Origin of the sequence: Sphingomonas sp. JC676, from assembly GCF_014489075.1 — a bacterium.
Lineage (GTDB): Bacteria > Pseudomonadota > Alphaproteobacteria > Sphingomonadales > Sphingomonadaceae > Sphingomonas.
On record NZ_JACTGR010000007.1, the window covers coordinates 163583 to 217191 of the forward strand.

Annotated in this window: 59 protein-coding genes (1 of these 59 cut by a window edge); 35 read left to right on the forward strand and 24 right to left on the reverse strand. The window is 65.9% G+C overall.

Annotated features, from left to right (window positions below; all coding sequences use genetic code 11):
- The 7 genes from uvrC to leuB form a co-directional block, all read left to right on the forward strand.
- Positions 1–819: the 3' portion of an excinuclease ABC subunit UvrC gene (uvrC, locus tag IAG41_RS21235; protein WP_187730689.1), read on the forward strand. The gene continues 1104 nt to the left of window position 1, outside the view; only the last 819 of its 1923 coding nucleotides appear in the window; its start codon lies off the left edge, out of view; its stop codon occupies positions 817–819.
- A gap of 128 nt (positions 820–947) precedes the next feature.
- On the forward strand, positions 948–3728 hold the full coding sequence (locus IAG41_RS21240) for a DUF3857 domain-containing protein (protein ID WP_262408809.1): 2781 nt from the start codon (positions 948–950) through the stop codon (positions 3726–3728).
- 51 nt (positions 3729–3779) lie between these two features.
- A complete protein-coding gene (locus IAG41_RS21245; protein WP_187730691.1) occupies positions 3780–4736 on the forward strand; it encodes a polysaccharide deacetylase in 957 nt (318 codons plus the stop codon).
- Positions 4733–5653 (forward strand): GNAT family N-acetyltransferase, encoded by a 921-nt coding sequence (locus IAG41_RS21250; RefSeq protein WP_316251200.1) that lies wholly within the window; start codon positions 4733–4735, stop codon positions 5651–5653. Before IAG41_RS21245 ends, IAG41_RS21250 begins: the two co-directional genes overlap by 4 nt.
- A complete protein-coding gene (locus IAG41_RS21255) occupies positions 5650–5970 on the forward strand; it encodes a hypothetical protein (protein WP_187730692.1) in 321 nt (106 codons plus the stop codon). The genes IAG41_RS21250 and IAG41_RS21255 overlap by 4 nt, the downstream gene beginning before the upstream one ends.
- A gap of 59 nt (positions 5971–6029) precedes the next feature.
- Complete coding sequence (recO, locus tag IAG41_RS21260; protein ID WP_187730693.1) at positions 6030–6761, forward strand: DNA repair protein RecO; 732 nt, start codon at positions 6030–6032, stop codon at positions 6759–6761.
- 51 nt (positions 6762–6812) lie between these two features.
- Positions 6813–7862, forward strand: coding sequence for a 3-isopropylmalate dehydrogenase (leuB, locus tag IAG41_RS21265; RefSeq protein ID WP_187730694.1), 1050 nt, complete (start codon positions 6813–6815; stop codon positions 7860–7862).
- 106 nt (positions 7863–7968) lie between these two features.
- Here leuB and IAG41_RS21270 read toward each other — a convergent pair whose 3' ends face one another.
- Positions 7969–9291: a phospholipid carrier-dependent glycosyltransferase gene (locus IAG41_RS21270; RefSeq protein WP_262408810.1), complete on the reverse strand. Its 1323-nt coding sequence runs from the start codon at positions 9289–9291 to the stop codon at positions 7969–7971.
- 62 nt (positions 9292–9353) lie between these two features.
- Between IAG41_RS21270 and IAG41_RS21275 the strand changes: the two genes are divergently transcribed.
- The 3 genes from IAG41_RS21275 to IAG41_RS21285 are packed head-to-tail and all read left to right on the forward strand — an operon-like array spanning position 9354 to position 11745.
- Positions 9354–10562 (forward strand): trans-sulfuration enzyme family protein, encoded by a 1209-nt coding sequence (locus tag IAG41_RS21275; protein ID WP_187730695.1) that lies wholly within the window; start codon positions 9354–9356, stop codon positions 10560–10562.
- Positions 10559–10957 (forward strand): Co2+/Mg2+ efflux protein ApaG, encoded by a 399-nt coding sequence (apaG, locus tag IAG41_RS21280; protein ID WP_187730696.1) that lies wholly within the window; start codon positions 10559–10561, stop codon positions 10955–10957. Before IAG41_RS21275 ends, apaG begins: the two co-directional genes overlap by 4 nt.
- On the forward strand, positions 10954–11745 hold the full coding sequence (locus tag IAG41_RS21285) for a LysR family transcriptional regulator (protein WP_187730697.1): 792 nt from the start codon (positions 10954–10956) through the stop codon (positions 11743–11745). The genes apaG and IAG41_RS21285 overlap by 4 nt, the downstream gene beginning before the upstream one ends.
- A 9-nt stretch (positions 11746–11754) precedes the next feature.
- Here IAG41_RS21285 and IAG41_RS21290 read toward each other — a convergent pair whose 3' ends face one another.
- A complete protein-coding gene (locus IAG41_RS21290; RefSeq protein ID WP_187730698.1) occupies positions 11755–12810 on the reverse strand; it encodes a hypothetical protein in 1056 nt (351 codons plus the stop codon).
- A 199-nt stretch (positions 12811–13009) separates the two neighbouring features.
- Between IAG41_RS21290 and IAG41_RS21295 the strand changes: the two genes are divergently transcribed.
- The 3 genes from IAG41_RS21295 to IAG41_RS21305 are packed head-to-tail and all read left to right on the forward strand — an operon-like array spanning position 13010 to position 14638.
- Positions 13010–13846, forward strand: a complete 837-nt coding sequence (locus IAG41_RS21295; protein WP_187730699.1) for a TIGR00266 family protein — start codon at positions 13010–13012, stop codon at positions 13844–13846.
- Entirely contained in the window at positions 13833–14399 is a 567-nt protein-coding gene (locus IAG41_RS21300; protein WP_316251201.1) for a GNAT family protein, read from the forward strand. The genes IAG41_RS21295 and IAG41_RS21300 overlap by 14 nt, the downstream gene beginning before the upstream one ends.
- Complete coding sequence (locus IAG41_RS21305) at positions 14381–14638, forward strand: hypothetical protein (RefSeq protein ID WP_187730701.1); 258 nt, start codon at positions 14381–14383, stop codon at positions 14636–14638. The genes IAG41_RS21300 and IAG41_RS21305 overlap by 19 nt, the downstream gene beginning before the upstream one ends.
- Positions 14639–14783: 145 nt before the next feature.
- Here the strand turns inward: IAG41_RS21305 and IAG41_RS21310 are convergent, their stop codons facing one another.
- From IAG41_RS21310 to IAG41_RS21330, 5 genes are all read right to left on the reverse strand, one after another.
- Complete coding sequence (locus IAG41_RS21310) at positions 14784–16112, reverse strand: serine hydrolase (protein WP_187730702.1); 1329 nt, start codon at positions 16110–16112, stop codon at positions 14784–14786.
- Between the two features lie 96 nt (positions 16113–16208).
- The gene (gene parE, locus IAG41_RS21315) at positions 16209–18191 is read right to left on the reverse strand and encodes a DNA topoisomerase IV subunit B (RefSeq protein ID WP_187730703.1); all 1983 of its coding nucleotides are present in this window, start codon (positions 18189–18191) and stop codon (positions 16209–16211) included.
- Between the two features lie 57 nt (positions 18192–18248).
- Positions 18249–19775 (reverse strand): methyl-accepting chemotaxis protein, encoded by a 1527-nt coding sequence (locus IAG41_RS21320; protein ID WP_187730704.1) that lies wholly within the window; start codon positions 19773–19775, stop codon positions 18249–18251.
- A complete protein-coding gene (locus IAG41_RS21325; protein WP_187730705.1) occupies positions 19772–20095 on the reverse strand; it encodes a hypothetical protein in 324 nt (107 codons plus the stop codon). The genes IAG41_RS21320 and IAG41_RS21325 overlap by 4 nt, the downstream gene beginning before the upstream one ends.
- A 113-nt stretch (positions 20096–20208) precedes the next feature.
- On the reverse strand, positions 20209–20856 hold the full coding sequence (locus IAG41_RS21330; protein ID WP_187730706.1) for a GcrA family cell cycle regulator: 648 nt from the start codon (positions 20854–20856) through the stop codon (positions 20209–20211).
- A gap of 51 nt (positions 20857–20907) precedes the next feature.
- Between IAG41_RS21330 and IAG41_RS21335 the strand changes: the two genes are divergently transcribed.
- Positions 20908–21750, forward strand: coding sequence for an ABC transporter permease (locus IAG41_RS21335; RefSeq protein ID WP_187730707.1), 843 nt, complete (start codon positions 20908–20910; stop codon positions 21748–21750).
- 78 nt (positions 21751–21828) lie between these two features.
- Complete coding sequence (locus tag IAG41_RS21340; protein ID WP_262408811.1) at positions 21829–22599, forward strand: IclR family transcriptional regulator; 771 nt, start codon at positions 21829–21831, stop codon at positions 22597–22599.
- 7 nt (positions 22600–22606) lie between these two features.
- Here the strand turns inward: IAG41_RS21340 and IAG41_RS21345 are convergent, their stop codons facing one another.
- Entirely contained in the window at positions 22607–23329 is a 723-nt protein-coding gene (locus IAG41_RS21345; RefSeq protein WP_187730708.1) for a hypothetical protein, read from the reverse strand.
- Positions 23330–23475: 146 nt separating this feature from the next.
- Between IAG41_RS21345 and IAG41_RS21350 the strand changes: the two genes are divergently transcribed.
- From IAG41_RS21350 to queE, 7 genes are all read left to right on the forward strand, one after another.
- Positions 23476–24672, forward strand: a complete 1197-nt coding sequence (locus tag IAG41_RS21350; protein WP_187730709.1) for an aspartate aminotransferase family protein — start codon at positions 23476–23478, stop codon at positions 24670–24672.
- Positions 24665–25588 carry an ornithine carbamoyltransferase gene (argF, locus tag IAG41_RS21355; RefSeq protein ID WP_187730710.1) on the forward strand — a complete coding sequence of 308 codons (924 nt, stop codon included), beginning with the start codon at positions 24665–24667 and terminating at the stop codon, positions 25586–25588. Before IAG41_RS21350 ends, argF begins: the two co-directional genes overlap by 8 nt.
- Positions 25589–25598: 10 nt before the next feature.
- Positions 25599–26039 carry a hypothetical protein gene (locus IAG41_RS21360; protein WP_187730711.1) on the forward strand — a complete coding sequence of 147 codons (441 nt, stop codon included), beginning with the start codon at positions 25599–25601 and terminating at the stop codon, positions 26037–26039.
- A gap of 75 nt (positions 26040–26114) precedes the next feature.
- Entirely contained in the window at positions 26115–27038 is a 924-nt protein-coding gene (locus tag IAG41_RS21365; protein ID WP_187730712.1) for an Hsp33 family molecular chaperone HslO, read from the forward strand.
- Between the two features lie 86 nt (positions 27039–27124).
- Positions 27125–27526, forward strand: coding sequence for a DUF3617 domain-containing protein (locus IAG41_RS21370; protein ID WP_187730713.1), 402 nt, complete (start codon positions 27125–27127; stop codon positions 27524–27526).
- 166 nt (positions 27527–27692) lie between these two features.
- A complete protein-coding gene (gene queC / locus IAG41_RS21375) occupies positions 27693–28376 on the forward strand; it encodes a 7-cyano-7-deazaguanine synthase QueC (protein ID WP_187730714.1) in 684 nt (227 codons plus the stop codon).
- Between the two features lie 10 nt (positions 28377–28386).
- Positions 28387–29019 carry a 7-carboxy-7-deazaguanine synthase gene (gene queE, locus IAG41_RS21380; protein WP_187730715.1) on the forward strand — a complete coding sequence of 211 codons (633 nt, stop codon included), beginning with the start codon at positions 28387–28389 and terminating at the stop codon, positions 29017–29019.
- Positions 29020–29023: 4 nt separating this feature from the next.
- Here queE and IAG41_RS21385 read toward each other — a convergent pair whose 3' ends face one another.
- The 3 genes from IAG41_RS21385 to lipB all read right to left on the reverse strand — a co-directional run bounded on the left by IAG41_RS21385 (position 29024) and on the right by lipB (position 30871).
- Positions 29024–29710 (reverse strand): hypothetical protein, encoded by a 687-nt coding sequence (locus tag IAG41_RS21385; RefSeq protein ID WP_187730716.1) that lies wholly within the window; start codon positions 29708–29710, stop codon positions 29024–29026.
- A gap of 171 nt (positions 29711–29881) precedes the next feature.
- A complete protein-coding gene (locus tag IAG41_RS21390; RefSeq protein WP_187730717.1) occupies positions 29882–30124 on the reverse strand; it encodes a hypothetical protein in 243 nt (80 codons plus the stop codon).
- A 102-nt stretch (positions 30125–30226) separates the two neighbouring features.
- Complete coding sequence (gene lipB, locus IAG41_RS21395) at positions 30227–30871, reverse strand: lipoyl(octanoyl) transferase LipB (RefSeq protein WP_187730718.1); 645 nt, start codon at positions 30869–30871, stop codon at positions 30227–30229.
- 108 nt (positions 30872–30979) lie between these two features.
- Here lipB and IAG41_RS21400 point away from each other — a divergent pair, with 108 nt between their 5' ends.
- Positions 30980–31804: a glycerophosphoryl diester phosphodiesterase membrane domain-containing protein gene (locus IAG41_RS21400; RefSeq protein ID WP_262408822.1), complete on the forward strand. Its 825-nt coding sequence runs from the start codon at positions 30980–30982 to the stop codon at positions 31802–31804.
- On the forward strand, positions 31801–32529 hold the full coding sequence (locus tag IAG41_RS21405) for a hypothetical protein (RefSeq protein WP_187730720.1): 729 nt from the start codon (positions 31801–31803) through the stop codon (positions 32527–32529). The genes IAG41_RS21400 and IAG41_RS21405 overlap by 4 nt, the downstream gene beginning before the upstream one ends.
- Here the strand turns inward: IAG41_RS21405 and IAG41_RS21410 are convergent.
- Genes IAG41_RS21410 through IAG41_RS21420 form a run of 3 tightly spaced genes read right to left on the reverse strand, consistent with a single transcriptional unit; the run spans position 32505 to position 34380 of the window.
- Entirely contained in the window at positions 32505–33101 is a 597-nt protein-coding gene (locus IAG41_RS21410) for a GNAT family N-acetyltransferase (RefSeq protein ID WP_187730721.1), read from the reverse strand. The two genes, IAG41_RS21405 and IAG41_RS21410, sit on opposite strands and share 25 nt — an antisense overlap.
- The gene (gene hemF, locus IAG41_RS21415; RefSeq protein ID WP_187730722.1) at positions 33092–33934 is read right to left on the reverse strand and encodes an oxygen-dependent coproporphyrinogen oxidase; all 843 of its coding nucleotides are present in this window, start codon (positions 33932–33934) and stop codon (positions 33092–33094) included. The genes IAG41_RS21410 and hemF overlap by 10 nt, the downstream gene beginning before the upstream one ends.
- Positions 33931–34380, reverse strand: coding sequence for a tRNA (cytidine(34)-2'-O)-methyltransferase (locus tag IAG41_RS21420; RefSeq protein WP_187730723.1), 450 nt, complete (start codon positions 34378–34380; stop codon positions 33931–33933). The genes hemF and IAG41_RS21420 overlap by 4 nt, the downstream gene beginning before the upstream one ends.
- A gap of 218 nt (positions 34381–34598) precedes the next feature.
- On the opposite strand from IAG41_RS21420, the gene petA reads away from it, so the two are divergent.
- The 5 genes from petA to IAG41_RS21445 all read left to right on the forward strand — a co-directional run bounded on the left by petA (position 34599) and on the right by IAG41_RS21445 (position 38387).
- Positions 34599–35183 (forward strand): ubiquinol-cytochrome c reductase iron-sulfur subunit, encoded by a 585-nt coding sequence (petA, locus tag IAG41_RS21425; protein WP_187730724.1) that lies wholly within the window; start codon positions 34599–34601, stop codon positions 35181–35183.
- 12 nt (positions 35184–35195) lie between these two features.
- Positions 35196–36473: a cytochrome b gene (locus IAG41_RS21430; protein ID WP_187730725.1), complete on the forward strand. Its 1278-nt coding sequence runs from the start codon at positions 35196–35198 to the stop codon at positions 36471–36473.
- Between the two features lie 15 nt (positions 36474–36488).
- Complete coding sequence (locus IAG41_RS21435) at positions 36489–37337, forward strand: cytochrome c1 (protein ID WP_187730726.1); 849 nt, start codon at positions 36489–36491, stop codon at positions 37335–37337.
- A gap of 79 nt (positions 37338–37416) precedes the next feature.
- Positions 37417–37956: an adenine phosphoribosyltransferase gene (locus IAG41_RS21440; RefSeq protein WP_187730727.1), complete on the forward strand. Its 540-nt coding sequence runs from the start codon at positions 37417–37419 to the stop codon at positions 37954–37956.
- 104 nt (positions 37957–38060) lie between these two features.
- Positions 38061–38387: a hypothetical protein gene (locus tag IAG41_RS21445; RefSeq protein WP_187730728.1), complete on the forward strand. Its 327-nt coding sequence runs from the start codon at positions 38061–38063 to the stop codon at positions 38385–38387.
- Here the strand turns inward: IAG41_RS21445 and IAG41_RS21450 are convergent.
- Genes IAG41_RS21450 through IAG41_RS21460 form a run of 3 tightly spaced genes read right to left on the reverse strand, consistent with a single transcriptional unit; the run spans position 38384 to position 41484 of the window.
- A complete protein-coding gene (locus IAG41_RS21450; protein ID WP_187730729.1) occupies positions 38384–38830 on the reverse strand; it encodes a MaoC family dehydratase in 447 nt (148 codons plus the stop codon). The genes IAG41_RS21445 and IAG41_RS21450 overlap by 4 nt on opposite strands.
- Positions 38831–38868: 38 nt before the next feature.
- On the reverse strand, positions 38869–40131 hold the full coding sequence (locus IAG41_RS21455; RefSeq protein WP_187730730.1) for an ectonucleotide pyrophosphatase/phosphodiesterase: 1263 nt from the start codon (positions 40129–40131) through the stop codon (positions 38869–38871).
- 39 nt (positions 40132–40170) lie between these two features.
- Positions 40171–41484, reverse strand: a complete 1314-nt coding sequence (locus IAG41_RS21460) for a hypothetical protein (RefSeq protein ID WP_262408812.1) — start codon at positions 41482–41484, stop codon at positions 40171–40173.
- A 112-nt stretch (positions 41485–41596) separates the two neighbouring features.
- Between IAG41_RS21460 and IAG41_RS21465 the strand changes: the two genes are divergently transcribed.
- Positions 41597–41995 (forward strand): MerR family transcriptional regulator, encoded by a 399-nt coding sequence (locus IAG41_RS21465; RefSeq protein ID WP_187730731.1) that lies wholly within the window; start codon positions 41597–41599, stop codon positions 41993–41995.
- 29 nt (positions 41996–42024) lie between these two features.
- Here IAG41_RS21465 and IAG41_RS21470 read toward each other — a convergent pair whose 3' ends face one another.
- Both IAG41_RS21470 and ychF read right to left on the reverse strand, forming a co-directional pair.
- Positions 42025–43086 (reverse strand): class I SAM-dependent methyltransferase, encoded by a 1062-nt coding sequence (locus IAG41_RS21470; protein WP_187730732.1) that lies wholly within the window; start codon positions 43084–43086, stop codon positions 42025–42027.
- A 127-nt stretch (positions 43087–43213) separates the two neighbouring features.
- On the reverse strand, positions 43214–44311 hold the full coding sequence (gene ychF, locus IAG41_RS21475; protein WP_187730733.1) for a redox-regulated ATPase YchF: 1098 nt from the start codon (positions 44309–44311) through the stop codon (positions 43214–43216).
- Between the two features lie 207 nt (positions 44312–44518).
- Between ychF and IAG41_RS21480 the strand changes: the two genes are divergently transcribed.
- The 3 genes from IAG41_RS21480 to IAG41_RS21490 all read left to right on the forward strand — a co-directional run bounded on the left by IAG41_RS21480 (position 44519) and on the right by IAG41_RS21490 (position 46802).
- Complete coding sequence (locus tag IAG41_RS21480; protein ID WP_187730734.1) at positions 44519–45091, forward strand: hypothetical protein; 573 nt, start codon at positions 44519–44521, stop codon at positions 45089–45091.
- Positions 45092–45286: 195 nt separating this feature from the next.
- A complete protein-coding gene (locus IAG41_RS21485) occupies positions 45287–46294 on the forward strand; it encodes a transferrin-binding protein-like solute binding protein (RefSeq protein WP_187730735.1) in 1008 nt (335 codons plus the stop codon).
- A 100-nt stretch (positions 46295–46394) separates the two neighbouring features.
- A complete protein-coding gene (locus IAG41_RS21490; RefSeq protein WP_187730736.1) occupies positions 46395–46802 on the forward strand; it encodes a hypothetical protein in 408 nt (135 codons plus the stop codon).
- On the opposite strand, the gene pth is transcribed toward IAG41_RS21490, so the two are convergent.
- The 5 genes from pth to IAG41_RS21515 all read right to left on the reverse strand — a co-directional run bounded on the left by pth (position 46793) and on the right by IAG41_RS21515 (position 50110).
- Positions 46793–47362 (reverse strand): aminoacyl-tRNA hydrolase, encoded by a 570-nt coding sequence (pth, locus tag IAG41_RS21495; protein ID WP_187730737.1) that lies wholly within the window; start codon positions 47360–47362, stop codon positions 46793–46795. The two genes, IAG41_RS21490 and pth, sit on opposite strands and share 10 nt — an antisense overlap.
- 80 nt (positions 47363–47442) lie before the next feature.
- Positions 47443–48069, reverse strand: coding sequence for a 50S ribosomal protein L25/general stress protein Ctc (locus IAG41_RS21500; protein ID WP_187730738.1), 627 nt, complete (start codon positions 48067–48069; stop codon positions 47443–47445).
- A 262-nt stretch (positions 48070–48331) separates the two neighbouring features.
- Positions 48332–48817, reverse strand: a complete 486-nt coding sequence (locus tag IAG41_RS21505) for an SRPBCC domain-containing protein (RefSeq protein ID WP_187730739.1) — start codon at positions 48815–48817, stop codon at positions 48332–48334.
- The gene (locus IAG41_RS21510; protein ID WP_187730740.1) at positions 48814–49158 is read right to left on the reverse strand and encodes an ArsR/SmtB family transcription factor; all 345 of its coding nucleotides are present in this window, start codon (positions 49156–49158) and stop codon (positions 48814–48816) included. Before IAG41_RS21510 ends, IAG41_RS21505 begins: the two co-directional genes overlap by 4 nt.
- 64 nt (positions 49159–49222) lie before the next feature.
- A complete protein-coding gene (locus IAG41_RS21515) occupies positions 49223–50110 on the reverse strand; it encodes a TraB/GumN family protein (RefSeq protein ID WP_187730741.1) in 888 nt (295 codons plus the stop codon).
- 145 nt (positions 50111–50255) lie between these two features.
- Between IAG41_RS21515 and IAG41_RS21520 the strand changes: the two genes are divergently transcribed.
- Positions 50256–51122: a glycine--tRNA ligase subunit alpha gene (locus tag IAG41_RS21520; RefSeq protein WP_187730770.1), complete on the forward strand. Its 867-nt coding sequence runs from the start codon at positions 50256–50258 to the stop codon at positions 51120–51122.
- Positions 51119–53572, forward strand: a complete 2454-nt coding sequence (gene glyS, locus IAG41_RS21525; protein ID WP_187730742.1) for a glycine--tRNA ligase subunit beta — start codon at positions 51119–51121, stop codon at positions 53570–53572. Before IAG41_RS21520 ends, glyS begins: the two co-directional genes overlap by 4 nt.
- Positions 53573–53609: the final 37 nt, after the last annotated feature.

The following is a 53609-nucleotide window of genomic DNA, read 5'->3' on the forward strand; positions in this document are numbered from 1 at the left end:
GTGCCCCAGCGCGGCGCCCGCCGCCGGCTGATGGAACAGGCGCAGCGCAACGCCGTGGAGGCGCTCGACCGCCGCCTGGCGGAGAGTACCACCCAGGCCAGGCTGCTCGCCGAGATCGCCGACATCTTCGAGCTGCCCGAGCCGCCCGATCGCATCGAGATCTACGACAACAGCCATATCCAGGGCACCAATGCGCTGGGCGCGATGGTCGTCGCGGGGCCGGAGGGCTTCCGCAAGAACCAGTATCGCAAGTTCAACATCAAGCGTGCCGAGACGATCGCAGGCGACGATTACGGGATGATGCGCGAAGTGTTCGGCCGCCGCTTCGCCCGCGCGCAGGAGGAGGATCCCGATCGTCAGGGCGACACCTGGCCCGATCTGGTGCTGGTCGATGGCGGGCGCGGGCAGCTGAATGCGGTGAAAGGCGTGCTTGAGAATCTCGGCATCGAGGATGTCTGCCTGGTCGGTGTCGCCAAGGGGCCGGACCATGGCCGCGAGGGGCGGGAGGTGTTCCATTTGATGGACGGTCGCGAGCTGACCCTGCCGGTCAATTCGCCGGTACTCTTCTATCTCCAGCGCCTGCGCGACGAGGCGCACCGCTTCGCGATCGGCGCGCACCGGGCGAAGCGCGCCAAGGCGATCGGCGCGAGCCCGCTCGACGAGGTTCCCGGCATCGGCCCCGCGCGCAAGAAGGCGCTGCTCATGCATTTCGGCACGGCGCGTGCCGTGCGCGGCGCCAGCCTGGAGGATCTGCAAAAGGCGCCAGGCGTATCGGCGACGGTAGCGCAGCAGCTCTACGACTACTTCCATTCGCGCTGAAAGGCGCCCGCGCGACTGCATCTCACCTGCACCGGAAATGCTCCGAATCGGCTATTGAGTGGCTTCAGGAAAGCGTTAGATTCAGGGCGATTGCACGGGGGGTTTCAATGTTCGGGCGAGTGACTTTGATGACGGCGTTGCTGTGCGTCGGGGGTGTCGCGCATGCCGGCGACAAGCCGATCTATGCGGCGGCGCCCGATTGGGTCCAGCCCGCGCCGCCGATCGATGCGACGCACCTGACTGACGCGGATCCGGTGCTGCTGGTGATGGATCAGCAGCAAAGACTCCAGGACGGCCAGGTCTGGGCCTATTCGGACATGGCGATGCGGATCGCGTCGCCGGCGGTCCTCACACAGGCAGGAACGCTGCCGCTGCCCTGGGATCCGGCGAAGGGCGACATTATCATTCACCGCGTCGAGATCATCCGCGGCGCCGAACATATCGATGCGCTGGCGGCGGGCGCGCGCTTCAACGTGATCCAGCGCGAGCAGCAGCTCGAACGGGCTGCGTTCAACGGCACGCTAACGGCGACACTTGCGGTTGAGGGCCTCCGCGTCGGCGACGTATTGCGCGTGAGCTTTTCGATCACGCGCAAGGATCCCGCACTGCACGGGCATATGCAGACGGTCGCGGTGCTCCTTCCCGAGCCGTTGCGCCTGCAGTTCGGCCGGTCGCGGCTGCTGTGGCCCAAGTCTGTCGACTTGAAGATGCGGGCCTATGTGAAGGGTGTCGAACTCAAGCCCAGCGATCGCGCCGATGGCCTTCGCGAAATGTCGTTGACGCTGCCCATCGCCAAGCCGGCCGAGATGCCGACCGATGCGCCCGGACGCTTCAAGATGCTGCCGATCTTCGATGCGACCAATTATGCCGATTGGTCGGAAGTATCGAAGGATATGGCGCCCCTATACGCTACGGAGGGTGCGATCGCGCCGGGGAGCCCGCTAGCGGCCGAAGTGGCCAAGATCGCCGCGGCGAGCCAGGACCCGCGGACGCGCGCGGCCATGGCCTTGCAACTGGTGCAGGACAAGGTCCGCTATCTCTTCAGGGGCATGGACAATGGCGACTATGTTCCCCAGGCGCCCGCGCTGACCTGGTCGGTGCGCTACGGCGACTGCAAGGCGAAATCGCTGCTGCTGCTCTCAATCCTGCGCGCCCTCGGGATCGAAGCGGAGCCGGTGGTCGTCAACACGGAGCTCAGCGATCTCGTCTCCGTCCGGTTGCCGATGCCGGGCGCGTTCAACCATGTGATCGTGCACGCGACCGTGGGCGGCGAGAGCCTGTGGCTGGATGGCACCGGGCTGGGCGCGCGCCTCTCCGATATTGGCGATGTGCCGCCGTTTCGCCACGCGTTGCCGCTGCGCGTGGCAGGCGCGGGGCTGATCGACATGCCGATGCGTCCCAATGCGCGGTCGATGAACGATGCCGAGATCGATATCGACGCGACGGCGGGAGTCTCGTTGCCGATGCCGTACACCGCGCGCATCGTCGTGCGCGGCGCCACCGCCGAGACGCTGCGTGTCGTTGCGGTGCAAAGCGGCAAGGAAGAAGCCAACAAGACCGTCGATCGGCTCTTGTCCAGCCTGCTCGGTGCCAATGAGGCAGTCGATCGCGCGATCAAATATGACGATGCGACTGCGAGTGCCACCATCACCGCGCACGGGGTGACCTATCCCGACTGGAGCAAGGCAGACGGCCGTTTCGAGACGACGCTGGATTCGACGGTGAACGGTATCGAGTTTTCGCCGGACCGCGCGCGCTCCGCATGGCGCACTATTCCGGTCGCGAGCGGAGACTATGACGATACGCGCGTCCGCACCCGCATCCGTCTGCCCAATGGCGGCAAGGGATTCGGGTTGGAAGGTGCCACCACGCTACCCGCGAGCCTGGGCGGGAAGATGCTGACGCGCACCGCCGCGCTGGATCCCCACGGCGTCGTCACCGTCGACGACCGGATCGTCGATGGAATCGTCGAGATCGCCCCCGCCGACATTCCCGCGGCACGCGCAAAAGTGACCCAGGCCAAGGCACATTTGCTCAAGGCGATCGCTCCGGCGGACTATCCGACATTTCTTGCCCAGCTCGATGCGGCCAAGCGGACCAAGGCGCTGGCGCCGATCCTGGCCGTCTATGACAAGCAGATCGCCGAGGAGCCCGATGAAGTCGGCAGCTATACGGATCGGGCCTGGTTCTTCGAGCGGATCTATGATCGCGCCGGGGCAATCAAGGATCTGACCAAGGCGATCGAGCTGGAGCCCGACGTCGGCACCTATTTGCGCCGCGCCCGGCTCTATACCGCGATCAATGACGATGTACGGGCGCTCGCCGATGCGCAGGCAGCCGTGGCGCTCGATCCGAGCTCGAGCGCAGCGATCGGCATGGTCGCATCGCTGGAGGCGGATCATGGCAAGCGTGATGCGGCGATCGATGCCCTGGCCGAACATGCGGCGCAGGGCGGCGACGAGCGCAACACCTTCGTTTCCGGCCAGGCCGACCTGCTCGCGGACGGCGGCCGGACCGACGAGGCGCTGGCGTTGCTCGACGGACTCATCGCGAAATCGCCTGGCAATGCCGGTCTGATGAATTCGCGCTGCTGGATGAAGGGCACGCGCAACGTCGCGCTGGATACAGCGCTCAAGGATTGCTCCAAGGCGATCGAGCTGAGCGAGTCACCCGCCGCGGCGCTCGACAGCCGGGCGATGGTCTATTTCCGGATGAACCGGCTCGACGACGCGCTCGCCGATCTCGATGCGGCGTTGGATTATAGCCCTGAACAAGCGGCAAGCCTCTATATGCGCGGCGTGATCCGCAAGCGGACGAATGCGGTGGGAGCCGATGCGGACATAGCCGCCGCCAGGATGATCGCGCCGCGGATCGACGAAAGTTTCGGGCGCTACGGCATCAAGCCCTGAACCGCTGCAGGATTTGGAGTTTCTTCACGCGGGCGCGATACTCCCGGCGCCATGCCGACCCGCATATTCCTGACGATCGATACCGAGCTGATGTGGCGCCACCACGTCGCGGGTCTCGACATGGAAACGATCGTCCAGCGCTCGCTCGAGCCGGCGGGCGTGGGGATCGGCTGGCAGCTCGAGCAGCTCGGCAGGCACGGGCTGAAGGCGACCTTCTTCGTCGATCCGATGCCGGCTTTGGTCTACGGCCTCGATCCGATCAAGCGCGTCGTGGGAGCGATCCTCGAGGCGGGGCAGGAGGTGCAACTTCATCTCCACCCCAATTGGACGGGCGCGCATGCTGGCGACGGCGGCGCGACCTATGGCCCGTTCGAACTGATCGACTATAGCCTGGACGAGCAGATCAAGCTGCTCGCTGGCGCCACGGACATGCTCGTCGCGGCGGGCGCGCCCGATCCTGTCGCGTTCCGGTCGGGCAGTTATTCGGCGAGCGACGACACGCTGCTGGCGCTTGCCGAGCTCGGCTTTCGCTATGATTCGAGCCATAATGGCTCCGAACATCCCTGGCCCAGCGCGATCAACCTTGATGCGCGCCAGATCGCGCCGATCGAGCATCGCGGGATCGTGGAGGTGCCGGTCACGCTGATCGAGGACCAGAAGGGCCATCTCCGCCATTTCCAGATCTGCGCGCTGTCGGCTGCCGAAATGAAGGCCGCGCTCGATCACGCCGCCCGCGCGCGCCATGCCGCGGTGACGGTGGTGGGGCACAGCTTCGAGCTCGCCAATCGCGCGGGTACGCGGCCCAACGCCGTCCATGTCCGCCGCTTCGAGACTCTGTGCCGCCTGCTCGGCAAGCGCCGCGAGGCGCTGGTCACCACCCATTTCCGCGATCTGCCCGTGCTGCCGCTCGATCGGCCCGATGCGCCGCTCGGCCCCAGCGTGATCCGCACCCGGCTGCGCCAAGCCGAGCAGCTCTGGTCCAACCTGGTCGAGGAACGGGCGGCGTGACAGTGGTGCATCCCGCTCGCCCGGTGCCGCTCAAGTTCGAGATCGGCGCGCGCACCCTATTGGCGGTCCAGCGCTCGCTGGCGCGCGTGCCGCTGACGCTGGAGGAAGCGCGCGAGGGACGGCTGCCGATGCTTCCGCCGCTGGAGCACGAGGCGCATGGCTATTCGGTGACCTCGCTGCCTGAGGACCGGCAGGCGGCGATGATCTTCGCCTCAGGCGGGATGCTGCCCTTCGTGCGGCAGCGCTACACGCGCTATTTCCTCGATTTCGAGATCGGCTTCGATGCGTGGTTCGGGAGTCTTTCGTCGAACGCGCGCCAGGGCCTGAAGCGCAAGGCGAAGAAGATCGCGGCGGGGGGCGAACTCGATGTGCGCCGCTTCAGCGCCCCGGACGAGCTGGAGGCATTCCACCCCGTCGCGCGGCAGATATCGTCGCGCACCTATCAGGAGCGCCTGCTCGGCTCGGGCCTGCCGGAAAGCCAGGAATTCATCCAGGAGATGCTGGCGCTCGGCGCGGCCGATCGCGCGCGCGCGTGGTTGCTCTACATCGCCGGCGAGCCGGTGGCCTATCTCTATTGCCCGGTGGTCGGCGACACGGTGATCTATGCGCATGTCGGCCATGATCCGGCGTTCAACGATCTCTCGCCGGGCGCGGTGCTCCAGCTCGAAGCGATGCGCGACCTGTTCGCCGAAGCGCGTTTCGGACGGTTCGACTTCACCGAGGGCGAGGGGCAGCACAAGCGCCAGTTCGCCACCGGTGGCGTGTCGTGCGTCGACCTGCTGCTGCTGCGCCCGAGCCTGGTCAACCGGCTGACCACCACGGCGCTCGGCGCCTTCAACGCCAGCGTGGCGTTGGCCAAGCGAGTCGTGAATGCAGCGGGGCTGGAGAGGCTGGCAAAGAAGGTGCGGCGGGGGTGACCCCGGGGCCGCTCAGCCCGCTCACGGCGCAGCACGGCCCCCGCGATCTGTTGCTGCTCTCCGGGATCACCCTGATTTTGGGTATCCTGGCGCCCATATTCGCTGTGGAGGCAGAAAAGCTGCTGCTTCCGCCGGCCGGAAATCCGAGGATCTACAAATATTTCGGACTGCCCAATTTCGCCGTGCTTTCGGCCTTTGCGCTGATGTTGGGCGCCATCTTGAACTTCGTCGAGATAACGGGACGGATACGGGGAATCGCCGTTCTCGAATTTGTGGCGGTCTGGTGGGCCTATTCGAAGGTTCGCGGGACGCGGTAACCGTCCCCTCGCGATGAAATTCCGCCACAGAGCGGCCCGCATCCGCTAGATGCCCCTGAATGCATCTCCGCGCCGAAGCGATCATCCTCAGCGTCCGCGCGCATGGCGAGCATGGCGCGGTGGTGCGTGCGCTCACCGAAAGTGATGGCCTCCAGCCCGGCTATGTCCGCGGCGGACGCTCGCGCGCTCTCCGGCCAATCCTCCAGCCGGCGAACCAGGTGCTCGGCGAATGGCGCTCGCGCACTGACGAGCAGCTCGCGGGCCTCACGGTCGAGCTGATCCACAGCCGTGCGCCGATGTTCGGCGAGCCACTGCCCGCCGCGGCATTCGAATGGGCGACCGCGCTCACCGCCGCGACCCTGCCCGACGGCCAGCCCTATCCCCATCTCTATTCCGCACTCGACGGCGTGCTCGCCGCGATCGAGGCGGCGCCCGCGGCGCGCGGCTGGGCGGTCGCGCTGGTCCGCTACGAGTTGCTGCTGCTCGCCGAGCTCGGCTTCGGTCTTGATCTCGAACATTGCGCCGCCACGGGGCGCAACGACGATCTCGCCTTTGTCAGCCCCAAGAGCGGCGTCGCGGTCAGCCGACTGGGCGCCGAGGGCTATGAGAAACGGCTGCTCGCGCTGCCCCGTTTCCTGATCGAAGGCGGCGAGGCCGATTGGGACGACATCCTCGCAGGCCTGAAGCTCACCGGTCATTTCCTCGAACGCGATCTGCTGATCGGCAAGGGTGCCGATACGCTCGCCGCCCGGGCACGGCTGGTCGATCGATTGTTGCGGGCAGTTGCCTAAGGCGCGCGGTGGGGGCAAAGCGACAAGGTCTTCGAGCTATTGGGAGCGGAAATGCCGCTGATTGCTGTTCTGCCCGGCGACGGGATCGGTCCTGAAGTCACACACGAAGCGCGCCGTGTGCTCGAAGCGCTCGCGCTCGATCTCCAGTTCGAGGAGGCGCCGATCGGCGGCGCCGCCTATCTGATCTCGGGCCGGCCGCTGCCGCCCGATACGCTCGCGCTCGCCAAGCGCGCCAATGCCGTGCTGTTCGGCGCGATCGGCGATCCGCGCTTCGAGGCGCTGGAGCGCCGCCTGCGCCCCGAAGCGGCGCTGCTCGCGATCCGCCGCGAACTCGGCCTGTTCGCCAATATCCGCCCGGCTATCCTGTTCCCCGGCCTTGAGGACGCATCGCCGCTCAGGCCCGAGATCGTCGCGGGCCTCGACATCGTCATCGTCCGCGAGCTGACCGGCGACGTCTATTTCGGCGAGAAGGGCCGCCGCACAAATGTCGAGGGGCTGCGCCAGGGCTTCGACCTGATGAGCTATAACGAGAACGAGGTGGAGCGCATCGCCCGCGTCGGCTTCGAGATGGCCAAGCGCCGCAAGCGCAAGCTCTGCTCGGTCGACAAGTCGAACGTGCTGGAGACCTCGCAGCTCTGGCGCGACGTGGTCAATGAAGTCGCGATCGATTATCCCGAAGTCGACTTCACCTGCATGTATGTCGACAATGCCGCGATGCAGCTCGTGCGCGCCCCGACCGAGTTCGACGTGATCCTGACCGGCAATTTGTTCGGCGACATATTGTCGGACGAGGCGAGCATGTGCGCGGGATCGATCGGCATGCTGCCCTCCGCGTCGCTCCGCGCCTGGAGCGGCGACAACGGCATGTACGAGCCGATCCATGGCAGCGCGCCAGACATCGCAGGGCAGGGCAAGGCCAATCCGTGCGCGGCTATCCTCTCCGCGGCGTTGCTGCTCCGCCATTCGCTGGACAATGATGCGGCCGCGCGTCGGATCGAGGCGGCGGTCGCGGCGGCCCTTGCCAAGGGCGCGCGGACGGCGGATCTGGGCGGCAGCCTCTCGACCACCGCAATGGGCGACGCGGTGCTGGCGGAGCTTTGAGGAGAGATTGGCCGGCTCGTGCTCCTGCGAAAGCGGGAGCCCAGAGTCACAAGGGAATCGCGTGTTGCCCTGGGCTCCTGCCTTCGCAGGAGCACAAATGGGGCCTTCATCGCCAGCTGTTGAACCACATCCAATAGTTGAACGATTGCGGGTCGTGCAGCGGCGCCGCGGCGAGGATCGGATAGAAATAGCCGAAGGCGATCAGCGAGAGGGCGGTGAACCACTCCTCCCAGCCCTTGTTCCTGCCCCGGTCGAAATGGTCGAACGCTACCGCCAGCACCAGGCAGATGAAGATGCCCGAGAGGTGGTAATAGTAATAGAAGCCCAGCGACTTGGGGATCACGGCATAGATCGCGACCGATGCGATCCATAGCAAGGCCATCGCCAGCGGCCGGATCGCCTTCGACCGGAACCAGGCCGCGAGACAGGCGATCACCCCGATCAGCCCGCTCCACATGATCACCGGATTGCCGATCAGCAGCACGCCGCGCTGCGCGCCCATGTCCCATTCGTAGAAGAACCAGATCGGCCGGATCATCAGCGGCCAGCTCCACCAGTCGGACTGGTAGGTGTGGTGCTTCAGCACCTGGGTCTGCTGCTCGTACATGCCGCGCTGGAGCTCGAACAGGCCGGGCAGGGTGAGCGGGAGGTTGGCGTAGAAGAATGCCGGCGCGAAAGTGACAAAATAGGTCGCAATGCTAACCACGCCCAGAATGGCGAGCCCGGGGATCGTCGCCAGCCCCGGCCAATGCGGCTGGTCCTTGATCCAGAAGGCATGGTCGAGCGATTTCTTCGCCTTGCGGGCATCCCAAATCCGGATCGCGACAAACGCCAGCGCGGCGAGCGCGACATAGGGCACCGCCGCCCATTTGACCGCGGTCGCCATTCCAAGCAGCACGCTGGCGCCGATCCAACGCCAGCGCACCTGCTTCGGCGTGCCGTGCATCGCCCATAGCATCAGCACCATCGCCCAGACGATGAACGCGCCCAGGAACACGTCGAGCATCGCCGTCCGCGCCTGGACGTAGAGCGTCTGGTTGAGCGCCACCAGCGCCGTGCCCACCAGCGCCGGCCGCATCTTCCCGCCCAGCAGCAGCCACAGGAACGCGAACACGCCCACCACGGTGGCTGTTCCCGCCAGGGTCGGCATGATCCGCCAGCCGAACGGGTTGTCGCCGAACACCATTATGCCTGCCGCGATCAGCTCCTTGCCGAGCAGCGGATGCTCGGTGTTGCGCGGCGCCGACAGGTCCAGCAGCGCCTGGGCGGCGGGCACATAATGCACCTCGTCGAACATGATTCGGCTGGGCTGGTCGATATGGAGGGTGAACAGCAATTGCGCAGCCAAAGCGATAAGCAGCGCAACGACATAGGGGCGACTCTGCAGAGCCTTGATGCGATCGAGCATGACGGCTCGATAAACGATCATTTCGCGCGCGTCATGCCGGACTTGGTTGACGTAGGGGCGCCGCGCCCGGCAAAGCGAAAAACATGAAGCGTCATACCGGCCAGGACCCGAGCGTCACCCGCAACTGGAAGCCCGCCACCCAGGCGGTGCGCGGCGGCACGGCGAGGTCCGAATGGGGCGAGACGAGCGAGGCAATCTTCCTCACCTCGGGCTATGCGTATGACTGCGCCGCCGACGCCGCGGACCGCTTCGCCGGCGAGCAGGTCGGCATGACCTATTCGCGCCTCCAGAACCCGACGGTCGAGATGCTCGAGCATCGCATCGCCCTGCTCGAAGGCGCCGAAGCCTGTCGCACCATGGCGACGGGCATGGCGGCGATGACCGCCGCCTTGCTCTGCCAGCTCGAACAGGGCGACCATCTCGTCCAGGGCCGCGCCGCCTTCGGTTCGTGCCGCTGGCTCACCGATTCGCTGCTCCCCAAGTTCGGCATCACCACGACGATCGTCGATGCCCGCGATCCGCAGCAGTTCCAGGACGCGATCCGCCCGAACACCAAGCTGTTCTTCTTCGAGACCCCGGCCAATCCGACGATGGACGTCGTCGACCTGGAGGCCGTGTGCGGCATCGCCCGCAAGCACGGCATCAAGACCGTGGTCGACAATGCCTTCGCCACCCCTGCGCTCCAGCGCCCGCTGGAGTTCGGTGCGGACATCGTCGCCTATTCGGCTACCAAGATGATGGACGGCCAGGGCCGCGTCCTCGCCGGCGCGGTGACGGGCACCGAGGATTTCATCACCAACACGCTGCTGCCCTTCACCCGCAACACCGGCCCTACGCTGTCGGCGTTCAATGCCTGGGTGGTGCTGAAGGGGCTGGAGACGCTCGATCTCCGCATCCGCCGCCAGAGCGAGAATGCGCTGAAGGTCGGCGCCTTCCTCGAACGCCGCGTGCCCAAGGTGAACTTCCCCGCACTGCCCAGCCATCCGCAGCACAATCTCTTCATGCGCCAGATGGAGGCGGCGGGCCCGATCTTCTCGTTCGAGGTCGGTGGCGGCCGCAAACAGGCGCACGGCTTGCTCGACGGACTCGGCCTTATCGACATCTCGAACAATATCGGCGATTCCCGTTCGCTGATGACGCATCCTTCCTCGACCACGCATTCGGGCGTGGCGGAAGAGAAGCGGCTGGAGATGGGCGTGACCGAAGGCATGCTGCGCCTCAATGTCGGCCTCGAGGATCCGGACGACGTGATCGCCGATCTCGATCAGGCGCTGGCGGGCGTCGGGCTGTGAAAAGCCTGTTCACCGACGAGGCGGAGACGCGCGGCGTCATCGTCCGCGTGTCGGTGTCTTATCTGCCCGAACAGTCCGAACCCGCGCGCGGCCGCTGGTTCTGGGCCTATCATATCCGCATCGAGAATGAGGGGCCGTTCACCGTCCAGCTCCTTACCCGCCACTGGATCATCACCGACGGCCGCGGCGCGCGCCATTCGGTCGAGGGCGAGGGCGTAGTCGGCGAGCAGCCGATGATCGAGCCCGGCGCCAGCTTCGACTACGTCTCGGGCTGCCCGCTCTCGACACCGACCGGGCACATGCAGGGCACTTATCACATGATCGGCGAGGACGGTTCGGCGTTCGATGTCGCCATTCCCAAATTCTCGCTGATCGCGCCGGCGGTGACCGGGTGAAGCGCACCCATCTCCCCCTGAACGGCCTGCGCGTACTCGATGCGGCGGCGCGGCACTTGTCGTTCACCCGCGCCGCGGACGAGCTGGCGGTCACCCCCGCCGCGGTTGGGCAGCAGATTCGCGCGCTGGAGGATACGCTGGGCGTCGTCCTGTTTCGCCGCACCACCAAGGGCCTGGAGCTGACGCCGGAAGCCGAGGCCGGCCTTGTGGCGCTCCGCGCCGGCTTCCTCCAGTTCGAGGAATCGGTCCGCGCGATGCAGGCGGGCCAGACTTCCAAGTCGCTGACGATCGCCGCGCCGCGCGATCTCACCGCCAAGTGGCTGATGTCCAAGCTCGCCGAGATCGCCCGTGCCGATGGCGAGCTTCGCTTCATGCTGGTCCCCGCCGACGAGGCGATCGACTTCACCGAAGCCAATCTCGATCTCGCGATCCGCTGGGGCGAAGGCCCGGGCGAGCATGAGGGCGAGGCGCTGGAAAGCGACGGCATGGTCACCGTCGAGCGCCCCGGCGGCGGCATCGATACCAAGATCGCCTGGGAAGGCTGCCTCGCCGAGGACGCCGGCTCGTCGGTCCGCGTCGCCGATGCCGGCCTCGCGGTCGACGCCGCGGCCGAGGGGCTCGGCCAGGCCACCGTCCCCGAGCTGATCGCCCGCGCCGACATCGCCTCGGGCCGCGTCGTCATGGTGGGCGAGGCGCGCTCGTCCCGGCTCGGCTATTGGCTGGTCGCCCCGCTGCCGCAATGGCGGCAGAAGAAGGTCAAGGCGCTGGTCGAGGCGCTGGGGACCTGAAGCGCGTCGTCACGGCGTATTGATCGTGATGTTCGTGTCCTTGCCGTTGCGCGTCGTGGACGAGATCGGCCCCGTCTTGCTGATCATATCGAACACTTTGGCCGGTGCAGGCAGCTTGTCGAACGACGGGTAGACAAGCGACGTCGCGAGATCGTTGAGCGTTACCGAATAGCCGGCCCGCTTTCCGTCCAGCGGGATTTCGGGGCTGACATCGATCGTGCGGCCCGCGTCCGCGATTGCGATGACATAGGCGTCTCCCGAAAGCGGCAGCGCACGATAGGCGCCGAGCTGCCGTTCGCCGTTGCCTTCGCGGCAGAAGCTGACGGGTCCGCTCTTCGCGGCTTTCTCCTGGATCTCCGGGTCCTGGGCCATGTTCGCCATGATCGCGCCGAGCAGCGCCATCGACGTGTCGGGTTTCTTGGCCTTGGCCTTGTTCGCAAAGGCGAGCGGGCTGGCACAAGCTTCGATCGGCACCGAAGCCGGAGCCTCGACCGAACCCGCCCTGGGCGTCGGCCAGCCGAGCCCAGCGATCGCCTCGCTGAGCTTGGCGTCGAGCGCTGCCGGATCGAGCGTCGGAGAGCTCAGCCGAAGTACGACCAGCCATTCTCCGAGCGGCAGAATCGCGGCACCCGTCGCGCTGAAGGGCGGCTTGCTGGGCTTGTAGACTCGCCGGAGCGCGCCCGCAGTGCTGGAATGCGGTGGAGCGAAGGCCAGGGTTGCCGCGGTCGGCGTGGGATCGCCCATCGCGTCGCTGCCGAAAATCTGGGTTTCGACCCGATCGAACCAGACCGGGACGTTCATCAGCGCCGGGCGGAACAGGTATAGCGTGCCGCGCGTGTCGTCCTCGTCTCTGAACTGCACCACGACGTCCAGTTCCTGATTGCCGGTGTCGCCAATCCCGGTGCGCGCCATGCCTCCCAGCGCCTGCGGAACGATCAAGCCGGTAGCCGCATGCTGCCATTTCTTGCTCGCCGGCACTTCGATCGTGCGCATCTGCTGCGCCGCCGAGATGCCGGGCGTCATCAGCATAGCCGCAGCCACCGCAAGAATTGCGCTTCTCAACATGGAATTCCCCCTTGTTATGATGTGACAATATCTCATTGATCCGGCTTGGCAAGCGAGGAGGAGCGAAAAGCGTTGTCCGGCGTGCGGTCGGGGTCGCGGAGATCGTCGATATGATCTGTGCTCGTCCTGGCGCCTTTCCGCCTTCCAACGCCCCGGCACGCTCGGCTATCAGGCGGCTGCAACTTCGGGAGTGATGCCAATGCCGCCGTCCAGTCCCTGGTCCCATCACCGCCAGTCGGGCGTTGCCGACGACATCGATTTCGAGATCAAGGGGCAGGAGCTCCAGTTCGTCGAGATCGAGCTTGATCCCGGCGAGAGCGCCGTCGCGGAAGCGGGCGCTTTGGTCTGGAAGGACGCCAGCATCGGCATGACCACCGTGTTCGGCGACGGCAGCGGCGGCCAGGGTGACGGCTTCATGGGCAAGCTGCTCGGCGCCGGCAAAAGGCTGGTGACCGGCGAGAGCCTGTTCACCACCGTCTTCACCCATAATGGCTCGGGCAAGGCGCGCGTCGCCTTCGCCTCGCCTACGCCCGGATCGATCCTGCCGCTGCGCCTCGCCGATTATGGCGGCACTTTGATCTGCCAGAAGGATTCGTTCCTAGCGGCGGCCAAGGGCGTGTCGATCGGCATCCAGTTCCAGCGCCGGATGATGACCGGCCTGTTCGGCGGCGAGGGCTTCATCATGCAGAAGCTCCAGGGCGATGGCTGGGTGTTCGTCCAGATGGGCGGCACCGTGGTCGAGCGCGAGCTGGCGCCGGGCCAGGAGCTCCACGTCGATACCGGCTGCCTTGCGGCCTATACGCCCGGCGTCGAGTTTGACCTGGTCGCGGCGGGCGGAGTGCGCAGCGTGATCTTCGGCGGCGAGGGGTTGTTCTTCGCGCGGCTCACCGGGCCCGGCAAGGTCTGGATCCAGTCGCTGCCCTTTTCGCGGCTCGCCGGGCGGATGCTCGCGGCGGCGGGCGGCTATGGCGGCCAGAATCGCGGCGAAGGCAGCGTATTGGGAGGCTTGGGGGATTTCATCGGTGGCAACCGCTGAGGCCCCGAGGGGCGCGGCGCGCGGCACGCCGGTATTGGAGACCGAGCGCCTCCGCTTGCGTCCGCGCGAGGTAGACGATGCCGAGGCGATGTTTCCCGCCTATTCGGACGCCGAGCTGATGATCTGGTGGTCGAGCGCGCCGCACGGCTCGGTCGAGGAAACGCGCGCCGATTTCGCCCGCCTTGGCGGTGACTGGCGCGCCTGGGCGATCACGCGCAAGGGTGACGACACCGCGCTGGGCTTCGTCGCGACCGGGGAGAAGCGCCAGGGCAACGTTACCGAGATCGGCTATATGCTCTCCCGCGAGCATTGGGGGACCGGCATCGCGGCGGAAGCCGTGGCGGCAGTGATCGACCAGATCTTTGCCGAGGGTCAACGCCGCGTCTTCGCCGATACCGATCCGGAGAACGTCCAGTCACGCGGGCTGCTCGAGCGGCTGGGGTTCAAGCTGGAAGGGCATCTGCGCGCCGAATGGGAAACGCATATCGGCGTGCGCGACACCACGCTCTACGGGCTGCTGCGTGAGGATTGGCAATGGCCCCGCCGAACCTGAAGGACCCGGCCGAGCGCGCCGCCTATCGCCGCGAGCTGGCCGGGGTGGCGCGCGGCATAAGGCTGTCGGGCATCGGCCTCGCCGCTTTGGGCGCGGTGCTGGTGGCGCTTCATCGTCGCGGGATGCTGGACATGCCGATGTGGCTGGCGGCGTCCGTGCTCGGGGCCGGTATCATGCTGATGATCACCGGCATCGCCGCCCGCACCCGTTATCACGCGCTCCGGATGCGCGAGCGGTAGAAAGCCTCCGGGCCTTGCTTCCTCCGTCACCCGGCCTTGTGCCGGGGTCCGCCGTGCCGGACGCGAGCCGTTCTAGGCTCTTACGTCTCGCCCAGACGCTCGGTGGACCCCGGCACAAGGCCGGGGTGACGAAGAGAAAGCGTCCCTAGGGCGCCGGCGCCGCCAGTTCCGCCGCCTTACCGATCAGCCCGGCGAAGCGGCCTTCCTCCACCGCCCGCTCGGTGTCGTTCCAGCTCCCGGTCAGCACATACCAGTCGCCGCTCTTCGCCTGGAGCAGCAAAGTCATATTGATCACGCCCGGCTCCGATCCACCCTTGTAGCCGACAAACTGCCACTTCTCCTTGGCCGATGGCGGGACACCGGCATTCTTGGAGAGCACTGCGCGGGCATCGGCGCCCTTCGGCCCTTCGGTGTTGCGGCGGATCCAGTCCATCACCCGCACCAGGTCGGCCGGAGTCTCGAACCATTCGAGCGTGTCGATCATCACCGGCTTGCCGTCCCGGAACAGCATCGGATCGACGGTAAAGATCGAAGCCGAAGCGACTTCGCCGTCCAGCATCTTGCGGCGCCCCGCCTCGTCGAGCGCGAGATAGCGCTTCCCCAGCGCGCCCTTCTCGATGCCCTTCAGCTTGAAAATTTCGAGCGCGCCCATGAAGGGCCGGTTGCGCGCCGCGTCCCTGATCCCGAGCACCGGCAGCATCGCCTCCACCTTCTCGCGGCCCAGCGTCTTCAGCAGGATGTCAGTCGCGCTGTTGTCGCTGATCGAGATCATCTGGGTGGCGAGCTCGCGCAGGCTGACCTGGGTCCCCTTGGGCTTCAGGTTGTAGCCGCCGCCGGGCAGCGGCGATCCGTCGAGCGTGACGAGGTCGTCCCATTTGCGCGTGCCCGCATTGGTCTCGCGGATCAGTTCGGCAAGGATGACGAGCTTGAACGCCGATCCGATCGCGAAGGCCCGGTCGGCATTGTGCTGGATCAGCAGCTGCGGCGCACCGCTGCCGAGCCTGGCCAGAGCGAAGCCCGATGCGCCGTGCAGGCCCTTCATCGCGGCGGTCACCTCGTCGAGCGACTTTTCGCGCGCGCTGATCCCCTTAATCAGCAGCCCGACCACCTGATGCGGCTCGTTCGGGTCGACGACGATCAGGATCGATGCGATCGCGTCGCGAAAGGATAGCGTGGCGGTGCCCGAATAGGGCGTGTCGAGCTGGATGCCCTCGACACCGACCACCGGCCCGTTGGCGGCGGTCAGCTGGGCGTTGATCGCCTCGAACTGCGCCTTGGGCACCTGGGCCTGGAAGCTGGGCGAGAAGAAGCTCTCATAGCTGCCGGTGCCGGCAAGGATGGTCACAAGCTCCTTGAGCCGCGCCTTCAGCGCCGGCGCCGCCTCGACCACCGCCGCGGCAGGAGCCGGCGCGGTCTGCGCCGAAGCGGGCAGAGCGAGCACGAGGGAGGAAAGGCACAGCAAGAGGGTGCGCATCGGAAACCTCGTCCAAAGGTGCGGTTTGTTATCGACTAGTATGGCCCTACGCCGCCGGAGCAAAGCTATCGCGTCGTATCCTGCTCGCACAACGGCTCAGGCGTCGATCACTTCCTCGTCGAGCCGCGCCGCATTCTCCTGGATGAAGGCGAAGCGGTGCGCCGGGTTGTTGCCCATCAGCCGGTCGACCAGGTCCTTTACCCCCGCACGCTCCTCATATTCCTGCGGCAGCGTGATGCGCAGCATGCCGCGTGTCTTGGGGTCCATCGTCGTTTCCTTGAGCTGGTTGGGGTTCATTTCCCCCAGGCCCTTGAAACGGCTGACCTCGACCTTCTTGCCTTTGAATTCGTTCGCCTCGATCTCGATGCGGTGCGCATCGTCGCGCGCGTAGAGGCTCTTGGCACCTACCGTCAGGCGATAGAGAGGTGGCTGGGCCAGATAGACATGCCCGTTGCGGACGATGTCGGCCATCTCCTGGAAGAAGAAGGTCATCAGCAAGGTCGCGATATGCGCGCCGTCGACATCGGCGTCGGTCATGATGACGATGCGCTCGTAGCGCAGGTTCGCCGCGTCGCAGTCCTTCCGCGTCCCGCAGCCCAGCGCCTGGATCAGGTCGGCGATTTCCTGGTTGGCCAGGATCTTGGCGCTGGTCGCGCTGGCGACGTTCAGGATCTTGCCGCGGATCGGCAGGATCGCCTGGGTCTTGCGGTCGCGCGCCTGCTTGGCCGAGCCGCCGGCCGAATCACCCTCGACGATGAACAATTCGGTGCCCTTAGGATCGTCCGACGAGCAATCGGTGAGCTTGCCCGGCAGGCGGAGCTTGCGCGCCGAGGTCGCGGTCTTGCGCTTCACCTCGCGCTCGGCCTTGCGCTTCAGCCGCTCGTCCATCCGCTCAAGCACATAGCCGAGCAGCGCCTTTCCGCGGTCCATATGGTCCGAGAGGAAATGGTCGAAATGGTCGCGCACGGCGCGCTCGACCATGGCGGTGGCCTCGGGCGAGGTGAGCCGGTCCTTGGTCTGGCTCTGGAATTGCGGATCGCGGATGAAGACCGAGAGCATCAGCTCCGATCCGGTCATCAGATCGTCCGCGGTGATGTCCTTGGCCTTTTTCTGGCCGACCAGTTCGCCGAACGCGCGGATGCCGCGGGTGAGGGCGTTGCGCAGGCCGGCCTCGTGCGTGCCGCCGTCGGGCGTCGGGATGGTGTTGCAATACCAGCTGTACGAGCCGTCGCTCCACAGCGGCCAGGCGACCGCCCATTCGACGCGGCCCTGGGCCTCGCCCGGGAAATCCTGGCTGCCCGAGAAGAAATCGGCGGTGGCGCATTCGCGCCCGGCAATCTGTTCCTTCAGATGATCGGCGAGGCCGCCAGGGAACTGGAACACCGCTTCGGGCGGGGTCTCGTCGGTGAGGAGCGACGGGTCGCACCTCCAGCGGATTTCGACGCCCGCAAACAGATAGGCCTTGGAGCGCGCCAGCTTGTAGAGCCGCGCCGGCTTGAAGTGCATCTCGGGCCCGAAGATCTCGGGGTCCGGCGTGAACGCAACCGAGGTGCCGCGCCGGTTCGGCGTGCCGCCGAGGTGCTCGAGCGGACCCAAGGTCTGCCCCTGGCTGAAGCGCTGGCGGTAGAGCTGGCGGTCGCGCGCGACCTCGATCACGGTATCGACCGAAAGCGCGTTGACCACGCTTACGCCCACGCCGTGCAGGCCGCCCGACGTGGCATAGGCCTTGCCGTCGAACTTGCCGCCCGAATGGAGCATCGACAGGATCACTTCGAGCGCCGACTTGTCGGGGAATTTGGGGTGCGGATCGACCGGCATGCCGCGGCCGTTGTCGACGATCGTCAGCCGGTTGCCGGGCTCCAGCGTGACTTCGATGCGCGTGGCGTGCCCCGCCACCGCCTCGTCCATCGCATTGTCGAGGACTTCGGCGGCGAGGTGATGCAGCGCGCGCTCGTCGGTGCCGCCGATATACATGCCCGGACGCCGCCGGACAGGCTCCAGGCCCTCAAGCACTTCGATCGACGAGGCATCGTAGGTGCCGGCGGGTACGCCCGGCGCAGCAAACAGGTCTTCGGACATCGCCAAGCTATAGGGTCGGGCCAGTCGGGCGCGCAAGGCTGGCCCGGACGTTCGCGATCAGGCGGCGTGCAACTGCTCGACGAAATGCTCGGTAGCTTGCTGCAAGGCCCGCGCAGTATGCGACAGGGTGGTGGCGGCATCCGAGACGCGTCCAGAGAGGTGTTCGGTATCGCCAGCCACTGCCGCCACGGCGCCGATCCGGTCGGCCATCTCGATCGCGCCCTGTGCGGTGTCGCGCGCGGTGCCCTCGATCGCGCGTGCCGAGTGACGCTGGCGATCGACCTCGAGGCGGATCGCCTCCGCCGCCCCAGCCACTTCGGCGACGGTGGCGGCGATTTCGGCGAGCGCGTCATGCGCCACCGTGACACCTCCGGCGACCGTTCCCACGAGAGAGCGTATCTGCTCGGTGGCACCGCTCGCCTGGCCGGCGAGCTGCTTCACCTCGTGCGCCACCACGGCAAAACCGCGGCCCACATCACCCGCACGCGCGGCTTCGATCGTCGCGTTCAGTGCGAGCAGGTTGGTACGCGCCGCGATCTCATGGATGGACTGGGCGAAGTCGCCGATCGAGCCGGCCTGGCCCGACAGCGCATGGACCGCCGATTCACCCGATGCGGAAACGTTGCGGGCATCGTCGCTCAGCCGCGCCTGCTGATCGACGCTGGACGCGATCGCGAGGATCGAGGCGGACAGGTCATGCACGTCGGTGGCCAGGCTCGCCGCTGTATTGGAAGCATGCGAAGCGATGCGCGCGGTCTCGCTCAGCTCGCCGCTCGCGCGCCGAGCCAGGTCGTTCAACGCATGCGCGGATCGATCGAGGTCGCCGGCCGATTGCGTGACCGCGCCGACGACATCCGCGACCGAAGCCTGGAATGCCGCTGCCACCGCGAGCGTTTCGCGGCGGCGTGCCGCGGCGGTGTCGCGCTCCAGGGTTTCACGCCGGGCGCGCTCTTCGCGCTCGCGCGTTTCCGCCGCGCGCATCGCCGCCATCGCGGCTTCGATCTCGTCGCGGCGCGCGTCGGCCGCCTGGGCGAGACGTTCGCTGGCGCCGCGCGCCTCGGCCTGCGCGCGCATCAACTGGGTGAGCCAGATGCTGATATAGCTGAGCACCGCGAACTGCATGCTCACCGCCACCGCATGGAATATCACGCGTCCGAAATCCCCGCCGCCGGCAAAGACCCAGCTGGGGACAAGGATGTCGAGAACGAGGTGGTGGACCGCGATGAGCGCGGAGGCGAGCGCCATGGGGCGCCAATCGCACAGCACCGTCAGCGCGGCGAGCGCGACGAAGAAGTACATATGCGCATCCATCTGCCAGCCATGGCCGGCAAGCGCATAAACCATCAGCGCCGGATGGATCGCGGCAAGCGAGCCGATCACCAGCCGCGCGGTCGCGTCGTGGCGGCGGCGCAGCATCATCAGCGTCGGCACGATATTGGCCGCGATGCCGAGCATGGCGACGACGAGGGGCCGGTCGCCGCCCAGACAGATGCCGAGCAGGAAGAGCAAAACGACTGCCGCCCATGCAGACGCCACCAGCAAGTCGATTCCGCGCAGGCGCAGGCGATCGATGTCCGAGATCATGCGAGCCTCCCGCGCTCGCCGCACGCGGCGGGCGGCGCGGCGAGCACCAGCACGCCACGGCGTAGCATTCCCGCGGCGATGGCGGAGCGCTCTCCGAAGACGACGAAGGAGTTAGACAGGGGCCCCTGGCCGATCAGCAAGGCGTGCTCATCGATTGCAAGCGCGAGCATGCCACGTTCCGCGCCCGGCCAGATCGGTATCAGGATCATCTTGCCACGCGCAGGCGGATAGAGCGCGGCGAACAGCATCGCGCCCACAACGCACGCGATCTGAGCGGCCACAGCGTGACGAAAGAAGGCTGCAGAGAAACGCAGGGACATACCGTCCCGACTAGCCGGAAATGGTTAGCGCCTTGTGAACCACAATGGATCTATTGGCGTCGCCACCGGCATTTTCCGTCGCCCCGCGAGCGGGAGCGACGGTTTTCGCAATGTCAGCGGACGCGCGGGCCGCCGAACGGCATCGGGGGCGGCGGGCGGCGATCGCGGCGCGGGAGCTGCGCCTGATAGGCGTGGCCGCAATGCGCGACGCAGTACGGGAAACCCGGATTCACCTTGTCGCCGCAGAAGTGGAAATCGGGCTCGCCGGGATGGCCGAGCGGCCATTTGCAGATGCGGTCGTTGAGATCGAGCAGGGTCGTCTTGCCCGCGATCGCGTCGCTCGGCTTGGCCGGCACCAGGCGGCGCGGCGGGGCCGGAGTGATCGGCGCGGCCTGCTCACCGGGATTCTGGCGCAGGAAGCCGCCGGGGCCGACCGAGCGGAGCACGGGACCCTCGGGCTTGGGCTCGGGGGCCGGCGCGGCTTCGCGCGGCTCGGGCTCGACGGCTGCAGCCTTGGGCGCAGGTGCGGGCGCCGCCGGGGCGGGAGCCGCGACCGGTGCGGGCGCCGGCTTCGGTGCCGCCTGGGCCTTGGGCTCGTTGGGTTTCACCGGCGACGGGCGCGCGGGCAGGCCCAGGCGATGCGCCTTGCCGATCACCGCGTTACGGCTCACGCCGCCCAGCTCCTCGGCGATCTGCGTGGCGGTAAGGCCGCTATCCCACATCTTCTTCAGCGTCTCGATACGCTCGTCGGTCCAGCTCATGATCTTCCTTCAACTTGCGGGCGGCGCGTGCAGCGGTTACGCGAACGCGCGATGAGCAGCCACCCTGAAATCGGTTCGAACCTCCCAGAACCCGGCGTTCCGGTGATTCGCAACGTGAATTGGGGAGGATTGCGTACGCTCTATATCAAGGAGGTGCGCCGTTTCTTCAAGGTGCAGCTCCAGACGATATGGGCGCCGGCGGTAACGACTCTCCTGTTTCTGGTCATTTTCACCGTCGCTTTGGGTGGCGGCGGGCGGATGGTGACGCTCCAGGGTCAGCAAATCCACTTCGCCGATTTCATCGCGCCGGGCCTGATCGTGATGGGCATGCTCCAGAACGCCTTCGCCAATGCCAGCTTCTCGCTGCTCGTCGGCAAGATCCAGGGCACGATCGTCGATTATCTGATGCCGCCGCTCTCCACCGCCGAGCTGCTCGCGGCGCTCACCGGCGGATCGGTGACGCGCGCCTTCTGCGTCGGCGGCGCGGTGTGGCTGGCGATGCAGTTCTGGCCGGGCGTCCATGTCTGGCCGCACCATTTCTGGGCGGTTTTGTGGTTCGGGTTCCTCGGCTCGCTGTTCCTCGCGCTGCTGGGCGTGCTGACCTCGATCTGGGCGGAAAAGTTCGACCACGCCGCCGCGGTCACCAATTTCGTCGTGGCGCCGCTCTCGCTGCTGTCGGGCACCTTCTATTCGGTCGAGCGCCTGTCACCGGCGTTCCGCGCGATCAGCCATGCGAACCCGTTTTTCTACATTATCTCAGGTTTCCGCTACGGCTTCCTCGGAGTCGCCGACTCGCCGATCCTGCTTGGCAGCGCCGTGATCCTGGGCATCGACATCGCGCTGGGGCTGCTCTGCTACACGTTGCTGCGCACCGGCTGGAAGCTCAAGAACTGAGGCGCGTCCACCCATCCATCCGAATGCATTGAGATTGCCCGGATCAGAGTGCAAATAGGCCGATCCGGAAGGAAATAAATGGCAAGCGAAGACGATATTCCCAAGGGCGCGCAGACGCTGATGCGCGGGCTCGATATCCTGGACGAGACGCTGTTGGGCCCCACCAAGATGTCGGCGGTGGCGACCAAGCTCGGCCTGAGCAAGACGACCACGCACCGGCTCGCGCATGCGCTACGCTCGCGCGGCTATCTGTCGATCACCGCCGAGGGCATCGCGCTCGGTCCGAAGCTGCTCCAGCTCGGTGCGGTCGCCAACGAGCAGGTCGATTATGTCCGGGTTGCACGGCCCTATCTCGAGCTACTGTCAGAGAGCACCGGATTCTGTGCCTTTGTGGGCAAGCGCGAAGGCGATTGGTCGCGGCACCTGGACCGGGCGACCGGGCGGCAGAAACTTCGCGTCGCGACGGCGCCGGGCGACCAGCGGCCGATAGCGGAGACGGGACTGGGCAAGGCGCTGCTGTTCGATGACGGCGAGGAAAGCCTCAGGAAGCTTTATCGCCTGTCCGCAGCGGCGAGCTCCGATCCGGTCGACGAGGAGGCCTGGCTCGCTGCGATGCGCGCCCATGTCGCGCGCGGCATCGTCCTGCATGACAGCCCGATCGGAGACGGCGTGCGCTCGATTGCGGCGCCGGTGCGCGACGCGAACGGCAATATCTGCGTTGCGATCAGCATCGCCAGCGCTGCCCACTATCTGACCGACGCCGTGGTGGTGGAGGTCGTCGATCATGTCGCCGAAATCGCCGACAAAGTCAGCAAGGCGCTCGGGTACAGCCCTCCACCCAAGGCCTGACCCGCGTCTAGTTGAGCGCGTCGGCGAGGGTGCGCAGCACCTCCGCCGCATTTCCCTCGATGACATCGCCATGGCTTACGACGATGCGGCGCAGGTCGGGCTCCGCTGCCCAATCGGCGAACTGCTGGGCCAGCGCGACCTTGTCCTCGACGATCAGGTGGCGGACGACGCGCGGGATCTGCGGCTCCGAGACGCCGAAACCCATCAGCCGCGCCATGATCTGCGCGCCGATGCCGTGCGGATGCGCGACATTGGCGATCAGATCGTTGGCGACGATCGTCAGCCCCGATGCGCGGCGTATTTCCAGCGCCGCCTCATGCCCGCCGGCGCCCGGCATGATGACCAGCTTGGTGTCGGGATCGTCCAATATGTCGCCGGTGGCGTCGACATGGACCGCTTCCTCGACGGCCTCGACCGCCCCCGGCGGCGCGATCACGCGAATGTCCGGATAGCGCTGCTTCCAGATTCGCGCGTCGAGCCGGTGATGGTCGCCGGGCACGATCAGGAAGGCGGGCGCTCCCATCGCCTCGATCCGTCGCATCTCGGGCTCATTGAGCGCGATGGCGCTGTAGATGGCCGTACGGCCGGCCGTCAGCCGGACCACCGTCATCCGCCGCGGAAAATTGCCCAGCGGCATGCGTATCTTGCCGGCCACGGTGAGGACGCCGTCATCGACCTCGACCAGGTCATCGTGCGGCATGATTTCCCATTTCTCGAGTATTGCGGGCATCGTCACCTCCATCCTTCGATCAACCCGCGTGCCGTCCGAAACGATCCACGACTCATGCGGTTGACGCGTCCCTTCACCGAACCGTAAAAGCGCGCTCCGGCGGCTCCGGAACGGGCCGCCTTTTGCTTTTTGAAGGAGAATGACCCGTGGCCATCACCCCGCTCATGCCCGTTTATCCACGGTGCGGCGTGCGGCCGGTGCGAGGCGAGGGGGTCTATCTCTATGGCGAGCGCGGCGAGCAATATCTTGATTTCGCGGCCGGCATCGCGGTCAATGCGCTCGGCCACGGCCATCCGCATCTGACCAAGGCGATCGCCGATCAGGCGGCGACGCTGATGCACGTCTCCAATCTCTACGGCTCGCCGCAGGGCGAGGCGCTGGCGCAGCGGATCGTCGACAACAGCTTCGCCGACACGGTGTTCTTCACCAATTCGGGGGTCGAGGCGATCGAGTGCGCGATCAAGACCGCGCGCCGTTACCATTACGTCAACGGCAACCCGCAGCGCCACAAGCTGATCACCTTCAAGAACGCCTTTCACGGTCGTTCGATCGGGGCGATCTCGGCGACCGATCAGCCCAAGATGCGCGACGGCTTCGAGCCGCTGCTGCCGGGCTTCGACTACGTGAAGTTCAACGATCTCGAAGGCGCGCTGGCCAAGATCGACGACGAGACCGCCGGCTTCCTGGTCGAGACGGTGCAGGGCGAGGGTGGGATGACCGCCGGAACCCAGGAGTTCATCCAGGGCCTGCGCAAGGCGTGCGACGAGCATGGCCTGCTGCTGATCCTCGACGAGATTCAGTGCGGTTACGGCCGCACCGGCAAAATGTGGGCCTATGAGCATTGCGGCATCACCCCCGACATCCTGACCGCAGCGAAGGGCATCGGCGGCGGCTTCCCGCTCGGCGCCTGTCTGGCGACCGAAGAGGCGGCCAAGGGCATGGTGATCGGCACCCACGGCTCGACCTATGGCGGCAATCCGCTCGCCATGGCGGCGGGCCAGGCGATCCTCGACGTGATGCTCGAGCCCGGCTTTCTCGAGCATGTCGTCAAGATGGGCGACCGGCTGCGCCAGGCGTTCGAGCAGATGATCCCGAACCATGATCATCTGTTCGAGGAGATCCGCGGCAAGGGGCTGATGCTGGGCATCAAGATGAAGGAGCCGGCGGTGTCGCGCGACTTCGTGGCGCATCTGCGCGACAATCACGGGCTGCTGACGGTGGCTGCGGGCGAGAACGTGTTCCGCGTGCTGCCGCCGCTGATCATCGAGGAAGCGCATATCTCCGAATGCGTCGAGCGGCTGAGCGAGGGCGCGCGGACCTTCGGCATCCCCAGCGATGACTGAGCCGCGCCATTTCCTCGACCTGTCCGACGCGGGCGCCGACGGCATCGCCGCGATGCTGGCCGATGCGCTTCAGCGCAAGGCGGCGCGGGCAGGCTGGCCCAAGGGCAAGGCAGATGCCGATGCGCCGCTGGCCGGCCACGTGCTGGCGATGATCTTCGAGAAGAACTCGACGCGCACCCGCGTCTCGTTCGACATGGCGATCCGCCAGCTGGGCGGCACCAGCATCGTGATGGACGCAGGCTCGATGCAGCTCGGGCGCGGCGAGAGCATCGCCGATACTGCGCGCGTGCTCTCGGGCTATTGCGACGCGATCATGATCCGCACCGACGATCACCAGAAGGTGGTCGACATGGCGCGCTATGCCAGCGTGCCGGTGATCAACGGGCTCACCGACGCCTCGCATCCCTGCCAGATCATGGCGGACCTGCTGACCATCCTCGAGACCGGGCGATCGCTGCCGGGTCTCAAGGTCGCGTGGCTGGGCGACGGCAACAATGTCCTTGCCTCGATCATGGAAGCCGGCGGGCTGATGCATTTCGACGTGGTCGCGGCCTGTCCGCAGGGCTTCCAGCCGAGCGAGGCGGATGTCGCGCGGGGCAGGGGCCGCGCGCGCGTCGTCGGGACCGCGAAAGAGGCGGTCGAGGGCGCGGACGTGGTCGTCACCGATACCTGGATCTCGATGGGTCAGGCCCATGCCGAGACCAAGCTCAAGGCGATGATGCCGTTCCAGGTCACCGAGGCGCTGATGGCCGAGGCCAAGCCCGACGCCAAGTTCCTCCACTGCCTGCCCGCGCATCGCGGCGAGGAAGTGACCGATGCAGTGATCGACGGCCCGCAATCGCTGATCTGGGCGGAGGCGGAGAACCGGCTGCATGCGCAGAAGTCCGTGTTAAGGTGGTGCTTCGGACAGATCTAGGAGGGGCGCCATGCCATTGGTCCGGATTGTCGCGTTTGCCGCTCTGATCCTGGCCTTTGGGCTGGCTGTGGTCTTGGTCTTCGTCCGCGATATCGATGATGGCGGGCAGTTGTTCCTGCTCCTGATCGCGGCAGTGAATGCCGGCTTGGTGGCTGCCTTTGCGCGGGCTCGCCGGAGCAGGGTTGCGAGTACCGGGCTTTTGCTGGTCATGGTCGGGGTTGTGGCGATGCTGGCTGCTGAAACCAGTCCCTATTGGGTCGAGGGGATTTTGCCTCGCGGCGATGACATCGAGGATATCTTCGCTCGATTCAACACGGCGCTGTCGGCGCTCCTGGTACCATTCTGGGGTGGAAGCTTTGCGCTCCTCATTGGCTGGGTGCTGTGGATCGCATCGCGGATCGCCGCGCGCCGCGCCGCGCGAGTTGTTTCGGAGCCGCGACTCCCTATTTAGCCCCGGAACCCGAACAACCCGTTCGTCAGGCCCGCGCGGAACCGATGCCGCGTGCCGCGAGCGGTGGAGACTGACATGACTGATACCCGTCCCCCCACCGATCTCGATCGCGTGATCGGCTTCACCATTCCGGGACGCCACGCCCGCGGCCGCGTCGCGCGGCTGGGGCCGGTGCTCGACGAGATCCTGTCGGCGCACGCCTATCCGCCGGTGATCGAGCGGCTGCTCGCCGAGGCGCTGACGCTTACGGCGCTGCTCGGCTCGACACTCAAGGATGCGGAGGGCCAGATGACGCTCCAGGCGCAGACCCAGGGCGGCATCGTCAGCCTGTTGGTGTGCGACTATAAGGGCGGCGAGCTGCGCGGCTATGTCCAGTATGACGCCGAGCGGCTGGCGATGCTCGGCAAGAACCCGTCGCTCTATGCCCTGTTCAACAAGGGCTATCTGGCGGTCACCTTCGATCAGGCGCTGACCAAGGAGCGCTATCAGGGGATCGTGCCCCTCGACGGCGCCTCGCTGGCGGCGGCGGCGGAGAGCTATTTCCTCCAGTCCGAGCAGATCCCGAGCCTAGTGCGGCTGGGGATGCACCGCAACGAGGCGGGCAAGCTGATCGCGGGTGGCATCTTCCTCCAGCACCTGCCCGAGGGCGAGGAAGGCCGCGAGCGGCTGCACACCAAGCTTGACCATCCCGAATGGCACCATGTCGAGACTTTGGCCTCGACCATGGGGCCGGACGAGCTCGCCGATGCCTCGATCCCGCTCGAGAATCTGGTCTGGCGGCTGTTCAACGAGGAGCCGGAGGTGCGGCTGCTCGCCGGCACCGATCTTGCGCGCGGGTGCCGCTGCGACGCCAGCTATATCATGCAAGTCCTTGGAAAATTTCCCGCGGAGGAGCGGGCCGCAATGGCCGACGAGAATGGCGTGATCAGCGTCGATTGTGCCTTTTGCTCGACCAAATTCCCGGTGCCGCTCGCGGATTTTGTTCCACCCCCGTTGTAAAACGGCAGAAACCCGCGATATTCTGCGCGTGACTAGCAGGCGGTCCGGCTGGGGAGCGGTGCCTGTACCCCGGACGGGAGTTGGGAATGGAGTCTCGGCGTATCGCACGCCCGGTTGTGGCCGGCGTGTTGCTCCTCTTGGGCGCGGGCGGCGCATCCGCCCAGCGCGGTGATCAAGTTGCACCGCTTAGCGGGCTCGAACGCGGCCAATGGCAGCTCAAGAGCGTGGATGGCGAGCGCAAGCTCTGCCTCACCGATCCCGCGGCTTTGCTCCAGGTGATGCACGGCGCGGCGCAGTGCGAGCATTTCGTGATGGAGCAGACGCAGCGCTCGATCACGATCCGCTACACCTGTCCCGGCCACGGCCATGGCCGCACCACGGTGGGCGTCGAGACCGGCAAGCTGGTTCATGTCGATACCCAGGGCGTGCTCGACGGCGCGCCTTTCTCGGAGGACTATGAGGGGCGCCGGGTCGGCACCTGCGGCTGATGGCGCGTTTACCCGTTCTTAACCATTCATGCGCTAATAAGAGGCTGCTCCTTCGCGGAGCGGATTCCTCTCTGGCATTGGTTTTCCCAAACCCTTGGGTCGCTCTTCGGGCGGCCCATTTTCTTTGGGGCTGTACGCGCTTCCAAAAAGCGCTAGCCGTGCCGGCATGACTCAAAGCATTGCGATTGCCCTGCTTTCCGGCGGGCTCGATTCGATGGTGGCGGCTGCCCGCGCCCGCGAGGACGGGCACCGGCTGCTGGCGCTCTCGATCGACTATAACCAACGACACCAGGTCGAACTCGCCGCCGCGCGCCGCATCGCCGCGGTGCTGGGTGCCGAGCGCCATGTCGTCCTCCCGCTCGACCTGCGCGCGTTCGGCGGATCGGCGCTCACGGCAGAGATCGACGTGCCCAAGACGGGCGTGGGCGACGATATCCCCGTCACCTATGTGCCCGCGCGCAACACGATCTTCCTCAGCCTCGCGCTCGGCTGGGCCGAGGCGGCGGGCGCCCGCGACATCTATATCGGCGTCAACGCGCTTGATTATTCGGGCTATCCCGATTGTCGCCCCGAATTCATCGCCGAGTTCGAGAAGCTGGCCGAGATCGCGACCAAGGCCGGGGTGGAGGGCGAGCCCTTCCATATCCGCGCCCCGCTCCAGCACATGACCAAGGCCGATATTGTCCGCGAGGCGGCCCGCCTCGGCCTCGACGCGGGGATCAGCTGGTCGTGCTACGATCCTGCGCTCGGCAGCCTGCATTGCGGCCTGTGCGACAGCTGCCGCCTGCGCGCCAAGGGCTTCGAGGAGGCTGGCCTGCCCGATCCCACGCGCTACGCCGTGCCGGCCTGAAGCGCCGACGATGAGCTACGCGGTCAAGGAGATGTTCCTCACGCTCCAGGGCGAGGGGGTCAATGCCGGCGCGCGGGCGGTGTTCGTGCGCTTCGCCGGCTGCAACCTGTGGTCGGGCCGCGAGGCCGATCGGGCGACTGCGGTCTGCAAGTTCTGCGACACCGAGTTCGTCGGCACTAATGGGCTGGGCGGCGGCAAGTTCGCCGATGCACAGGCGCTGGCCGATGCGGTCCTTGGCCATTGGGGGGAGGGGACGGACGCCCGCTTCGTCGTGCTCACCGGCGGCGAGCCCATGCTCCAGGTCGATGACGCGCTGGTCGACGCGCTGCATGCCCGCGGCTTCCGCATCGCGATCGAGAGCAACGGCACCCTGCCGGCGCATCCAGGGATTGACTGGGTGTGCATCAGCCCCAAGGCGGGCAGCGCGGTCGTTCAGCGCTCGGGCGACGAACTCAAGCTGGTCTGGCCGCAGGCAGGCACCGATCTTGACGTGCTGGAGACATGGGACTTCGCCCATTTCCTCGTCCAGCCGATGGACAGCGCCGAGGCGGAGGCGAACACCCGCGCGGCTGTGGCGCTCGCGCTCGATCGTCCCAAATGGCGGTTGACGCTGCAGACCCACAAGCTGCTGGGGCTGCGCTAGGGTATCAGCCCCAGCTTTGCAGCGGTCCGCATTTCTTCTCCTGGTAGCGTTCCTTCTTCCAGCATTTGGGGTTGCCGAAGGGCGGCAGCGGTCTGGCCGGAGTCAGCACGCTGCCGATGGTGCGCGCGCGGAACTGCTGCTCGCCCCAGGCGGCCAGGCTGGCGCGCAACTCGCGCATGCGGCTATGGGCAAGTTCATAGATCTGGCCGCGGCTAGCGAACACTGCATCATGGCCGATTGAGGCAGCAGTTTGGCAGAAGGATCGCTGGCCGCCTACGGTCGAGAATCCCGAATATACGCGCGTGAGAAATTTATCGAGCTCGGTCTGGCCGGCCTTTTTGTTCTTCGTCATTCGGAAGAAGTATTTGTCCAGAACTGCCATGGACTGATCCAGTTCAGTGTCGTGATCCTTGAGGAACGCATTATAGTTTGCGAGCGTCATCAGGGTGGGCTCGAATCCGCACTGCAGCGCAGCGACATTCAGCGCCGCGCGCAAGTTCCAAACGAGCGCCGCACTCAGTTCCGGAGCGGTCGCGCTGGGCAAGATAGGGCCCGTCATGCCCGGCTCCTCGCCGGTGACGCGCGCGCCGGTCAGATCGGCCGATTTGAAAAAGAACTGCGCCGAGGCCGGTGCCGTGGCGAATAGGCCGGCGATACCGGCGGCGATGATAACAATACGCGGAACCAGCATCCTGCCCTCTTATGCTTTACGTCCGCTTGGTGGTTACGGTGTTTCGATTCCGCACCCAACCCTTTTTTTGGAAGAGCGACGCGAGGGCGCTGCATTTCGCCGTGATTCCAAAGGAAAAGGGCCGCCCGGTCGCCCGGACGGCCCTTTCGAAAACACGCTTTCGCGCGATGATTACATCGCGTTCGTGGTGTTCGTCTCGGTCGTGGTCGTGTTCTCGACGACGGTGCCGTTCTCGGGCGCCGCGGTGTCGATGTTGGTGACCATCGTGTCCGTGGTCGTCACGTTCTCGGTCGGAACGACTTCGGTGGTGTTCGTGACGTTGGTCGTGCTCTCGTTGCTGGTGCACGCCGAGGCCAGGAGGGCCGCGCCGGCGATCATCGAACCTGCAACGATCTTCGAAAGGACTGCACGCATGTAAATTGCTCCCTAGATAGTGGATTTGGATGACGGTTACGCCGTTAATACCCAAACCGTGATGGACATTAGACGGTTCAGGGCACGGCCTCAAGACTCGTTTTACCCGTCGCGGGTCAGACCCGCCAAAAATGGCAAAAATGTGGCAGAAAGCGCCGCATCAAAACGGTCTGCCGCAATATCCAAGCCCAATGCAGCGGCGCTGGTCACCGGAAATTCGGGGATGCCGCACGGCACGATGCCGGCGAAGTGACTGAGATCCGGGTTCAAATTCACGGCGAATCCGTGCAGCGTCACCCATTGGCGGATGCGAACGCCGATTGCGCCGATCTTGGCTTCCTGGCCATGATCGAGCGTCCAGATACCGATCCGGCCGGGCGCGCGGAACGCCTCGATCCCCAATTCGCCCAATGCCGCGATCACCCAGCCCTCGAGCGCATGGACATAGCCCCGCACGTCCTTCTGCCGTTTGCGCAAGTCGAGCACGACATAGCCGATCCGTTGCCCCGGGCCGTGATAGGTGTAGCGCCCGCCGCGCCCGGTGCGGTGCACCGGGAAGCGCGGGTCGAGCAGTTCGGCTGCGTCGGCGCTGGTCCCCGCGGTGTAGACCGGCGGGTGCTCGAGCAGCCAGACGAGCTCGGGCGCCTCATGTCTGGTCACGGCGCCCGCGCGCGTCTCCATAATCTCCAGCGCCGCGGCATAGTCGATCGGTCGTGGCTCGACGCGCCATTCGATATCTTCAACCATATCCGGCGCGATTGCGCGCGTTGGCGCCGATGCGCAAGCATTGGCAATGCGTTGTGCACCCGCTAACACGGCCCCTGCGACGGAGGGGATGGCGACGCGATGGTGAAGATGAGTACCGTCTGGGATCGGACGGCGGAGTTTCTAAGCGACAATATCGGAGCGATCGTTCCGATCGCGCTTATCGCCTTTTTCGTGCCGGCATCGATCGGCGGCAATTTCGCGACGGTTTTCCTTACCGCCACGCCCGGCGTGGTGCTGGCGCTGCGGCTGGTCCAACTGGCGTTCGCAATACTTTCGGTCTGGGGATCGCTGGTCATCGTCGCGATGGCGCTGGAGGGGGCAAGCGGGGAGCCGGCGGCTGTGATTGCGCGTCGCCGGCTGCTGCCCGCACTTGCCGTGTCGGTGGTGCTGGGTATCGCGATGATCGCGCTGACCTTGCCCGTGCCCTTTTTCCTGGCGGCGAGCGGCTATGACCTGACGGCGATCGCGCGGGGCGAGGTGGTCGATATCAGCCCCGCGGTGGCGGGCTTCGTCTGGATCTATTTCATGGTCCTCTCGATCGCCTTCATCTGGATCGGCGCGCGGCTGATCGTGACGACGCCGGTCGTCGTGCGCGAGCAGCGCATGTTGAGCGCAATCCCCCGGAGTTGGCAGCTGACCCGCGGCAGCACCTGGCGTATCATCGGCGTGCTGATCCTGTTCGTCGTGGTCGCCACCGTCTCGGCGCTTGCCGCGAACACCGTGTTCGGCAGCATCTTCGCGCTGGTGGCCGGGGGCAGCGAGGGCGGCATCTCGCTGGCGGGCGTGCTCACCTCGATCGTCACCGGCGCAGTGCAGACCGCGTTCCTGGTGCTGTTGCCTGCGTTTACCGCCAAGCTCTATCTGGCGCTTTCCGCCCAGGCAGACCTGCGTACGCACGTACAGACGCCATGAAGCTGAGCTTTGCCGGCGTTTTTGCCGACGCCGGTGCGATTTGGCGGGGCGAACGCCAGTTACTGACGCGCATCGCAGGCGTGTTCTACGTGGTGCCGATACTCGGTTTCGTGATGCTGCTCGGCGCTAGCGGCGTGATGCAGAGCACGCCACCCGAACAGATGCGGGAGGCGCTGAACCGTTTCTATGGCGACAACCTCCTGGCGATCCTCCTCATCACTGCCGCCATGGATTTCGGGACGTTCGCGATCCTGAACCTTTTCCTCCAGGGCGGCGGCCGCACGCTGGGCGAGGTGCTGATGCTCACGTTGCGGCGGTTTCTGCCGTTCCTGGCAATCGACCTGCTCGGCAACCTCGCTTTCGCGGTCGGGCTGTCGCTGTTCGTCCTGCCCGGATTGTTCGCGCTGGCGCGTACCTGGCTGGCGGCCCCGGCATATGCCGCTCGACCCGAGCAGGGCGTGATCGAGGCGTTCCGGCAGGGATGGACGCGCAGCGGCGGGTTCGTCTGGCTGATCCTGCTGGGCGTCTCGGGCTTGACGATGCTGGCGACGTTGAGCGCGGTCGTCGCGGTGAGCGCGATCCTGGGCAGCCTGCACGTCATGACGGGGGGCAGCCAGATCGTGGTCGCTTTCTCCTATCTCGCGATCGCGCTGATCGGCGGGTTCGCCTGGACCGCGGTGACCGTGCTTCGCGTCGCCGCCTATCGGCTGACCGAGCCCAGATAGGGAATGTGCGGTGCGGCGTCGGCGGGCAGGATCCCGCTGCCGCGCGGATCGGCGAAGGTCTCGATCGTGCGTCTGTACGCCGTGAAGCCATGGTGCCGGTAGAAGCCCAGTGCCGAAGGATGATCGAGCGTGCAGGTATGCACCCACACCCGCTCCACGCCCTTGCGCCAGGCCAGCGCCAGCGTCTGCGCCATCATCCAGCGGCCATTGCCCTTGCCGGTGATCTCGGGGACCAGCCCGAAATAGGAAATCTCGCAATTGCCCTGCACCCGGAAATCGAGCTCGAGCATGCCCAATTCGATTCCGGCGCGATCGGTGGCGGCATAGACTTCGATCGACGGATTATCGAGGATCGAGCGCAGCGCATCCTCCGCCATCACCAGCCGCGAAAACCACAGCCAGGGCCCGCCCACCCGGCGGAACAGCGTGCGGTAGCGCTCGCTGGCCGGCGCCGGCCAGCGCACCAGCGCCAGCGGCGAGGGGCGGGCAGGGCGCAGCGGCGGCCTGGCGCGCATCTCCAGCGACGTGACGATCGTCGCGAGCTGGTCGTTGGGGACCGGCGTCAGCCCCATGCCGCGACCGGGGGCAGGCTCATCAGGATCGCATCGACATTGCCGCCGGTCTTGAGCCCGAACAGGGTCCCGCGGTCATAGATCAGGTTGAACTCGGCATAGCGGCCGCGCCATTCGAGCTGCTGCGCCTTGTCGGCTTCGGTGAATGCCGACGCCATCCGCCGCCGCACCAGCCGGGGAAAGACATCGAGAAACGCGCGGCCGACATCCTGGGTGAAGGCGAAATCCGCTTCCCAATCGCTCTCCAGATGGTCGTAGAAGATGCCGCCGACGCCGCGATGCACCTTGCGGTGGGGAATATAGAAATAGTCCTCGGCCCATTTCCTGAACCGCGGATAATGCTCCGGATCATGCGCATCGCACGCAGCCTTCAGGGCCGCGTGGAACTCCTCTGTGTCCTCTTCATAGGGAATCGGCGGGTTGAGATCCGCCCCGCCGCCGAACCAGCGCTTGGTCGTGGTCAGGAAGCGCGTGTTCATGTGCACCGCGGGCGCATGCGGATTGGCCATATGCGCGACCAGGCTGATTCCGGTGGCGAAGAAGCTCGGATCCTCGCCGGCGCCGTGGATCGTCTTGGCGAACTCGCCCTCGAGCGCTCCGCCGACGGTCGATACATTAACGCCGACCTTCTCGAAGACCTTGCCCTTCATCACGCCGCGTACGCCGCCCCCGCCCGGTGCGCCCGAGGGATCGACGCGGTCCCAGGCAAGGTAATCGAATCGCGCATCCGATCCCGCCTCGGCTTCGATCGCCTCGAATTCGGCGCAGATCGCATCGCGCAGGCTTTCGAACCAGGTGCGCGCGCGCTGCTGCTGTTCGTCGAGTTCGATCATTCGGGCCATCCTCCGGTCTGCCGCAGCGCTTCGGCGAGCGCGATGCCCGCTGTCACTGCGAGGTTCAAGGAGCGAAGTCCCGGCCGCAGGGGAATGCGCACGGTCAAATCCGCGCGGGTGTGGACGAGATCGGGCGCGCCGGCACTTTCGGAACCGAACAGCAAAGTGTCGTCGGCTTCGAACCGTGCTTCGGGCAGGCGAACTTCGCCGCGCGTCGTGAACAGCACCAGCCGCCCCGGCACCTCGGCGGCGAACGCCTCCCAATCGGCGTGCCGCACGACTTCCACATGGCTTTCATAATCCATCGCCGATCGCCGGCGGGCTTTGTCGTTCCAGGCGAATCCCATCGGTTCGATCAGGTCGACACCCGCCCCCAGGCAGGCCGCGAGACGGAGTACGGCGCCGACATTGCCGGCGATATCGGGCTGGAAGAGAGCGATGCGCATTTTGGGCGCTTTAGACGGGTCTTCACGGGTGTGGGAGAGGGGGCCAGGGGCTCCAGTCGCCCTTGGGGCAAAATCCTTGTTGGCAAAGGCGCTTTCCCGCGTCTATCAGGCCGGCCAGCCACCGGGGGCACCGGGCGGCTATGGGCGCGCATGCGTCTGCGTCCCGTTTTTATACCGCGCGTCCGCCGCGGCTAGTTTCGAAGTGCAAGGGCTGAAGCATGGCAACGCTTGAAGATGGTGTTCCTCCCGACCAGACAGTCGGTCCCGGCGGCGAGCTTCTCGAGAATCCGCGACGTCGCGACTATCTGACCTATGCTGCGGTATCGGTCGCGGTCGTGGGTGCCGGCGTGGTAGTGCTCCCGCTGGTGAATTCGATGAATCCTGACGCGGCGACGCTCGCACAATCGTCTACTGAGGTCGATCTCTCCGCGATCGAGCCGGGCCAGGCGGTCAAGGTGTCGTTCCGCAAGCAGCCGCTCTTCGTGCGCAACCTGACCCCGGCCGAAATCGCCGCGGCGGACGCGGTTCCGGTCTCGTCGCTGCGCGATCCGCAGACGCTGGAGCAGCGCACCCTTGAGGGCCACACCAACTGGCTGATCACCTTGGGCGTCTGCACCCATCTCGGCTGCGTGCCGCTGGGCGCGGGCGAGGGCGAGAATCGCGGGCCCTTCGGCGGCTATTTCTGCCCCTGCCATGGTTCGGCCTATGATACCGCCGGCCGCATCCGCCAGGGTCCGGCGCCGAAGAACCTCGAGGTTCCGAAATATGCATTCACGTCGCCCACTGTCGTCGTGGTCGGTTGAGGATAGACGAGCATGAGCTTTCCCTGGGCACGCCATTACGAGCCGAAGAATCCGGTCATGAAGTGGGTGGACGAACGTCTGCCGCTTCCCCGCTTCGTCTATAACGCCGTCGGCGCCGGTTATCCGGTCCCGCGCAACCTCAACTATTTCTGGAACTTCGGCGTGCTCGCTGGCGTGGCTTTGGTCTGCCAGATCGTCACCGGCATCGTGCTCGCGATGCACTTCCATTCGAGCGCCGCGGGCGCCTTCGAGTCGGTCAATGTCGGCATCATGCGCGACGTCAACGCGGGCTGGTTCCTGCGCTTCGCGCACGCCAACGGCGCGTCGATGTTCTTCATCGTGCTCTATATCCACATGTTCCGCGGCCTCTATTACGGCTCGTACAAGCCGCCGCGCGAAATGGTGTGGCTGCTCGGCGTGGTCATCTTCCTGCTGACCATGGCCACCGCGTTCATGGGCTACGTCCTTCCCTGGGGCCAGATGAGCTTCTGGGGCGCGCAGGTGATCACCGGCTTCTTCTCCGCCATTCCGGTGGTGGGCGATTGGATTCGCATTTGGCTGCTCGGCGGCTATGCGCCGGACGACGCCGCGCTGAACCGCTTCTTCTCGCTCCATTATCTGCTGCCGTTCGTGATCGTCGGCGCGGTGATCCTGCACATCTGGGCGCTGCACATCCCCGGCTCGGGCAATCCGACCGGCGTGGAAGTGAAGGGCGAGCAGGATACGGTGCCGTTCCATCCCTATTACACGGCCAAGGACGGCTTCGGGGTCGGCATCTTCATGATCGTCTTCGCGATCCTGGTCTTTTTCCTGCCGGACTATCTGGGCCACCCGGACAACTATATCCCGGCCAACCCGCTCTCGACGCCCGCGCACATCGTGCCCGAATGGTATTTCTGGCCGTTCTACGCGATCCTGCGTGCCTTCACCGCGGACTTCATCCTGCCGGCGAAGCTGTGGGGCGTGCTGGCGATGTTCGGATCGATCCTGATCCTGTTCTTCCTGCCATGGCTCGACAAGTCGCCGGTCCGCTCGGGCAATTACCGCCCGATGTACCGCATCGCCTTCTGGGTGCTGGTGCTCGACGTGCTGATCCTGGGCTATTGCGGCGGTTCGCCCGCCGAGCCGGTCTATGTGATCCTCAGCCAGATCTGCGCGGCTTACTATTTCGTGCACTTCCTGATCGTCGTGCCGATCATCTCGCGCCTCGAGCGCCCGAAGCCGCTGCCCAACTCGATCACCGAAGCGGTGCTCGGTGGCAGCACGCATGAACCGGCCGTGAGCGCGTAAGGGGGATTTGGATCAATGACTTCGCTGCTCATTCGCTCGATCAAGTTCATCATCGGCGGAGGCTTTGCCTTCGTGCTGATGATCGCACTGTTCGGCACCATCACCGGCCTGATCAAGGAACCCCCGCAGCCGACCGCCGAGCATGAATTCCACAAGCACCCGAAGGAGCTGTCGCTTCCCTCGGACGGGCCTTTCGGTCAATTTACCCATACCGAGGAAAGCGCCCGGCAGCTCCAGCGCGGCTTCAAGGTCTACAAGGAAGTCTGCGCGAACTGCCATTCGCTCCACAACGTCTCGTTCCGCGACCTGAAAGGCCTCGGCTATAACGACGCCGAGGTGAAGAAGATCGCCAAGGATTGGGCCATCAAGCAGCCCGTGTTCGACGAGAAGGCCGGCACCTGGGGCGAGCGCGACAACACGCCCGCGGATCGCCTGCCCAAGATCTATTATGCCGGCACCGGCACGCCGCCGGACCTCAGCCTGATGACCAAGGCGCGGCATGATGGCCCCGCTTATGTCTACTCGCTGCTGACCGGTTATCAGGACAAGCAGCCCGCTGAGCTGCTCCAGCACTTCCCGGGCGCCAAGACGCCCGAGAACAGCCACTACAACCCGTATTTCGCGAACCTCAACATCGCGATGCCGCCGCCGCTCACCAGCGAGAACCAGGTCACCTATACCGACGGTACGCGCGCCACGGTTGACCAGATGGCCAAGGACGTCGCGGCGTTCCTGGTGTGGACTGCGGAACCGACGATGCAGGCCCGCCACGCGACCGGTTTCGCGGTGGTCGGCTTCCTGCTCTTCGCGACGATCCTCGCTTATGGCGCGTATCTGACCGTGTGGCGGGGCGTGAAGCACTAAGAGCTTCACTTTCGACGCTGATCTAACGGGACCCCGCCGAAGCGCAGCTTGGCGGGGTTCCTTTTTGGGAATTCGCTTCATGACCGACGCCAACGAAGACATAAGGCGGCGCATCCGCACGATCCCCGATTTTCCCAAGCCGGGCATCATGTTCCGCGACATCACCACGCTGCTGCTCGATGCAGAGGGGCTGGCGCTGACGATCGAGCGCATGGCCGCGCAGGTCGAGGGCAAGGTCGATCTGGTCGCGGGGATCGAGGCACGCGGCTTCCTGTTCGGCGCGGCGCTGGCGGTGAAGCTCGGCACCGGGGTGCTGCTGATCCGCAAGGACGGCAAGCTCCCGGGCGCTACGATTGCCGAGGATTATGCGCTCGAATACGGCACCGATCGCATCGCGATCCATGCCGATGCCTGTGCGCCCGGCGCCAGGGTGCTGCTCGTCGACGATCTGATCGCTACCGGCGGCACGGCCCGAGCCGCTGTGCGGCTGCTGCGCAAGGCTGGCGCCGAAGTTACCCAGGCGGCCTTCGTGATCGACCTGCCCGAGCTTGGCGGCGCGGATGCGCTGCGCAGCGATGGGATCGCGGTCAGCACGCTGGTTGCGTTCGAGGGCCATTGAGCCGGGGCGAGGAACCGCCTTACGCTTCGAGCATTCGGTGATCAGGGGGTGCGGAGTTCGCCCTCGCGGCGCTTTGCACTCCCGGCTCTAAGGAGTGACCGGCAATGCGCTTTCCCTTCAAACCCGCACTTCTCGCCACCGCCCTGATCGGCGCCGCCGCGCTTGGTGGCTGTGCCGAGGATGGTTATGGCTATTCAGGCGTTTCGGTCGGCTACAACGCCGCCTGGGGCGATCCCTATTGGGGCTGGTACGACGATTATTATTATCCCGGCACCGGCGTCTACGTCTATGACCGGCATCACCGCCGCCACGCCTGGAACGACAACCAGCGCGGCTATTGGGAGGGCCGGCGCGGCAACTGGCGCGGCAATACCACTTGGCGCAACAACTGGCACGATTTCCGCGGGCGCGGGCGCCCCAGCCGCCGTTAAGCGGGCCGCGTCCGCATCAATCCCAGCGCGACGAACCGGAGCACCGGCTCGCCATGCTGGTTGAAGGTCGTCATCCGGTTCTTGATGCTGCCCATGCCGGGCCGGCTCTGCGAGGGCCGTACCTCCAGCACCTCGCTCTCACACCGTAGCACATCGCCCGGATAGACGGGCTTCAACCAGCGCAGCTCGTCGATGCCCGCCGCGCCCAGGCTCGCCTGGGGATGCTCCTTCATCTCCGCGACGAACATCGACATCGTCATCGCGCAGGTGTGCCAGCCGCTTGCCGCCAGCCGCTCGAAATGGGTCTCGGCCGCTGCCTCATCGGAGAGATGGAAGGGCTGCGGATCATATTTCGCCGCGAACTCCAGCACTTCCTCGCGGGTCACTTCATAGCGGCCGAAGCTCCGCTTCGCGCCGACTTCGATATCGTCCAGGTACAGCATCAGATGAGTTTCGTATGGAAACGCATCCAAGGCAAGACCTAGCGGATCAGCACATCCCTGAACGGCGTGTCGGTACCGTCGATGCCGGGCTTGGCCGGCAGCCCCAGCAGGTCGCGCAGCAGCGGATAGACATCGACATTGTCGAACGGCGCCAGCTTGGCGGGACGGAACGCCGGTCCGTGCGCGATGAACAAGGCCGCCATGTCCGGCGCCTGGTTGTCATAGCCATGGTTGCCGCCCGAGGACTTCTCCTTCGGCGGCTTCTCGGCGATCTGCCAGCCGGTCTCGGCGAGGCAGAGGATCGCCGGAATGCGCGGATTGGTGCCGTAGCGGAAGCGCGCGGGGATCTCGCTTTTGCGCCAGCAATCCATGTGATCGCGATGCCCCAGCAGTGCCGTCTCGACCAGGGTTTGCTTGCCCGGCAGTGGATTGAGCACGGCATAGGGTCCGCTCTCGACCAGATGATAGCTGTCCGCCGGCAGCCCGAGCAGCACGACGCGGTCGCTGCTCGTCGCGGCCATGCCGTGATCGGCGACGACCACCAGGTTCGCGGGCTGGCCCAGCGCTTCCAGCCCCGCCATCAGCTCGCCGATCCTTTTGTCGACGTCCGCCACCGCCTTGGTGGTGCGGGAATCCATCGGGCCGTAGCTATGGCCGGCGCTGTCCACGGTGTCGAAATAGAGCGTCAGGAATTTCGGCCGGATCGCCGCGGGGCGGCGCAGCCAGTCGAGCAGGCCGTTGACCCGCTGCTTGCCGGTCAACGCCTGGTTGAACTGGGCCCAATCCTCGGGCCGCGTGCCGCCGCTGAGCTCATAGGGCCATTTATCGGCCTTGGTCGCGCCGATCGCCACATTCGATCCGGGCCAGAACAAGGTGCCGGCGCGGATGCCCGCCTTCTCGGCGTCCACCCAGATCGGCTCGGCGGCGCTCCACCAATAGGGATCGTCGGTCGCCATGGTGAAGGTCTCGCCCGGTCGGGCCGGATCCTCCATCTTGTTGGCGACGATGCCGTGATGATCGGGAACGAGCCCGGTCACCAGCGTCCAGTGATTGGGAAAGGTCTTGGACGGGAAGCTCGGCCGCATCGCCGCGCTCGCGCCCTCCGCCGCCAGTCGCGACAGATTGGGTGTGACGCCGCGCTCGAGATAATCGGGCCGGAAGCCGTCGATCGAGACGAGGATCGTCACCGGCGCGCGGACTTCGGCGGCAACCGGAGGCGTCGGCGTCAGCGCCGGCGCGGTCGCGCAGGCCTGGAGCAGGGCGGCAAGCGCCGCGGCGGCGATCTTCGAATACCAGCGCATGGTGCGCCCCATGCTCCGCAATTGTTGCGAGGGAAAGACCTATTGCCCTAGCGCCCACCGCGCGAACAGCGTGTAGCTCAGCGGCGATTTGCCATAGGCCGCGTCCAGCGCCGCCGGCTTGGCATAGGCGGCGAGCGAACCGCCCAGCGCCAGCTCGGCCTCGCCGAGCGGGATGCGATAGGCATAACCGCCCTCGAAGCGCGTCACGCGGAACTTCACGTCGTGCAGCGGCGCGGCATGATCGGGGAAGAGCTCGTCATTGGCGACATTCTCGACGCGCCCGAAGATGCTGTGATGGCGCGATAGGTCCCAGGTCGCCTCGCCGGTCCAGGCGGTCAGCGTCTCGCCGGGCACGCGGTCCTTCGCGGCGAAGGCGATCATCGCCGCGAGCCCCTTCCGTGCATAATGAACGCTCGCCGTGGTCCGCCGCTCGTCCTCGCCCGGATGCGTCGCCTCGGGCTCCTGCAGCCGCCCGGTGCTGACCTGCACCGCCCAGTTGGGCGTCGGCGTCCAGGTCGCGCGTACGCTCCAGCTGTCGAACCGGGGGGTGTCGATGTTCCAGCGCCTCTCGTCAGGCTCGCGGCCGTTGAACGCCGATCCCTCGATCTGGAAGGCCGATGCCTTCACCCCCGCGGTGACCACGCCATAAGTGATGTGCGTGCTGTCGAACCAATGGTGGCTGATCGGCGAGAGCACGAGATAGCGCGCCGATCGCCGGTGCATGAACGCGCTGGGCCCCAGCGCCGGCTCGGCCACCGGCCCGCCATAGACGAACAGGCTAGTGTCCTTGGCGATGTCGACATCGACGCGCGCCGAGAGCTCCATGAACAGGTCGTGCGGATGCTGGCGGTCGACCAAGGGCTGGCCATGCGCCGTCTCGCCGCTGGCGAAGAGGTTGGGGTAGCCGCTCTGGCCCATCGCGGGCTCGAGGCTCATCATCGTGCGGAACTCAAGGCGCGCGCTGTCGCCCAGGTTGCGGCTGGCGCTCAGCATCGCCATCGATTCGACGAACGCCATGTCCTCACCGCGGGGCCCGCCCTGATCGGTGTAGACGCCGGTCAGCGCGCCATGGACCATCACCATCCAGTCGCCCGCCGGGATATGGATGCCGCGCATGCCGCCCTCGGCGCCCGGGAGCAAAGCGGTGCCCGATCCGGGTGAGGCATTGGCGGACTCGGCCATGTCCATGCTCTGCATGCCCGCCATGTCGTGGTGCGCGGAATGGTCCTGTGGTGGATCCTGCTCCGGCGCGGGCGGGTCCATCTTCATGCCCGGCATGTCCTGCGCCGCGGCCGCCATCGGCAACATCAACGCGCCTGCGAGTGCGAGCATTCGGGGAGCGGGCATCGTCATGCCAGCGGTGCTCCACGAAAGAGGAGCGCTGTCTTCTGATGTGTCGCGGTCATGCTTGTGTCCCTGGATCCGCCGGCGGTATAGCTCCCGTACCATAGTACGGAGTCAAGCGATGGCGGCCCTGACAATCGGAAAACTGGCGAATGAAGGTGGGGTGGGGGTCGAGACCGTGCGCTACTATCAGCGCCGCGGCCTGCTCGATACGCCCGAGCGCGCCGATCTCTATGGCGGGGTGCGACGCTATGGCGAGCCCGATGTGCGACGTCTCAAATTTATCCGCTCGGCCCAGGCGGCGGGCTTCACCCTCGATCAGATCGCCGAGCTGCTTGCGCTCGACGCCACCGATGACCGCACACGTGCCCGTGAGCTGGCGCGCGAGCGGATCGCGGCGCTCGAGGTGAAGATCGCGGAGATGACGCGCGCGCGCGATGCACTCACCAGGCTGGCAAAGGAGTGCGGTGCAGGGGCGGCGGGTCCTTGCCCGATCATCACTGCTTTTGAGCACGGCTGACCGGCTTCGAGCCCGGCCAGCGCGCAGGTTCAGCGTGCTTCCAGCACCATGTTGAACGGCCCCTCGGTCGCGCGCCGCACAGTGGCGAAGCCGCCGTCGCGGATCACTTCGCTGAGCCGTGGCTCGCCTGCCTGCGCACCAAGGCCCTCGCCGACTTCCTGGTCGAGGGAAGTGGGGATGCAGATCATCGTCGAGGCGTTGTAATAGAGCCGGCCGACCGGGTTCATGTTCTGCGCGGGCGAATCGCCGGCAACGGGCTCGACGATCATCCAGCTGCCGCCCTCGGCAAGGATGCGGCGCATATGCGCCGCGCAGCCACGCGGATCGCCCATGTCGTGCAGGCAGTCATACATGGTGACGAGGTCGAAGCCGCTCTCAGCGATCTCCTTGGCCTTGGCGACCTCGAAGCGGACGCGATCGCCCAGGCCGTGACTCTGGGCATGACGCCGGGCTTCCTCGATCGACGGTTCGTGGAAATCGAAGCCGACGAAACGGCTCTCGGGATAGGCCTCCGCCATCAGCAGCGTGGAAAAGCCGACCCCGCAGCCGACATCGGCGACCTTGATACCCTCGCGCAGCCGCGCCTCGACGCCGTCCAGCGCGGGGATCCATGCCTGGACGATGTTGTTGACATAGCCCGGGCGGAAAAAGGCTCCGGTAGCGCAGAACAGGCAGCCGGCGTGATCGCCCCAGCGCACGCCGCTGCCGTTGCGGAAACACTCCTCGACCTTCGGCTCGGCCTCGATCATCGCCGCAACCAGCTCGAAGGCGCCGGGCAGGTAGACCGGGCTGTCCGGCACCGCGAACACCATCGCCTGTTCGGGCGACAGGTTGAAGCGCTCGGCCGCGGGGTCATAGTCGATATAGCCGTTGGCCGACTGTGCCAGCGCCCATTCGCGGACATAGCGCTCGTGCAGCCCGCCCGCGCGTGCTGCCAGCTCAGCCGCGGTCGCCGGCCCTTGCTGGAGGGCTTCGAACAATCCGAGTCGCATACCCAGGCGGACCGTGGGGACGCTCATCGCGCCGCCCAGATCGCCGAGCATCTTGCCGACAAAGGCGTTCAGCTTTGCTTCGTCAATCGTTGTAGCCATCGCATGCCTCCCGCCGCGGGTGCGGCTCAGCGGATCATCGATGGCCCGATCTATATCATATTTGAGCAGGTGTGACGACGACGCGTGGGTCAGCTCGGCGCAAACTCCCTCGCGCCGCTGCCGTCCCTTAGCTGTGGAGGAAGTGCATCACGTCGCCGTCATGGACGACATAGGACTTGCCTTCCGCGCGCAGCTTGCCGCCTTCGCGTGCCCGTGCTTCGCCGCCCAAGGTGACGTAATCGTCATAGGCGATGGTCTCGGCGCGGATGAAGCCCTTCTCGAAATCGCTGTGGATCTCGCCCGCCGCCTCGGGCGCGGTCGCGCCGGTATGGACGGTCCAGGCGCGCGCTTCCTTGGGGCCGACGGTGAAGAAGGTCAGCAGGTGAAGCAATTTGTAGCCGGCGGTGATGACGCGGGCGAGGCCGGTCTCCTCCAGCCCCAGCTCGGCGAGGAACTCGCCGCGGTCCTCGGGCGGCATCGTCGCGATCTCGGCCTCGATCGCGGCGGAGACGACCACCGCCTCGGCGCCCTCGGCCCTGGCCTTCTCGAAAACGCGCGCGGATAGTTCGTTGCCGTGCGCCGCGTCTTCCTCGTTGACGTTGCAGACATAGAGCACGGGCTTGGCGGTCAGGAGCTGTGCCTGCGAGAAGACGCGCTTCTCCTCATCATCCTTGGGCATTGTCAGCCGCGCCGGCTTGCCTTCGCGCAGCAGCTCGAGCGCCTGGCCGAGCACGCTGGCGGCGATCTTGGACTCCTTGTCGCCCTGCTGGCCCTTCTTGATGTAATTGGGGACGCGCTTCTCCAGGCTCTCCAGATCGGCGAGCATCAGCTCGGTCTCGACCGTCTCGGCATCGGCGATCGGATCGACCTTGCCCTCGACATGGGTGACGTCGCCATTCTCGAAGCAGCGCAGAACGTGCACGACCGCGTCGACCTCGCGGATGTTGCCGAGGAACTGGTTGCCGAGACCTTCGCCCTTGGACGCGCCGCGCACCAGCCCGGCAATGTCGACAAAGCCCAATTGCGTCTCGATGATCTTCTGCGAGCTGGCGATCTCGGCGAGCTTGTTCAGCCGCGGATCGGGCACTGCGACGTTACCGACGTTCGGCTCGATCGTGCAGAAGGGATAGTTTGCCGCCTGCGCCGCGGCGGTCTCGGTCAGCGCGTTGAAGAGCGTGGACTTGCCGACGTTGGGCAGGCCCACAATGCCGCAGCGAAAACCCATGAGTGCAATGATCCTGTGATGTGTGGGAGCCGCCGGGCTTCCCATGAATGCGCGCTCGATAGGCGCAAAGCGCCGCGGTTTCCAGTCGGCGCGCGCTGCCAGCATGCCCCAAGGTAAACATCCGGTCTGGAGCCATGTTTCGCTGCCGGTTTGACTTGTCCCGCGCCCATGTCAGAATTCCTTCATAAAACAGGAGAGGGATGCAACATGATCAGAACGGGTAAACCCACGATCTTGATAGCGATGGGACTGATGCTGGGACTGGCAGCGTGCGAAGATAGTGCTGCCAACGCCAAGGCGGATGCAGAAGCCAAGGCAAATGCGGCCGCCGCCGAAAAGACCGCCAAGACCAAGGAGCGGGTCGCACACAATGTAGGCTGCCTCACCGCGCTGCGCTGGCAGAAGGCCGCACTTTCGACCGCGGGTATCGGCGATCTGAAGATCTACGACGATTATTTCCACGAGAAGCTCGACACCGCGCTGGGGAGCCAGATGATCAGCGAACCGCCGGCGCCGATGCTCACGCGTTCGACGACGCAGGATTATCTCGACTGGGCCTATCCCGATCTGGTCAAGACGAAGTTCACTGCCGGCAAGGACGCGGACGGTGACGGCACTGTCTCGAGCGCCGAACGCAATGGTGCCGGCTTCAACACGGTCGCGAGCTGTGTCCTGGAAGTCGCCGAGGCGGGGAAGGGTGCGCTGGCCGGCAGCGACAAGGTCGCACGCGCGACTAAAATCGAGGCGTTGCGCGGCCAGCTGAAGGACAAGGGCGTGTGAAACACGCGCGGGGCGCGTCCTCGGCGCCCCGCAAGCCCTGAAATCGCCGCATTGCATCCGGAATACGCGCATCGCGACGCGCCACCGCTCGCGAAAGAATAACCGCGCCGTTCGTCGCTTGACGAGGACCCGTTCATCTGGGGTACAGGGGCGACACGCCCTTTCGGCAGTTGAGTATCACGAGGAGCTTTCGGAATGATTCGCCGTCACATCATCATGAGCGCCGCATTGGCTGCGTTTGCGCTTTCGAGCTGCAGCGGCGGCGACGATTCCAATCCGGCCCCGACACCGACGCCCAGCCCTTCGCCGACGCCAACGCCGTCGCCCACCTATGTCGCGCTGCCGCTTTCCACCGCGACGCAGTTCACCACCACATTCAACGCAGGGACCAGCTACACCGGTGATCCGGCCGCCGGGGCGGTCACGCTGGGCGTGGTTGCTACCGAGATGGCGACGAGCCGTGTCAATCTGGCGCTCGATTCGGTGCTCGCCACTGGCACTTACGTGTTCCACGAGAACACCGAGGAATCGCGGTTCGTCAATGCGAACCTCATCACTGCGCCGAGCCCTGCGGTGACGGAATATGTCTTCCGCACCACCGATGCGGCGACCGCCGGCAAATTCTCGCAGGTCGAGTTCCTCAACAACACCATCCCGCCGCAGACCACAGGTGGCCCATCGGTGGTGACCAGCGACGCGACCCTGGCGCTTACCCGGTTGAGCTACGGCAATTGGTGGCGTGGCGATTCGACCGCGGGCCAGAAGCGCCTCACCTATACGATTTTCGGCTATCCGACCGTGCTGACCGACATGCCGACCACCGGCACGGTCAATTACAATACGCGCGTCGTCGGCCGTCTGGTCAGCGTCGCGGGCGGCGCCACCACGATTTCGCGCGTGTCCGGCACGGTGACCACCAGCGTCAACTTCTCGACCGGCCTGGTCGACACGACGTTGACCCTGACGACGCTGGATGCGGGCGGTGCGGCGACCCCCTATATCACGCTCACCGCGCAGGGCGGGATCCTCGCAGGCCAGAACCAGTTCAGCGGCAGCCTCACCAATGGCGGTCCGTTGTCGGGCACGATCGCGGGCGGGTTCTTCGGTTCGCAGGGCGAGCAGATCGGCATCGTCTTCGCCGCCTCCGGCACGGTCGGCGGTGCCAACCAGCGCCTGATCGGCGAGATCGTCGGCAAGAAGTAAGCGTCCCTACAAGGACGAAGGATGTAGGGCTCCGGGAGACCGGGGCCCTTTTCTTTGTGCCGTAACCGATTGTTGAAACCGATCCGTGCAGAATTGCGCGATGGACGGCGGCAAGAAATTCCTGATCGGTTTAGTCCTTGGGCCGATCGCCGTCGTCGCGATGTTCCTCGGCTGGCAAGTTACCTGGTACGTCCCGAGTGGCCGCATGGCCGCGGCTGCGCGTGCGGAGCGCTTCTCGGTGGACGCCCGTGCGGAGATGGCCCGGTTGCTCCGCTACTGCCGCAAGCGCGGCAGTAGCCATTTTCGCGCGGCGGAGATCGGCGTGCGATATCACAGCATCACCTCGTGGCGGAACGACGCGGGCTGGCTTGCGCGAACCGAGATCGATTGCACCGACGGTCATGCTTGTGTCGTGCGCGCGAGCGCCTGGATTGCGGCGCCGATCGAAGGCGGCAGCTGCGGCATTTCCTCCTGGCTGGGAATCTCCCCTGAGCTGCGTCAGCTCTGAAGCCTGAGCGCCACCTCGCTCATGAAGCGCGCGTCATTGCCTTCCGCCAACCAGGGCGCCTCGGCGGCGATCGCGCCGAGCATGTCGCTCAGCGGTTCGATCTCGGCCTTGGCGTAATTGCCCAGCACATAGCCGGTGACACGGTCCTTGTGTCCGGGATGGCCGATGCCGATCCGAACGCGGCGGAAATCGGGGCCGATATGCGCGTCGGTCGAGCGCAGGCCGTTATGCCCCGCCGTGCCACCGCCCAATTTCACCTTCACCTTGAACGGGACCAGATCGAGCTCGTCGTGGAAGACGGTGACGTCCGCCGGTGTCAGCTTGTAGAAGTCCATCGCCCCGCGCACCGCGCGGCCGCTCTCATTCATGAACGTACCGGGCTTGAGCAGCACGAGCTTCTCGGGTCCGATCCGCCCTTCCTGGGTCCATCCCTGGAACTGCTTCTTGGGCGCGGAGAAACCATGCACCTCGGCGATGGCGTCCAGGGCCATGAACCCGACATTGTGCCGCTGCATCGCATATGTGGGGCCCGGATTGCCCAGACCGACCCAGAGCTGCATCGCTCGAACCCCTAAAAAGAAAATCGCCCCCGCACCTAGGGCGCGGAGGCGATTTTTTGAACCTCGAAGTTCGAAGGGGCTTATTCGCCGCCTTCGGCCTCGGGCGCTTCGGTCTGGGTTTCGGTCTCCACATCGCCTTCGCTCGACTTGAGCGCCGACGGCGCCACGATCGTGGCGATGGTGAAGTCGCGATCGGTGATCGCCGAAGTCGCGCCCTTGGGGAGCGTGATGTTCGAGATGTGGATCGAATCGCCGACATCGACGCCCTTGAGCGAAATCGTCACATCGTCGGGGATCTCGGCCGCGTCGACGACCAGCTCGAGGTCGTGACGGACGATGTTGAGCACGCCGCCGCGCTTGATGCCGGGGCTCTCTTCCTCATCGGCGAAGATGATCGGCACGTTGACCGTGACGCTGGCATGCTCGGAGATGCGCAGGAAATCGACATGGACCGGACGGTCGCTGACGGGATCGAACGCGACGTCCTTCGGCAGCGTGCGCTCGCCGTTGACCATCACGACCGAATTCATGAAGTGGCCGGTCATCAGCAGCTTCATGAGCTCGCGCTCGTTGACGTGGATGCTCGCGGGATCCTGCTTGTTGCCATAGATCACGGCGGGGACGCGGCCTTCACGACGAAGCAAACGGGAGGCTCCCTTGCCAACCTGTTCGCGCGTCTCGGCCGACAGCGTAAGCGCTTCGCTCATGTGTCGATTCCAATGCGATAAGTTAAAACGGTCACCGGCCAGGCCTCCAGGGATGACCCTGGCTCGGAACGGGCGCGCATAGCGGCGGATGGAGGAAAAGGCAAGGATGCTTAGATCCTCCCCCAACTCGCTGGGGGAGGGGGACCATGCGAAGCATGGTGGAGGGGTCGCCGTCGCAGACGGCGGTGTGCCACCGCCGCCCCTCCTCCATTCGCTACGCGAACGGTCCCCCTCCCCGAGGCGAGCTCGGGGAGGATTTGGATCAGACCAGTTCGGGCAGCAGCGTGTCGAGCTTCTCGAAGCTCTGACTCCAGCCTTCCTTCATGCCGGCAAGCGCGGGGAGGAGTGCCTCGCTCACCTGCTTGACCAATGTCGTCATGTGCATCGCGGTGCCGCCGCCGGGGGCGTCCACGAACTCCATCGTGGTGACATGCTCGATCCCCCAGCTACCGTCATCGGCATCCTGGAACGCGCGGAGCACCATCACCAGGCGATCGGGGCGCTCGACCTCGAGATATTCGCCGTGCACCTCGTTGATGCCATAGGGCTCGGGTCCGCGCATATCGATGCGGATCTTGCCGCCCGGCCGCGCGTCGCTCTCGGCGAAGGGCACGTCGAAATGGTGCGGGCCCCACCAGCGCGCGAGATGCTCAGCCTTGGTCATGCAGTCGAACACCAAAGCGCGCGGCGCGGCGAAAATGCGGTCGATCGTCACTTCAGTGCCAACGCCCACGGTGGTCGTGTTCATGCCTTGTCTCCTTCTTGCTGCAGTTCCTTCAGATATGCGTCGAGATCATCGAACTTCGCTTCCCAAAAGCGGCGATATTCGCTGAGCCAGGCGTCGACCGCCTTGAGCGCTTCCGCCTCGAGCTTGGCCGGGCGCTGCTGCGCACTGCGCCCACGCGAGATCAGCCCGGCGCGTTCGAGCACCTTCAGGTGCTTGGTCACCGCCGGGCCGCTCATCGCGAAGGGCTGGGCGATCTCGCCGACCGAGAGCTCGCCCAGCGACAGCCGCGCCAGGATCGCGCGCCGCGTCGGATCGGCAAGCGCTGCGAAGGTCGCACTGAGCGGATCGGCTTGGGGACTCATGATTCGTAACCTCTAGGTTTAATAACCTATCGGTTAAATAAAGCCGGAAGCGGAGTCAAGCCGGTTAGTAGCGCACCCGCTCCACCTTAAGCCCACGCTTCGCCAGCTCGGATTGGACGCTTTCCGCCCCCGCGAGATGCCCGGCGCCCACCGCGACGAACACAATGCCCGGCTGCTTCAACCGCTGGGCGATCCAGTTCGCCCAGGTGCGGTTGCGCGTCACCAGCAGTGCCTGTTTTAGCTCGGGCGTGCGATCCAGGTCCTCGTTGAGCAATTTCGCCAGCGCATCGGCATCGCCCGCGCTCCAGTCCTTCACCATCGCGTCGATCTGGGCGCCCATCTTGGGCAGGTCGTCGAGCGTCGTCGCGAGCAGCTGGCGCTGGGCGGGCATGGAGAGTTTGTCGAAATAGCCGAATTGCTGCCGCGCGGTTTCGAGCCCGTGGACCGGCTTGCCCGCGGCCTTGGCGGCGGCACTCAGCACCTGCTCGGCGCCGTCCTTGTCGTCATAGCCGAGCTGCCGCAGCGGCAGCACCGACAGCGTCACTGCCGCCAGCCAGGGCTCGCTACGGTCGAGCGTATCCGCCGACAGGCCGAGCCGCGAAAGCTCGGCATGCAGCTTGCCGGCGATCGTCGGCGGCAGCTGGGCGGGCAAAGGAGGGCCGGACTTGGCCGTGCCCAGCTCGGCGATCAGCGCCTGCATCTGGTCCTCGGGCGGCATCGCCAGCTCGAGCACCAGCTCGCCACTCGCGTCGAAGGCTTTCCGGACGCCCTCGTCGAACCAGGTGAGCCCCGGCTTCATCAGATGGACGGTGCCGAACAGATAGATGGTCGTGTCGGCGTCGCGGACCACCCAGAGCGCGGGATCGGCATCCTTGGCGGGGGGCGGAGGCGCGGGCTTGCTGCCGCAGCCTCCCAGCACGAGTAGCAGCGAGAGCAGGAGCGCGCGGATCATGCCCCGCCTTGGATCGCGCGAGGGGAGGGAGTCAACGCCACTACGGTTGACCCTCCCGGCACGCTGCGTCAAAGCGCCTGCGATATGCGCATACGCATACGTATAACTTGGGGTGCCGGTGTCACAGCCTCTCAGCTTCCAGAACATGATCCTGAAGCTCCACCATTACTGGAGCGAGCGCGGCTGCCTGATCCTCCAGCCCTATGACATGCGGATGGGCGCGGGCACCTTCCACCCGGCCACGACCTTGCGCGCGCTCGGCCCCGATCCCTGGAACGCCGCGTTCGTCCAGCCCTGCCGCCGCCCGACCGACGGCCGCTATGGCGAGAACCCGAACCGGCTCCAGCATTATTACCAGTATCAGGTGATATTGAAGCCGAGCCCGCCCGATCTCCAGGAACTGTATCTGGGCAGCCTCGCCGCGATCGGGATCGACTTCACCCAGCACGATATCCGCTTCGTGGAGGACGATTGGGAGAGCCCGACGCTCGGCGCCTGGGGGCTGGGCTGGGAAGTCTGGTGCGACGGCATGGAGGTGACCCAGTTCACCTATTTCCAGCAGATGGGCGGCTTCGACTGCAAGCCGGTGGCGGGCGAGCTCACCTACGGGCTCGAGCGGCTGGCGATGTACATCCAGAACAAGGACAGTGTGTACGACCTGGCCTTCAACGATGCGGGCGTCAGCTATGGCGACGTGTTTCTCGAGAACGAGAAGCAGATGTCGAAGTATAATTTCGAGGTCGCCGATACCGAGACGCTGTTCGAGGGCTTCCGCAAGGCTGTAGCCGAATGCGAGAATTGCCTGACGCAGAATGTGCCGATCGCCGCGTACGAGCAGGCGATCGAGGCCAGCCACACTTTCAACCTGCTCCAGGCGCGTGGGGTCATCTCGGTGGCCGAGCGCCAGGCCTATATCGGTCGGGTCCGCGATCTGGCTAAGGGCAGCTGCGAGGCGTGGATCGCGCACATGACCCCGGAATGGAGGGCGAAATACCCGGAGTGGACGGTATGACCGACTTCCTCCTCGAACTCCGCTCCGAAGAAATCCCTGCGCGCATGCAGGAGAAGGCGCGCGCCGATCTCGCCGCGCTCTTCGAAGCGCGCCTGAATGCGCTCAACCTCGCCTTCGACAGCATCGAAAGCTACGCCACGCCGCGCCGGCTCGCTTTGATCGTCCGCGGCGTCGCCGAGACGACCACGGCGATGACCGAGGAGCGCAAGGGACCCCGCGCCGACGCGCCCGACGCCGCGATCCAGGGCTTCCTGCGTTCGACCGGCCTTTCCCGCGACCAACTTGTGGCGCGCGACGATGGCAAGGGCGGGCAGGTGCTGTTCGCGGTGATCGAGCGGCCCGGCGTGGTCGCGGGCTCTGTGCTCGCCAGCGCGGTCAGCCATGCGGTCCACGCCTTCGCCTGGCCCAAGTCGATGCGCTGGGGCGCGGAGTCGATCTCGACCGAGAGCCTGCGCTGGGTCCGCCCCTTGCAGGGCATCGTCGCCCTGCTCGGCGACAAGCTGGTGCCGATCGAGATCGCCGGCCTCAAGAGCGGCGCGCAGACGGTGGGGCATCGCTTCCACCATCCCGGTGTCATCACGATTGGCAGCGCCGACGATTATGTCGAGAAACTGCGCATGTGCCACGTGATCGTCGACGGCGCCGAGCGCCGCGGCATCATCGCCTTGGGCGCCAAGATGGCCGCGCAGAAGGCCGGCCTGACGCTGATCGAGGATGATGGGCTGCTGTACGAGAATGCCGGGCTCACCGAATGGCCGGTGCCGTTGCTCGGCCGCTTCGATGACGCGTTCCTCCAGGTCCCGCCCGAGGTGATCCAGCTCACGGCTCGCGTAAACCAGAAATACTTCGTCTGCCGCGATGGCGACGGCAAGCTGGCGAACGCGTTCGTTTGCGTCGCGAACGTGGACGCGGCCGACGGCGGCGAGCGGATCGTCCAGGGCAACCAGAAGGTCCTCGCGGCCCGGCTGAGCGATGCGCGCTTCTTCTACGAGACCGATCTCAAGGTGCCGCTCGCGGAGAGCGCGAAGAAGCTCGAGAAGATCGTCTTCCACGAGAAACTCGGCACAGTCGCCGACAAGGTCGAGCGCGTGGCGAAGCTCGCCCGCTGGCTGGTGGAAGAGGGGATCGTCGGGGGTTCAAGTCCCTCCTCCGCTACCACCCCCTCCAACGTCATCCCGGCGAAAGCCGGGATCCAGAGCCAAGTAGGGCAGTCCTCCGAAACCCTGGATCCCGGCTTTCGCCGGGATGACGAGGTTGATGTTGATGCAATTCTAGCGACACTCGCCATAGAGGATCGGGAGCGTCTCGCCGCCCTCGCCGAACGCGCCGCGCGGCTCGCCAAGGCGGACCTCGTCACCGGCATGGTCGGCGAATTCCCCGAGCTCCAGGGCCTGATGGGCGGCTATTACGCCGCCGCGCAGGGCGAGGACCCGCAAGTCGCCGAGGCGATCCGCGACCACTACAAGCCGGTCGGGCAGGGCGACGACGTGCCGACCGCACCGGTGACGGTGGCGGTGTCGCTGGCGGACAAGTTGGACACGTTGGTCGCTTTTCTAATCGTAGATGAGCGCCCAACCGGGTCGAAGGATCCGTTTGCGATTCGTCGAGCTGCGCTGGCCATCATTCTAATTCTGATAACGAACAACGTTCGTCTTGAAGTCGGAAGCGCTTTCAAGATTATTTACGCGCTCGTGACTCGATACGTTCGTCCCCGACAAAACTGGGGCCGGCCAATTCGCTATGAGAAAATTGTCGACCGAGTGATTCAGGACGACAGAGGCCAATGGATTGATCTGCATCGAAGTTTGAGCACTGCTGATCTCGATGGCGCTTTGAAGTATGTTTGCAGCGATAATGCCTGGCTTCTTCAGCCTGATGGGACTCAATCGCTGGACAAGAAGAACGATGTCTATCTCGGGCCACGTTATGGTGCGGATCAAACAATTGACTTCTTCGCCGACCGCCTCAAGGTCCAGCAACGTGAGGCCGGCGTCCGCCACGACCTGATCGACGCGGTGTTCGCGCTGGGCGGCGAGGACGATCTCGTCCGGCTGCTCGCCCGGGTGAAGGCGCTCCAGGCGTTCGTCACCACCGACGAGGGCACCAATCTCCTCGCCGGCTACAAGCGCGCCGCGAACATCCTCAAGAAGGAGAGCTTCGTCCCCGGCGAAGTGGCCGACAACGAGATGTACGAGGCCGAGCCCGCCGAATCGGCACTGATCGAAGCGCTCGACGACGCCGAGCCCAAAGCCGAGGCGGCGATCGTCGACGAGGATTTCGAGGCCGCGATGGCCGCGCTTGCCTCGTTGCGCGGGCCGATCGACGCGTTCTTCGAACAGGTCATCGTCAATGACCCCGACGCGTTCAAGCGCGAGATGCGCCTGACATTGTTGGCGCGTATGCGTGATGCGGTGCACAAGGTTGCGGACTTCTCGAAGATCGAGGGATAAGTGAAGATGGGTCTTCGAAGCAGTTTTCCTAAGCTTT

What these genes read in the sequence shown, in the direction of transcription:
- IAG41_RS21240 (WP_262408809.1), top strand. Translation starts at nt 948, where the DNA reads ATGACGGCGTTGCTGTGCGTCGGGGGTGTCGCGCATGCCGGCGACAAG.
- IAG41_RS21245 (WP_187730691.1), top strand. Translation starts at nt 3,780, where the DNA reads ATGCCGACCCGCATATTCCTGACGATCGATACCGAGCTGATGTGGCGC.
- recO (WP_187730693.1), top strand. Translation starts at nt 6,030, where the DNA reads ATGCATCTCCGCGCCGAAGCGATCATCCTCAGCGTCCGCGCGCATGGC.
- leuB (WP_187730694.1), top strand. Translation starts at nt 6,813, where the DNA reads ATGCCGCTGATTGCTGTTCTGCCCGGCGACGGGATCGGTCCTGAAGTC.
- IAG41_RS21270 (WP_262408810.1), bottom strand. Translation starts at nt 9,291, where the DNA reads ATGATCGTTTATCGAGCCGTCATGCTCGATCGCATCAAGGCTCTGCAG.
- IAG41_RS21275 (WP_187730695.1), top strand. Translation starts at nt 9,354, where the DNA reads ATGAAGCGTCATACCGGCCAGGACCCGAGCGTCACCCGCAACTGGAAG.
- IAG41_RS21290 (WP_187730698.1), bottom strand. Translation starts at nt 12,810, where the DNA reads ATGTTGAGAAGCGCAATTCTTGCGGTGGCTGCGGCTATGCTGATGACG.
- IAG41_RS21295 (WP_187730699.1), top strand. Translation starts at nt 13,010, where the DNA reads ATGCCGCCGTCCAGTCCCTGGTCCCATCACCGCCAGTCGGGCGTTGCC.
- IAG41_RS21305 (WP_187730701.1), top strand. Translation starts at nt 14,381, where the DNA reads ATGGCCCCGCCGAACCTGAAGGACCCGGCCGAGCGCGCCGCCTATCGC.
- IAG41_RS21310 (WP_187730702.1), bottom strand. Translation starts at nt 16,112, where the DNA reads ATGCGCACCCTCTTGCTGTGCCTTTCCTCCCTCGTGCTCGCTCTGCCC.
- parE (WP_187730703.1), bottom strand. Translation starts at nt 18,191, where the DNA reads ATGTCCGAAGACCTGTTTGCTGCGCCGGGCGTACCCGCCGGCACCTAC.
- IAG41_RS21320 (WP_187730704.1), bottom strand. Translation starts at nt 19,775, where the DNA reads ATGATCTCGGACATCGATCGCCTGCGCCTGCGCGGAATCGACTTGCTG.
- IAG41_RS21325 (WP_187730705.1), bottom strand. Translation starts at nt 20,095, where the DNA reads ATGTCCCTGCGTTTCTCTGCAGCCTTCTTTCGTCACGCTGTGGCCGCT.
- IAG41_RS21330 (WP_187730706.1), bottom strand. Translation starts at nt 20,856, where the DNA reads ATGAGCTGGACCGACGAGCGTATCGAGACGCTGAAGAAGATGTGGGAT.
- IAG41_RS21335 (WP_187730707.1), top strand. Translation starts at nt 20,908, where the DNA reads ATGAGCAGCCACCCTGAAATCGGTTCGAACCTCCCAGAACCCGGCGTT.
- IAG41_RS21340 (WP_262408811.1), top strand. Translation starts at nt 21,829, where the DNA reads ATGGCAAGCGAAGACGATATTCCCAAGGGCGCGCAGACGCTGATGCGC.
- IAG41_RS21345 (WP_187730708.1), bottom strand. Translation starts at nt 23,329, where the DNA reads ATGCCCGCAATACTCGAGAAATGGGAAATCATGCCGCACGATGACCTG.
- argF (WP_187730710.1), top strand. Translation starts at nt 24,665, where the DNA reads ATGACTGAGCCGCGCCATTTCCTCGACCTGTCCGACGCGGGCGCCGAC.
- IAG41_RS21360 (WP_187730711.1), top strand. Translation starts at nt 25,599, where the DNA reads ATGCCATTGGTCCGGATTGTCGCGTTTGCCGCTCTGATCCTGGCCTTT.
- IAG41_RS21365 (WP_187730712.1), top strand. Translation starts at nt 26,115, where the DNA reads ATGACTGATACCCGTCCCCCCACCGATCTCGATCGCGTGATCGGCTTC.
- IAG41_RS21370 (WP_187730713.1), top strand. Translation starts at nt 27,125, where the DNA reads ATGGAGTCTCGGCGTATCGCACGCCCGGTTGTGGCCGGCGTGTTGCTC.
- queC (WP_187730714.1), top strand. Translation starts at nt 27,693, where the DNA reads ATGACTCAAAGCATTGCGATTGCCCTGCTTTCCGGCGGGCTCGATTCG.
- queE (WP_187730715.1), top strand. Translation starts at nt 28,387, where the DNA reads ATGAGCTACGCGGTCAAGGAGATGTTCCTCACGCTCCAGGGCGAGGGG.
- IAG41_RS21385 (WP_187730716.1), bottom strand. Translation starts at nt 29,710, where the DNA reads ATGCTGGTTCCGCGTATTGTTATCATCGCCGCCGGTATCGCCGGCCTA.
- IAG41_RS21390 (WP_187730717.1), bottom strand. Translation starts at nt 30,124, where the DNA reads ATGCGTGCAGTCCTTTCGAAGATCGTTGCAGGTTCGATGATCGCCGGC.
- lipB (WP_187730718.1), bottom strand. Translation starts at nt 30,871, where the DNA reads ATGGTTGAAGATATCGAATGGCGCGTCGAGCCACGACCGATCGACTAT.
- IAG41_RS21400 (WP_262408822.1), top strand. Translation starts at nt 30,980, where the DNA reads ATGAGTACCGTCTGGGATCGGACGGCGGAGTTTCTAAGCGACAATATC.
- IAG41_RS21405 (WP_187730720.1), top strand. Translation starts at nt 31,801, where the DNA reads ATGAAGCTGAGCTTTGCCGGCGTTTTTGCCGACGCCGGTGCGATTTGG.
- IAG41_RS21410 (WP_187730721.1), bottom strand. Translation starts at nt 33,101, where the DNA reads ATGGGGCTGACGCCGGTCCCCAACGACCAGCTCGCGACGATCGTCACG.
- hemF (WP_187730722.1), bottom strand. Translation starts at nt 33,934, where the DNA reads ATGATCGAACTCGACGAACAGCAGCAGCGCGCGCGCACCTGGTTCGAA.
- IAG41_RS21420 (WP_187730723.1), bottom strand. Translation starts at nt 34,380, where the DNA reads ATGCGCATCGCTCTCTTCCAGCCCGATATCGCCGGCAATGTCGGCGCC.
- petA (WP_187730724.1), top strand. Translation starts at nt 34,599, where the DNA reads ATGGCAACGCTTGAAGATGGTGTTCCTCCCGACCAGACAGTCGGTCCC.
- IAG41_RS21430 (WP_187730725.1), top strand. Translation starts at nt 35,196, where the DNA reads ATGAGCTTTCCCTGGGCACGCCATTACGAGCCGAAGAATCCGGTCATG.
- IAG41_RS21435 (WP_187730726.1), top strand. Translation starts at nt 36,489, where the DNA reads ATGACTTCGCTGCTCATTCGCTCGATCAAGTTCATCATCGGCGGAGGC.
- IAG41_RS21440 (WP_187730727.1), top strand. Translation starts at nt 37,417, where the DNA reads ATGACCGACGCCAACGAAGACATAAGGCGGCGCATCCGCACGATCCCC.
- IAG41_RS21445 (WP_187730728.1), top strand. Translation starts at nt 38,061, where the DNA reads ATGCGCTTTCCCTTCAAACCCGCACTTCTCGCCACCGCCCTGATCGGC.
- IAG41_RS21450 (WP_187730729.1), bottom strand. Translation starts at nt 38,830, where the DNA reads ATGCTGTACCTGGACGATATCGAAGTCGGCGCGAAGCGGAGCTTCGGC.
- IAG41_RS21455 (WP_187730730.1), bottom strand. Translation starts at nt 40,131, where the DNA reads ATGCGCTGGTATTCGAAGATCGCCGCCGCGGCGCTTGCCGCCCTGCTC.
- IAG41_RS21460 (WP_262408812.1), bottom strand. Translation starts at nt 41,484, where the DNA reads ATGACGATGCCCGCTCCCCGAATGCTCGCACTCGCAGGCGCGTTGATG.
- IAG41_RS21465 (WP_187730731.1), top strand. Translation starts at nt 41,597, where the DNA reads ATGGCGGCCCTGACAATCGGAAAACTGGCGAATGAAGGTGGGGTGGGG.
- IAG41_RS21470 (WP_187730732.1), bottom strand. Translation starts at nt 43,086, where the DNA reads ATGGCTACAACGATTGACGAAGCAAAGCTGAACGCCTTTGTCGGCAAG.
- ychF (WP_187730733.1), bottom strand. Translation starts at nt 44,311, where the DNA reads ATGGGTTTTCGCTGCGGCATTGTGGGCCTGCCCAACGTCGGCAAGTCC.
- IAG41_RS21480 (WP_187730734.1), top strand. Translation starts at nt 44,519, where the DNA reads ATGATCAGAACGGGTAAACCCACGATCTTGATAGCGATGGGACTGATG.
- IAG41_RS21485 (WP_187730735.1), top strand. Translation starts at nt 45,287, where the DNA reads ATGATTCGCCGTCACATCATCATGAGCGCCGCATTGGCTGCGTTTGCG.
- IAG41_RS21490 (WP_187730736.1), top strand. Translation starts at nt 46,395, where the DNA reads ATGGACGGCGGCAAGAAATTCCTGATCGGTTTAGTCCTTGGGCCGATC.
- pth (WP_187730737.1), bottom strand. Translation starts at nt 47,362, where the DNA reads ATGCAGCTCTGGGTCGGTCTGGGCAATCCGGGCCCCACATATGCGATG.
- IAG41_RS21500 (WP_187730738.1), bottom strand. Translation starts at nt 48,069, where the DNA reads ATGAGCGAAGCGCTTACGCTGTCGGCCGAGACGCGCGAACAGGTTGGC.
- IAG41_RS21505 (WP_187730739.1), bottom strand. Translation starts at nt 48,817, where the DNA reads ATGAACACGACCACCGTGGGCGTTGGCACTGAAGTGACGATCGACCGC.
- IAG41_RS21510 (WP_187730740.1), bottom strand. Translation starts at nt 49,158, where the DNA reads ATGAGTCCCCAAGCCGATCCGCTCAGTGCGACCTTCGCAGCGCTTGCC.
- IAG41_RS21515 (WP_187730741.1), bottom strand. Translation starts at nt 50,110, where the DNA reads ATGATCCGCGCGCTCCTGCTCTCGCTGCTACTCGTGCTGGGAGGCTGC.
- IAG41_RS21520 (WP_187730770.1), top strand. Translation starts at nt 50,256, where the DNA reads ATGATCCTGAAGCTCCACCATTACTGGAGCGAGCGCGGCTGCCTGATC.
- glyS (WP_187730742.1), top strand. Translation starts at nt 51,119, where the DNA reads ATGACCGACTTCCTCCTCGAACTCCGCTCCGAAGAAATCCCTGCGCGC.